Consider the following 40,914-nt stretch of genomic DNA (forward strand, 5'->3'; position numbering starts at 1 on the left):
GACCACGGCCTGCCGGAGCCGGACGGCCTGACCCCGGAGGCGTACCTGGAGCGCGCGGGGGAACGGCAGCACCTGCAACTGGCTGACGTGCCCTCAGTTGCAGGTGAGCCGCTTCCGTACCCGCGCAGTTCCCCGCGCCCCTGCGGGGCGCTATCCGACGGCGATCTGCGTGGTGCCCGGGGCCGCCGTGGAGACGGGCTTGCCGAGGGCGGAGTGCTGGACGTACTGGTCCCAGGGGACGTTCCAGTCGCCGAAGCCGTTGCCGAAGGGCTCCATCTGGTCGCCGCGGCTGTTGACGACCTGGACGACGTCGCCGATGCGGGTCTGCTCGAAGAACCACTTGGCGTTGTCGGTGCTCATGCCGGTGCAGCCGTGGCTGACGTTCTCGCGGCCCTGGGAGCCGACCGACCACGGGGCGGCGTGCACGTACTCGCCGCTCCAGGTGACCCGGGTGGCCCACTTCACCTGGAGGTCGTAGGCCTCGCTGCTGCCCTCGCGGATGCCGATCGACTCGCCGTTCATCCGGACCTGGGCCTCCTGCCCGAGCACCACCTTGACGCCGTTCCGGGTGGAGAAGCCGGGCTTGCCGGTGGTGACCGGGATGGACCGCTCCTCGACGCCGTTGCGCCGGTAGGTCAGGTAGTGCGAGCCGGCGTCGACCGTGACCTCCACCCGGTCGCCCGTGCGCAGCGTCCTGGTGGCCGTCTCGCCGCCGTACAGGTCGCCGGCGATGTGCCGGCCCTGCCGGTCGAAGGCGAGGCTGACGGTGGCGTTGGCGGGCCAGTACTCCTTGGGGCGGAAGTGCAGGTTCCGGGAGTCGACCCAGTACCAGGCGCCGGTGACGGCGGGCTCGGAGACCACCGTGAGGCCCCGCTCGACCTCCTGACGGGCCGCCGGGTCCTCGACCGCCTCGGAGAGCTTCACGGTGAGCGGCTGGCCGACGCCGTAGATCCCGCTGCCGGAGGAGTCGGGGCCGAGCTCGGCGGTGAGCAGGTGGGTGGCAGCGGCGGTGGTGAACTGCCGGGTGGTGCCGCCGCGGCCGCCCTTGCCGTCGTCGGCCAGCACCAGGACCCGGTACTTGCTGCCCGCCATCAGCGGGCCGGTCGAGCGCCAGCTGCGCTGATCGGCCGTCAGCTCACCGGGCAGCAGCCGCCCGTCGGCGCCGATCACCGTCACGTCGGTGAGCAGCCCGCCCTGTTCCGCGGAGACGGTGACGGCCTGTCCGGGGTCGGTCTCGCCGGTGGCGGAGAGCCGGACCATCGAGGTGACGTCCACCGGCTCGGCGGGCCCCACGGCCGTCTCGGCGGGCCCCGCCGAGGAGCATCCCGCCAGGAGGGCCAGGGCCGCTGCCGCCGCGAGTCCGTGCATGGTCTTCACGGCTGCCTCCTGGTGGGTGATCCGACGACGTATCAGATCGTAGGAACAGCCGACCGCAGAGGGCACCTCCAACACCACCGGCGTGCGCCCGGCCGGGTGAACGCACCACCCGGTGAGCCGCTGCGGGGTGCGGGAACGCCGGACGGCCGGACACCCCGTCAGGGATGTCCGGCCGTCCGGTCGGTGCGGGTGCCGGAACCTTACTGGTTCTGGTTCTCGCCCCGGTAGAACTCGAAGACCCAGCCGTACAGGCCGACCAGGATGATCGGGATGGCCCAGTACAGCAGCCACCAGCCGAAGACCACGCCCATGAAGGCCAGGGCGCCGCCGATGGCCAGCGAGAGCGGCTGCCAGCTGTGCGGGGCGAAGAAGCCCAGCTCGCCGGAGTCGTCCGCGACCTCGGCCTCGGGGTTGTCGCCCGCGCCGGTGTCCACCCGCTTGGCGGTGAACGCCAGGTAGTAGCCGACCATGGCGCACAGGCCGAAGGCGAGGAACAGCGCGGTGGTGCCGGCCGGCTCCTTCGACCAGATGCCGTAGACCACGGCCATGATCAGGATGAAGACGGCGAAGCCGATGAAGATCTTGCCCTGTTCCTTCATCAGGCGTCCCCGTCCTTCTTCAGGCCCTTGCCCAGCTGCGGAGCGTCGTACTTCGCGGGCGTGACGCCCTCGAAGTGCTTGCCCGGCTCACCGTGGTACTCGAGGTAGTCGAGCGCGGCGATGTCGGGGTGGTGCAGGTCGAACGCCGGGGACTCGGACCGCACCCGGGGAAGGGTGAGGAAGTTGTGCCGCGGCGGCGGGCAGGAGGTCGCCCACTCCAGCGAACGGCCGTAGCCCCACGGGTCGTCGACCTCGATCTTCTCTCCGTACTTCGCGGTCTTCCAGACGTTGTAGAGGAACGGCAGGATCGACAGACCGAGCAGGAACGACGCGATGGTCGAGATGGTGTTCAGGGTGGTGAAGCCGTCCGCGGCCAGGTAGTCGGCGTAGCGGCGGGGCATGCCCTCCGCGCCGAGCCAGTGCTGGACCAGGAAGGTGCCGTGGAAGCCGATGAACAGCGTCCAGAAGGTGATCTTGCCCAGACGCTCGTCGAGCATCTTGCCGGTCATCTTCGGCCACCAGAAGTGGAAGCCGGCGAACATCGCGAACACCACGGTGCCGAACACCACGTAGTGGAAGTGCGCCACCACGAAGTAGGAGTCCGAGACGTGGAAGTCGATCGGCGGGGAGGCGAGCAGAACACCCGTCAGACCACCGAAGAGGAAGGTGACCAGGAAGCCGACCGTCCAGAGCATCGGGGTCTCGAAGCTCAGCGAGCCCTTCCACATGGTGCCGACCCAGTTGAAGAACTTCACACCGGTCGGGACCGCGATCAGGAAGGTCATGAACGAGAAGAACGGCAGGAGTACCTGTCCGGTCACGTACATGTGGTGCGCCCACACGGTGACCGAGAGGCCGGCGATCGCGATGGTGGCGGCGATCAGGCCCTGGTAACCGAACATCGGCTTGCGGCTGAAGACCGGGATGATCTCCGAGACGATGCCGAAGAACGGCAGCGCGATGATGTACACCTCGGGGTGGCCGAAGAACCAGAACAGGTGCTGCCAGAGGATGGCGCCACCGTTGGCCGGGTCGAAGACGTGGGCCCCGAACTTCCGGTCCGCCTCCAGGGCGAACAGCGCGGCCGCGAGGACCGGGAAGGCCAGCAGCACCAGCACGGCGGTCAGCAGGACGTTCCAGACGAAGATCGACATCCGGAACATCGTCATGCCGGGCGCGCGCATGCAGATGATGGTGGTGATGAAGTTGACCGAGCCGAGGATGGTGCCGAAGCCGGAGAAGGCCAGACCCATGATCCACATGTCGGCGCCGATGCCGGGCGAGCGCACGGCGTCGGAGAGCGGCGAGTAGGCGAACCAGCCGAAGTCGGCGGCACCCTGCGGGGTGAGGAAGCCGGCCACCGCGATGATCGAGCCGAACAGGTAGAGCCAGTAGGCGAACATGTTCAGTCGCGGGAAGGCGACGTCGGGGGCGCCGATCTGGAGCGGCATGATCCAGTTCGCGAAGCCCGCGAAGAGCGGGGTGGCGAACATCAGCAGCATGATCGTGCCGTGCATGGTGAACGCCTGGTTGAACTGCTCGTTCGAGAGGATCTGGGTCCCCGGACGAGCGAGCTCGGCGCGCATGACGAGCGCCAGCACACCACCGATCAGGAAGAACGCGAACGACGTCGCCAGGTACAGCGTGCCGATCGTCTTGTGGTCGGTGGTGGTCATCCACTTGATGATGGTGGACCCGGGCTTGCGGGTCCGCTGGGCACCGGCCGTGACCGAAGCCCCGGCGGCCCCGCCCGCGGCTGCGGGCTCGTTGAGGATAGTCACTTCTCACTTCCCTGGCTGCTGAAGATGCCCGAGGGCACCGCGCCCTTCTGGCCCTTAGCGCGCAGCTCGGCCAGGTGCTTGTCGTACTCCGCCCGGTCGACGACCTTGACGTTGAACAGCATCCGGGAGTGGTCGTTGCCACAGAGCTCGGCGCACTTGCCGCGGAAGGTGCCGTACGAGGTCGGCGTGACCTCGAACTTGTTCACCACGCCCGGGACCACGTCCTGCTTCATCAGGAAGTCGACGGGCCAGAAGTCGTGGATGACGTCCCGCGAGGTGAGGCGGAACTGCACGGTCTCGTTGATCGGCAGGTAGAGCGTCGGAGGCTCGCCCGTGGTGCCGACCTCGTACGCGGCCTGGGTGTTGGCCGGGTCCGGGTTCTCGGTGTTCTCGTAGTTGAACGCCCAGCTCCACTGGAAGCCGACCACGTTGATCATGTGGTCCGGCTTGGCGGAGGTCTGGGTCAACCGGGCCTCGTCGCGGGCGACGAAGTAGAACAGGACCGAGACGATGACGAGGGGGACCGCGGTGTACAACGCCTCGATGGGCAGGTTGTACCGGGTCTGCGGGGGGATCTCCACCTTGCTGCGGCTGCGGCGGTGGAAGATCACGCTCCAGATGATCAGACCCCACATCAGTGCGCCGACCACCAGAGCCGCGATCCAGGAGCCCTGCCACATGCGGAGGACCAGCGGGCCCTCTGCGGTGACGGGGGTCGGAAGGCCAAGCCTGGGGAGGTCGTTGGCCGAGCAGCCGGTGGCGGTCGCGATGACGAGGCCCAGTGCCAGCGCCTGAGGCAGCTTCCGCCGCATCGTGCGCCGCGGCGAGCGGTCGGAGCCGTTGGGACTCACGTAGCGCCTTCCCGAAGTCTCGCCCGGGATCGCGTCGCCCCCGGGAGTCGCTGTGCGCCTCCCCGGCGACCCGGCCACGGGCACGGTTTGAATGCTTATGCGGGCCAAACGCTACTGCATCCTTATGCGGCACTCACGAGCAGCCCCCGCTAACGCGCCGTCCGGCTACCCGATCAGCCCTCAGAAGAGTGGAGTACCAGGTCAGAGCGGCCGATCAAGGCTCTCACACCCGGACTCCGGGCCCTCGGCGCCACGCTCAGGCGTACCGGGCAAACCGTCAGGAACCAGGCTGCGGAGCCCATCTGGAGGATCGAGCTCCGCACGCACGTCTGACACTCGGTCAACTGTCCGTCCACCGTACGGGTGAGGTGACCCGGCCGTCCGGACCCCTCCCGGCCGTCCCCGGGACGACCCCTCGGGGTCCGCTTCGGGTTAGATGGCGCCATGTACTTCGACGTGGCGTCCACGGCCCCGCTGCACCCCGTCGCCCGGCAGGCGCTGACCGCCGCACTGGAGGAGGGGTGGGCCGACCCGGCCCGGCTGTACCGCTCCGGGCGGCAGGCCCGGATGCTGCTGGACGCCGCGCGGGAGACGGTCGCCGAGGTGCTGGGGTGCCGGGCCGACGAGGTGTCCTTCACCGCCAGCGGCACCCAGGCCGTCCAGCTGGGCGTGCTGGGCGGGCTGACCGGCCGCCGCCGGACGGGCCGTCACCTGCTGCACTCGGCGGTCGAGCACTCCAGCGTGCTGCACTCGGCCGAACGCTTCGAGGCCGAGGGCGGCGAGGTCACCGCCGCCCCGGTGGACCGGTACGGCCGGGTCTCCCCCGGGGCCTTCGCCGCCCTGGCCCGCCCGGACACCGCGCTCGCCGTGCTGCAGTCCGCCAACCACGAGACCGGCACCGTCCAGCCGGTGGAGGAGACGGCCGAACTGCTCGGCGAGGTCCCGCTGCTGGTGGACGCCGCCCAGTCGGCCGGCCGGGTGGCCGTGCCCGGCGGCTGGTCGCTGCTGGCCGCCAGCGCCCACAAGTGGGGCGGCCCCGCCGGGGTCGGCGTGCTCGCCGTCCGCAAGGGCGTCCGCTACGTCTCCCCGCTGCCCTCCGACGAGCGCGAGCGCGGCCGGGTGCCCGGCTACGTCAACGTCCCGGCGATCGTCGCGGCCGCCGCCTCGCTGCGCGCCGTCCGGGCGGAGGCCGAGGCCGAGAACGCCCGTCTGCACGCCCTGGTCGAGCGGATCCGCCGTCAGGTCCCGAGCCTGGTCCCCGAGGTGGAGGTGGTCGGCGACCCGGTGCACCGGCTGCCCCACATCGTCACCTTCTCCTGCCTCTACGTGGACGGCGAGGTACTGCTGGGCGAGCTGGACCGGGCCGGCTTCGCGGTCTCCTCCGGCTCCTCCTGCACCTCCTCCACCCTGACGCCCAGCCACGTCCTGGCCGCGATGGGCGTCCTGACGGAGGGGAACGTCCGGGTCTCGCTCCCGTACGGCACCCCCGAGGCGGGGGTGGACCGTTTCCTGGAGCTGCTTCCCGGGCTGGTCGCCGGGGTCCGCGCCCCGCTCGGCCTCGACCTGCCGGCCCCGGCCGCGGCCACCTCGGAGGAGCTGGTGCTGGACATGCTGGGCAAGCGCTGCCCGCTGCCGGTGATCGAGCTGGCCAAGCGGATCGGCGAGGTGCCGGTCGGCGGCAGCGTCGTGGTGCTGGCCGACGACGAGGCGGCCCGCCTCGACGTCCCCGCCTGGTGCGAGATGCGCGGCCAGGCCTACCGGGGCACCGCCCCGGCCGAGCACTACGGGGTCGAGCGGGGCACCGCGTACCTGGTGGAGCGGACGGCCTGAAGGGGGCCCCGGCCTGCCGGGACCCCCTCCGGGTGACGGTGCGTCAGCGCGCGAGCTTCGCGCGGACCTCGGCCGCGGCCTCCTCGCCGTAGGCGAGGGCGAAGCGGTCCAGGAAGACGCCGTGCTTGAGCTCGTACTCCTGGGTCCCGACGGTCTCGATCACCAGGGTGGCCAGCATGCAGCCGAGCTGGGCCGAGCGCTCCAGGCCGAAGCCCCAGGACAGACCGGCCAGGAAGCCGGCCCGGAAGCCGTCGCCCACGCCGGTCGGGTCGGCCTTGCGCTCCTCGACCGGGCAGCCCACCGTGACGTCCGGCTCGCCGGCCCGCTGGATCCGCACGCCCTTGGCGCCCAGGGTGGTGATCCGGGTGCCGACCCGGCGCAGGATCTCCTCCGCGTCCCAGCCGGTCTTGGTCTCGATCAGCGCGGCCTCGTACTCGTTGGTGAACAGGTACGTGGCGCCGTCCACGATGGTGCGGATGTCGTCGCCGTCCAGACGGGCCAGCTGCTGCGAGGGGTCGGCCGCGAAGGCGTAGCCCCGGGTGCGGCACTCCTGGCTGTGGCGGACCATCGCGGCCGGGTCGTCGGCCCCGATCAGCACCAGGTCCAGGCCGCCGACCCGGTCGGCGATCGGCTTGAGCTCGATGCTGCGGGCCTCGGCCATCGCGCCGGTGTAGAAGGACGCGATCTGGTTGTGGTCCTGGTCGGTGGTGCACATGAAGCGCGCGGTGTGCCGGGTCTCGGAGATGTGCACCGAGTCGGTGTCCACGTTGTTGCGCTCCAGCCAGCTGCGGTACTCCTCGAAGTCCGCGCCGGCCGCACCGACCAGCACCGGGCGCAGGCCCAGCACGCCCATGCCGAAGGCGATGTTCGGCGCGACCCCGCCCCGGCGGATGTCCAGGGTGTCCACCAGGAACGAGAGCGACACCGTGTGCAGCTGCTCGGCGACCAGCTGGTCGGCGAAGCGGCCGGGGAAGGTGGTCAGGTGGTCGGTGGCGATCGAGCCGGCGACGGCGATGCGCACGGAGGACTCCTCAGGTGGCCGGCGACGGCCGGGTCAAGCGATGGAATTGACCCCCACACGTTACCGGGCCGTCGCCCGGGCGCCCACCACGCCTCCGGTTCCGCCCGGGCGCGACACCCACGGGTACTACCGCGCGGTAAGCCTGGCCCGGCCCGGTCCGCCGATCTAGGGTCGAATCTGCCGGGGCCCGACCGCCCGGCCCTTCCCAGGCCCGCGACCCACCCTCGCGGCCCGCCGATCGGAGCCCGTACCGATGATGCCGAACCGGCCGACCACCCTGCGCGTGCCGTCCGCCCTCCGGGGTGACGCGGACCTCGAGTCCCTTGACGCACTGGTCAGTTCCTCCCGCCGGATGGGCCACTTCTGGCCCACCACCGCACTGCAGCCCGAGCCCGCCCGCCCCGCCGTCGGCGCGCTCTCGGTACCGCCCGGCACCCGTCGGCTGGTGGCCGGCATGTCGGAGTACGGCAGCTGACGGACCGTCGGTCAGAGCGGGTCCTGGGCCCAGCGGTACCAGGGCCCGGACAGGTGCGTGTAGGTCCCGTAGTCCGCGGGCGTCCGCCCGTCGGGGAAGTAGCCGTACCCGGCGGGTCCCTCGACGCCGGTGCCGCGCACGATCAGCAGCACGCCCGTGCCGGTGCGCACCACCTCACCGATCCGGTACGTCCCGACCCAGCCGGGCCCGGTGGCGTCCGAGCGGGCGAAGTCGGTCAGCGCGGCCCGCCCGAGCCCGAACCGGGCCCGCTCCGGCAGGTCCAGCCGGACCACCCCGACGGCCGTCACCAGCAGCAGCGGCAGCACCGCCCAGCGCCAGTTCCCGGCCGGGGCGGCGACCGGCGGCCCCGGCATCACCTGCCGCACCGCCCAGGCCAGCACCAGCAGACCGCCCGCCGAACCCGCCGCCACCAGCAGCGGCCCGTCGAGCTTCGGACCGCTGAACGCCAGCACGCCCGGCACGACCAGCAGTCCGGCGGAGAGCAGTGCGGAGTTCCCCGGCCGCCGCAGCCGGCACCGCCGCGGCCCCAGGGCGCAGCTCAGCACGACGATGAACGCGGGGACCACCAGCAGGAAGAGCGCCAGGAAGCCGACCATGGCGACGGCCAGGATCCACGAGGATCCGGCGGTGGCGACGGCGACGACCACCGGCACGGCGGTCATCAGGGGTGCCCGGAGGCCGGGGCGGGTGAGTATGTGCACCGCAGTGATCTACCACCCGCGCGGGGGCGGACGGAACCGGATTCCACCGGGCCACGTCAAAGCCGCACAGCACGACGCTGCACCCTCGGGAGGAAGACGCACCATGGACCAGAAGACCCGGCTCCGCCGGACCGTCGCCGTCGCCGGCCTGCTGCTCGCGCTGGGCACCGCGACGGCCTGCGGCTCGGCCACCACCTCCGGTTCGACCGCGCCCGGCGACGTCCCGGCGGGCACCCCGTCGACCACCGCCTCCGCCTCGGCCTCCGCGAGCCCGTCCAACCCCGAGCCCCGGCCCTCCACTCCCCCGCCGGTGAAGGTCTCGCCTACCCCCACCCCCACCGCGACCACCCCCGGCATCGCGGTGGGCGAGCCCGACCCGAACGGCAAGGCGCCCGGGGTCTCGTACCGGGTGGACGGGCTCCGGCTGACCGTCACCTTCTACGGCGGGGTCTGCGAGAAGTACGGGCTGAAGCTGGACGAGTCCAAGCCCGGCACCGTGCAGGCCAAGGTCGTGGTCCGGGAGCCGCAGCCGGCCGGGCAGGCCTGCGCCGCGATCGCCAAGCTGCAGGAGGTCTCGGCCGACCTCAAGACGCAGCTGGAGGGCCGGACGGTCTTCGACCAGAACACCGGCCAGGAGCTGCCGCGCAACCAGGGCCCGGACGAGGTCGGCGGCCCCAAGCACTGAGTCGTCCCGGACACGGCGAAGGCCCCCACCCGGAGCTCCGGGTGGGGGCCTTCGCGGTACGACTAGCTGAACGAGTCGCCGCAGGCGCAGGAGCCGGTGGCGTTCGGGTTGTCGATCGTGAAGCCCTGCTTCTCGATGGTGTCGACGAAGTCGACGGTGGCGCCGCCGAGGTAGGGGGCGCTCATGCGGTCGGTGACGACCTTGACGCCGTTGAAGTCCTTCACGACGTCGCCGTCGAGCGAGCGCTCGTCGAAGAAGAGCTGGTAGCGCAGGCCGGAGCAGCCACCGGGCTGCACGGCGACGCGGAGCGCCAGGTCGTCGCGGCCCTCCTGGTCCAGCAGACCCTTGACCTTCTCCGCGGCGGAATCGGTGAGGAGCAGACCACTCTCGACGGTGGTCTCGTCCTGGACGCTCATCTGGTTACTCCCGGTATGTGACGACGAACTGCCGCCAGTGCCAACCAGCGGCCTCCCGGATTCATTTCCCCGGGCGGTGGTTCTCGAGTGCTGGAGGTGGTACGTGTCCACCCTCCACGCCCCATGCTCGCACACCGCCGGGGCCTGGTCACCGGCCGATCCTGACAAACCCCCCGCCCGGGGCACGCCGTCGCGGCAGGATGAGCGGGTGATCATTCGTCAGCTCCAGGACACCTCCGCCGACGCGGCGGCCGTCGAGGCGGTGAGCCGGGCCGCCTTCCGCGACCTGGCCGGCCGGGAGGACGGCTCACCGCCCGATCCGGACCGGCGCACCCGCGAGCTCGCCCGGACGGTGCACGCGATCCGCCACGACCAGCCCGGCTGCTGGGTCGCCGAGGAGGGCGGCGAGACCCTCGGGGTGGCGCTCTCGCTGCGCCGCGAGGACCTCTGGCTGCTCTCGCTCTTCGCCGTGCTGCCCAAGGCCCAGGGCCGGGGCATCGGCCGGCTGCTGCTGGAGCGGGCGGGCACGTACGGGCGGGGCTGCCTGCGCGGGATGCTCTACGCCTCGGCCTCCCCCGCCGCCGCCCGGCGCTACCGGCGGGCCGGGTTCACCCTGCACCCGGCGATGCGGCTGACCGGGAGGGTGGACCGGGCGGGCCTGCTCGACCCGGGCGACATCCCGGTGCACCCGGGCAACCGGACCCACCTGCACCTGCTGGACTCGGTGGACCGCCGGGCCCGGGGCGCGGCCCACGGGGTTGACCACGGGTTCATGCTGGCCCACTACGACGAGCTGCTGATCGCCGACACCCTGGCCGGGAGCGGCTACTGCTACCGCGACGGCGGGACCGTGAAGCTGCTGGCCGCCACCTCCAAGCGGATCGGCACCCGCCTGCTGCGGGAGGCGCTGGCCCGCACCCCGGACGGCACCGAGGTGCTGGTCGAGGGGCTGACGGCGGAGCAGGAGTGGGCGGTGGACGTCGGGATGGAGCTGGGCCTGTCGCTCTCCACCGAGGGCTACCTGGCGGTGCGCGGGATGCGGCCGCCGGCCACCTACGTGCCGAACCCGGCGTTCCTGTGACCGGGGACGAGGGCCTGACGGAGGGTCAGGAGGTGCTGCGGAAGGTCGGCGCGGTCGGCGGGTTCTTCGCCGTCGCCACCGGGCCGAGGCCGCCGGAGGGGTTCCGGCCGGTGGCCGAGCTGCGCTCGGCGGCCTTCCTGCGCGAGCGGATCGCCGACGTGGCGCGGCGGATGCGGACCTCCGAGCTCCGGGTGGCGGCCTCGGCGGCGCAGCTGGGGGCGGCGGCCCGGCTCTGGTCGGTGGCGCTGGGCACGGCGGCCGTCGGCGGGGTGGTGCCGGACCTGGCGGGGGCGTACTGGCGGCTGGTGCCCGGCGGGATGCTGGAACTCTGGGTACCGGGGGTGCGGGAGCCGGGCCCGGCGGGGCTGGCGGCGGAGCTGTACCTGGAGGTGGTGGAGGGTCAGCTGCGCCCGTTCGGCGAAGCGGTGCGCCGGGTCGTCCCGGTGGCCGAGGGGCTGCTCTGGGGGAACGCGGCCTCGGCGCTGGCCGGGGCGGTGAAGGTGCTGGGGGCCGGTCGTGAGCTGGCGGCCGAACTGCGGGCCGTCGGCCCGCTGCGCGGTGCGCTGCGGGCCGACGGGAGACGCACGAGCTGCTGCCTCTACTACCGGGCGCCGGCGGGCGGTCTGTGCGGGGACTGCGTCTTCGACCGGCCGCCGGGGCGGTGAGCTGACGGCGGGTCGGGCTCAGGCCATGGTGGCGAGGATCTCCTCGACCATCTCCATGGTGGTGCCCGGGTGCAGGAAGGCGAAGCGGGCGACGGTCTCGCCGTCCCAGCCGGTCGGGGTGACGAAGCCGATCTGGTCGGCCAGCAGCTGCTGGGACCAGCGGTAGTAGTCCTCGTGCGTCCAGCCGGTGCGGCGGAAGCAGACCGAGGAGAGCTGGGGGTCCATCAGGAGCTCCAGGTGCTCGGTGCGCTCGATCAGGGCGGCGGTCTCCCGGGCCAGGGTGAGGCCGGCCTCGATCGCGTCGGTGTAGGCCTGGGTGCCGTGCACCGCGAGGGAGAACCAGAGCGGCAGGCCGCGGGCCCGGCGGGTCAGGTGGTAGGCGTAGTCGGTGGGGTTCCACTCGTCGCCCTCGGTGTGCAGCACGTCCAGGTAGGAGGCGTCCTGGGTGTGCACGGCGCGGGCCAGCTGCGGGTTGCGGTAGATCAGCGCGGCGCAGTCGAACGGGGCGAACAGCCACTTGTGCGGGTCCACCACGAAGGAGTCCGCGTGCTCGATGCCGTTGTAGCGCTCCCGGACGGAGGGGGCGAACAGGCCGGCACCGCCGTACGCGCCGTCCACGTGGAACCACATGCCGCGCTCGCGGGTGACCTCGGACAGGCCCTGGAGGTCGTCGACGATGCCCTCGTTGGTGGTGCCGGCGGTGCCGACCACCGCGATCACCGTCTCGGGGTTCGGGTCGGCGGCCAGCGCGGCGCGCAGCGCCTCGCCGGTGAAGCGGCGGTCGACGGTGGGGACCTTGAAGGCCTCGACGCCGATGATGTTGAAGGTGTTCTTCACCGAGGAGTGCACCTGGTCGGCGACCGCGACGCGCAGCTTGACGCCCTCGCCGAGGCGGCGGCGGGCGGTGTCGCGGGCGACCACCAGGGCGGAGAGGTTGCCCGCCGAGCCGCCGGAGACGAAGGTGCCGCCGGCGGTCTCGGGCATCCCGGCCCGGTCCGCTATCAGGCGCAGCACCTGGTTCTCGGCGGCGATGGCGCCGGCCGCCTCCAGCCAGGAGATGCCCTGGAGCGAGGCGCAGGAGACCACCATGTCGAAGAGCAGCGCGGCCTTGGTCGGCGCGCACGGGATGAAGGAGAGGTAGCGCGGGCTGTCGGCGGAGATCACGGCCCGGGAGAGCTCGTGGTCGTAGAGCTTGAGCACGTCGGCCGGGTCGTTGCCGGTGGGGTTGAGCAGGCCGGCCAGCTGGGCCTTGAGGTGCTCGCCGTCGCCGGGGTGGTCGAGCGGCACCGGGTCGTACTGCAGCCGCTCGCGCATGTAGTCGAACACCAGGTCCACCAGCTCGTTGTCGGGCCGGTGCATGCGGTCGGGGGCTGCGGACATGGTGGTGCCTCTCGCTGCGGTGAGGGTCGGGGGAGGCCCGGGGCGCGTGGGGTTGCCGGACATGATCAGCGTAGGCAGCGGTGTGCGCCCGGCGCGCGTCGGAACGCGGCGGTCCGGGCCGGAATCGAGCGTGTTCGCGGGGGGCGACGCAGGATTCCTGCGTCATCCGGGGGACGTGCTAGCCGATCAGCCGGGAGAGGACCACCGAGCTGCGGGAGCGCTGGACGCCGGGCTCCTTGCGGATGCGCTCGATCACGGCCTCCAGGTGCCGGGTGTCGGAGGCCCGCAGGTGGACCAGGGCGTCCGGGTCGCCGGTCACCGTCCAGGCGGCGACCACCTCGGGGAACTGCCGCAGGCTGGCCAGGATCTCCTCGGGGGCGGTGCGCTCCCGGCAGTAGACCTCGACGAAGGCCTCGGTCTGCCAGCCGAGCACGTCCGGGTCGACCACCACGGTGAAGCCGCGGACCACGCCGCGGGCCCGGAGCCGGTCGATCCGGCGGCGGACGGCGGTGGCGGAGAGGTTGGCCAGCAGGCCGATCTCGGCGTAGGAGGCGCGGCCGTCCCGGCTCAGGTGGGTGAGCAGCAGCCGGTCGGTGTCGTCCAGGGAGGCCCCGCCGGGATCTGACGGTCTGTTGGTGCTCATCGGTACGGGGCTCCTGGGAAGAAACGAAACGCCGAACCATTCTGCACCGAGGGACGCGCCCGGTGCCGGGCGCGCCCCCGTGGCGGGTTACTGGCCCTTGACGTCGGGGATCCGGACGGCGCCGGCCGAGCAGTCCCGGAACTCGTACCAGGGCGCCGTGCCGGTCCAGCGCAGCAGGCCTCCGGTGGCTCCGGTGCCGCCGGTGGCGGCGTTCGCGTCGGAGAACCGGCAGCCGTCGTAGAGCAGCTTGCCGGTGGTGGTGGCGCTCGTGGTGGTGACCTGGTGGGAGCCCATCAGGGCGCAGTCCTGGTACCGGATCATCGGGGCGCGGTTCGGGGTGACCGCGTCGAAGCGGTAGACGTGCGTCGCCACGGCCGTGGTGGCCCAGCCCTGGAAGGAGAGCGCGGTGTCGTCGCAGGAGACGAAGGTGATGTTGCCCTTGTACCAGGCCGAGTCGATCACCTTGTGCTTGTCGCTGCGGAGCTCGAAGCGGATGCCCTGGACGTACAGGCGGTTGACCGAGTCGGCCCGGCCGGTGGTGCCGCCGAGCTTGAAGAAGGTCCCGTAGGCCTCGGTGTCGGTGAGGATGTACGAGCCACCGGTGAAGTTCATCGAGCCGCCGCGCTCGTTGCGGACGAAGACACCGGACTTGAACTCGACCTTACAGTCCCGGAACCACATGTTGAGGAACTGGTCCTGCTGGCTCGCGGCGGGGGTGGCGCCCATCACCAGGAAGGCGTCGGCGTAGCTGCCGGCCACCTGGCAGTGGTCCCAGCCCATCTCGCTGTTGAGGTCGGACTGCGGGCTGGTCTTGTCGCCCGCCGCCCGGTCCGGCGCGCCGTCCAGGACGATCCCGGCCTTCCAGTCGCCGCGCCACTCGACGTCGGTGTACCAGGTGTCCTGCACGCCGCCGGCGTCCGAGGAGTAGGCGTAGTTGAAGGTGGAGGTGGCGTCGCGGCTGTCGAAGGTGAGGCCGCTGATCCGGATGTTCTTGTACCGGTCCCGGTTGGTCCAGAAGGTGGTGTTCCGGGTGGTCGGCGCGTAGGTGATCCGGCTCAGCCGCTTGCCGTGGCCGACGATCGCGATGCCGTCCACGATCCCGCCGTTGCCCGGGCCCGCGATGCCGGGCAGCAGCGCGTCCGGCTGGGTGATCAGGTAGTTGCCCGGCGGGATCAGCAGCACCTTCTTCGGGATGGCGCCGGAGACCGGGTCGGGCTGGAAGGACGCCAGCAGCTCGGTGGCCGCGTCCTTGAACGCCTGGTCGCTGGGCGTCTGCCCGGTCGGGTCGGCGTTCTTGGCCAGCACGTCGACCACGTAGGTGCCGGCAGCGGCCTCGGCGGTCCCGGCGCCGAGCGCCAGCGCCCCGACGGCACCCGCCCCGGTCAGGCCGGCCAGCAGTGAGCGGCGGCCGAGCGTGCCTCGTTCGTTCGCGGACATGCGTACTCCCCCGTGAGGTTCCAGTGGATCTTCCTCGATCCGACCAAGATCCTCATTGATGACGGGGATTATCACAAGGGAGATGTGACGGCGGGTCAGAAATCCTTCGACACCGGCCCGCGCCCCGTGCTGCCCTGGTGCGCATGACGGCTCTGAGCGGTACTCACCTGATCGGCGGCGAACTTCCGGTGGCCCGGCTCGGCCTCGGGACCATGCGGCTCCCCGGGCCCGGCGTCTGGGGGCCGTCGGCCGACCCGGCCGAGGCGGTACGGCTGCTGCGGCGCGCGGTCGAGCTGGGGGTGGACCTGGTCGACACCGCCGACTCGTACGGGCCGCACGTCAGCGAGGAACTGATCGCGCGGGCACTGCACCCGTACCCCGAGGGGTTGGTGATCTCCACCAAGGGCGGGCTCACCCGGCAGGGGCCCGACGCCTGGGCGGCGGTGGGGCGGCCCGCGTACCTGCGGCAGTGCGTGGAGCTCAGCCTGCGGCGGCTCCGGCTGGAGCGGATCGACCTCTACCACCTGCACCGGATCGACCCGGCGGTGCCGCTGGAGGAGCAGCTCGGGGTGCTGTCCGACCTGCGGGCGGAGGGCAAGATCGGGCACATCGGACTCTCCGAGGTGGAGGTCGAGGAGATCGAGCGGGCCCGGGCGGTGGTGCCCGTCGCCACCGTGCAGAACGTCTTCAACCTCACCCGGCAGCGGCTGCGCGACACCCTGGACCACTGCACCCGCGAGGGCATCGGCTTCGTCCCGTTCTTCCCCCTCGGCCGCGGCGGCCTGGCCCGCCCGGACGGCCCCACCCCGGGGCTGGCCGAGCTGGCCGCCACCCACGACGCCACCCCGGCCCAACTCGCCCTCGCCTGGCTGCTCCACCTCTCCCCCACGGTGCTCCCCATCCCGGGCACCTCCCGGACGGCCCACCTGGAACAGAACCTGGGGGCCGCCCGGATCCGGCTGACCGACGCCGAGGTGGCCGACCTCTCCGCTCGCTGGACGGATGCCTGACGACCCCGCGGAGGGCGCCCGCGGCGCGTCAGTCGACCAGGAGGACGATCTTGCCGCGGGTGCGGCCCTCGGCGTTGAGGGCCTGGGCGCTGGCGGCCTGGGCGAGGGGGAAGGTGGAGGCGATCGGGACGCGGAGCCTCCCCTCGTCGGCGAGGCGGGCGAGGTCGGCGAGGCCCTCGGCGTCGGGGCGGACCCAGACGTAGTGGCCGCCGAGGGCCTTGACGCCGTAGTCGGTGATCGAGGCGATCCGGGAGTCGTCCGGGACGAGGGTGGCGGAGACCTCGACCGCGTCGCCGCCGATCAGGTCGACCGCGGCGTCCACCCCGTCGGGAGCGAGGGCGCGGACCCGGTCGGCCAGCCCCTCGCCGTAGGTCACGGGCTCGGCGCCGAGCGAGCGGAGGAAGTCGTGGTTGCGCTCGCTCGCGGTGCCGATCACCCGCAGGCCGAGCGCCTTGGCGATCTGCACCGCGAAGACCCCGACGCCCCCGGCGGCGGCGTGCACCAGCACGGTCTGGCCGGCCGTCACCCCGAGCGCCCGGACCAGGCACTGGTGGGCCGTCAGCCCGGCCAGCGGCAGGCCGCCCGCCTCGGCCCAGCTCAGCGAGGCCGGCTTGCGGGCCAGCGTCCGCACCGGGGCGGAGACCAGCTCGGCGTACGTGCCGTGCTGCACCGCGTCCTTGCGGACGTAGCCGAAGACCTCGTCGCCGGGGGCGAACTCGGTGACCCCGCCGCCGACCGCCTGGACCACCCCGGCCGCGTCCCAGCCCATGACCAGCGGGAAGTGCGCGTCGGTGACGCCGTCCAGGTACCCTTCCCGGATCTTCCAGTCCACCGGATTGACCCCGGCGGCCTTCACCCGGACCAGCACCGAGTCGGGCCCGACCTTGGGGTCCGGGAGCTCGGTGTACTCGACCACTTCGGGGCCGCCGTAACGCCTGATCGCGATTGCCTTCATGACTGCCCAGCAAACCCGACGCGACGGTGTACACGACGCAACGGCACGCGGTTCTCGTCACATCGACACTTCGGCCATCGTCAGAGTGACGCTAACGGGTTATCATAGATAGCGTCAGATAGACGATAACGGCCAAGCACCACAGAGTTCCGCCGCACAGGAGGGCACCCGCCCGTGACCACCACCACCGAGACCTACGGCGTCGACCCCACTCCGACGCCGCTCGCACTGCTGCTGCTCGGCCGCGAGGCCGACCCGAACAGCGAGCGCGGCGTCGAGTGCCCCGGCGACCTCCCGCCCGCCTCCGACCCGGACCTGGTGGCCCGGGCCCGCGCCGCCAAGGCCGCGCTCGGCGACCGGGTGTTCATCCTCGGCCACCACTACCAGCGCGACGAGGTCATCGAGTTCGCCGACGTCACCGGCGACTCGTTCAAGCTCGCCCGGGACGCCGCCAACAAGCCGGAGGCGGAGTACATCGTCTTCTGCGGCGTGCACTTCATGGCCGAGTCCGCCGACATCCTCACCAGCAGCGCCCAGCAGGTGATCCTCCCCGACCTGGCGGCCGGCTGCTCGATGGCCGACATGGCCACCGCCGAGCAGGTCGCCGAGTGCTGGGACGTGCTCACCGAGGCGGGCATCGCCGACGTGACCGTCCCGGTCTCGTACATGAACTCCTCCGCCGACATCAAGGCCTTCACCGGCAAGCACGGCGGCACCATCTGCACCTCCTCCAACGCCGAGCGCGCCCTGAACTGGGCGTACGAGCAGGGCGAGAAGGTGCTCTTCCTGCCGGACCAGCACCTGGGCCGCAACACCGCCGTCCGCGACCTGGGCTTCTCGCTGGACGACTGCGTGCTCTACAACCCGCACAAGCCGAACGGCGGCCTGACCGTCGAGCAGCTGCGGAACGCCAAGATGATCCTCTGGCGCGGCCACTGCTCGGTGCACGGCCGCTTCTCGCTGGACTCGGTCAACGACGTGCGCGAGCGCATCCCGGGCGTCAACGTCCTGGTGCACCCCGAGTGCAAGCACGAGGTGGTCGCGGCGGCCGACATGGTCGGCTCGACCGAGTACATCATCAAGGCGCTGGACGCGGCCGAGCCCGGCTCCAAGTGGGCCATCGGCACCGAGCTCAACCTGGTCCGCCGCCTCGCCAAGGCACACCCGGACAAGGAGATCGTCTTCCTCGACCGGGCGGTCTGCTTCTGCTCCACCATGAACCGGATCGACCTCCCGCACCTGGTCTGGGCGCTGGAGTCGCTGGTCGACGGCCGGGTGCCGAACGTGATCACCGTGGACCCGGAGACCGAGAAGTACGCCAAGGCCGCGCTGGACCGGATGCTCGCCCTGCCGTAACGATTCGCCGGACAGCACGAAGGGCGGGCCCCCGAGGGGGCCCGCCCTTTCACGTGCTCGGCACTACTCCGGGATGCCGGGGATCAGCCCGTCGCCCTCGGCCCGGAGCAGGTCCCGGACCTCGTCCAGGGAGGCCTCCGGGTCCGGCAGGATCAGGTCCGAGGGCTCCAGCGAGTCGTCCGGCAGCGGCGTGCCGAATTCCTTGACGGCGCTGAGCAGACTGCCGAGCGCGGCCCGGAAGTGCTGCTCGTCGCCCGACTCCAGCGCGGCGAGGAGCTCCTCGTCGAGCTCGTTCAGCCGGTTCAGGTGCCCCTCGGCGACCTGGAACTGGCCCTCGCCCATGACCCGCATGATCATGCCGGTGTTCTCCCTGCGCTAGGGGGGTGTTACTTGTTGTAGTTGATCGTAGGAGGGGTGTCCTGCTTGCCCTGCTCGATCGCCTGCGGCGCGCCGCCCGGGGTGCCCCCGGTGAGCTCGGCCTTCATCCGGGCCAGCTCCAGCTCGACGTCGCTGCCGCCGGCCACCCGCTCCAGCTCGGCCTCGATGTCGTCCTTGCGGCCCAGCCCGCTGGCGTCGTCGAGCGCGCCGGAGGCCAGCAGCTCGTCGATCGCGCCGGCCCGGGCCTGCATCTGCGCGGTCTTGTCCTCGGCCCGCTGGATGGCCAGGCCGACGTCGCCCATCTCCTCCGAGATCCCCGAGAAGGACTCGGCGATCCGGGTCTGCGCCTGGGCGGCGGTGTAGGTGGCCTTGATGGTCTCCTTCTTGGTGCGGAAGGCGTCCACCTTGGCCTGCAGCCGCTGGGAGGCGAGCGTGAGCTTCTCCTCCTCGGCCTGCAGGGCCTGGTACTGCGTCTCCAGGTCGGTGATCTGGGACTGCAGGTTGGCCTTGCGGGTCAGCGCCTCGCGGGCCAGGTCCTCGCGGCCGAGCGAGAGCGCCTTGCGGCCCTGGTCCTCGTACTTGGCCGACTGCTGCTGCAGCTGGGTCAGCTGGAGCTCCAGGCGCTTGCGGGAGGTGGCTACGTCGGCGACGCCCCTGCGCACCTTCTGCAGCAGTTCCAGCTGCTTCTGGTAGGAGTAGTCGAGCGTCTCTCGCGGGTCCTCCGCACGGTCCAGGGCCTTGTTCGCCTTGGAGCGGAAGATCAGCCCCATACGCTTCATGATTCCGTCGCTCATGGGCCTCGGGTGCCCCCTTCTCGGGCCTGCGGTTCCGTCTCGGCTGACAGGAACGAGTCTATGCGCGGCGGCTGCCCGCCCGCAGTGCTCCTGCCTGCAACAAGCGTGCTACAGCCTTGCGGCTCCGGCCTCATCCCCTGGGTGGAGACGACCCCTGACCATGATCGGAGAAGAGGCACCGAGGTCCTAGGGGACACTCCGGGGGCATTCGATATCTGTTTGGGTCCAAGGGCACCACGATTTGCCGATACCCAGCACGTACGCTTGTGGTGTGTTCCGACGCCGTTCAGAAGAAGCCTCCTCCGCCACCGCGCTGGCCGAGCAGGACGACACCCAGCCCCGTGACCCGCAGGCCCCCAAGGGCCGGCCGACCCCGAAGCGCAGCGAGGCCGAGGCCAACCGCCGCACCCGGGTGACGGTCCCCAAGGACCGCAAGGAGGCCGCGCGGCAGTCGCGCGACCGCATGCGGTCCGAGCGGGAGAAGCAGCGCACCGCGCTGCTCGAGGGCGACGAGCGCTACCTCCCGGCCCGTGACAAGGGCCCGGTCCGGAAGTACGTCCGCGACTACATCGACGCCCGGTGGTCGCTGGCCGAGTTCTTCCTGCCGTACGCGGTGGTCGTGCTGGTCCTCAGCGTGGTCCCGAACAACGTGCTGAAGCTCGCCTCGACGCTGCTCTTCATGGTCTTCTTCGTGCTGGTGATCGCGGACTTCCTGCGGCTCGGCTTCGGCCTGCGCAAGGCGCTGGCCACCGAGTTCCCCGGCACCAACACCCGCGGGGCCGTCCCCTACGGGCTGATGCGCACCCTGCAGATGCGCCGCCTCCGGCTGCCCAAGCCGAAGGTCAAGCGGGGCGAGAAGCCCTGACCGCGGACCACGTGCAGCAGCCGTCCTGGGCCCAGCCCTGGACGGCTGACGCGTGGTCGGCCCCCGGCGGCCTGCCCGAGCAGGGCCTCGGGGGGCACGACCGGCTGCCCACCCGCGGCGCGCTGCCCACCGCCGCCACCTGGCTGGAGCGCCAGGGCGGCCTGCGGACGCTGGTCCGCCAGGAGCTGGTGGCCCGTCAGCTGGGCGCCCAGCTGGCCGGGCTGGACGGCCTGCGGGTGCTGGACGTCGGCTGCGGCCAGGGCACCCAGGCGCTCCGGCTGGCCAGGGCCGGCCACCTGGTCACCGGCCTCGACCCGGACCCGGTCACCCTCGGCGCGGCCCAGGCCGCGCTGGCGGCCGAGCCCGAGGAGGTGCGGGTGCGGGTCCAGCTGCTCGGCGGCGACTGCTACCAGGTCGGCCGCTGGTTCGGCCCGCGCAGCTTCGACGTGGTGCTCTGCCACGGGGTGCTGCCGTACCTCTCCGACCCGGACCCGATGCTGGCCTCGCTTGCCCGGCTGCTCGCCCCCGGCGGGGTGCTCTCGCTGGTGGTCCGCAACGCCGAGGCGCTCGCCATGCGGCCCGGGCTGACCGGGGACTGGCGCACCGCGCTGGAGTCCTTCGACTCCACCCGCTTCACCAACCGCCTCGGTCTGCCCGCCCGGGCCGACCGGCTCGCCGACCTCGCCACCACGCTGCGGGACATCGCCGTGCCGGTCCGGCACTGGTACGGGGTGCGGGTCTTCACCGACACCACGCCCGACCACCAGGCCCCGGTGGACGGGCGGCAGCTGGCCCAGCTGCTCGACGCCGAGGAACGGGCCGGGCAGCAGGACCCGTACCGCCAGGTGGCGGCGCTGCTGCACGTGGTCGGCTCGAAGCCCTGACGGGCGGTCAGTCCTCCTGCAGGCTCATGGAGTAGACGACCGCACCGTCGTCCAGCAGCGCGACCTTGTCGACGCCCTGGTCGAGCAGGTCCTTGTACGCCTCGCCGACCCAGGACTCCGCGTCGCCCTGGCTGGTGAACTCCTCCTGCTCGCCCGGCAGGGTCACCGCGGTGCCGTCCGCCTTCTCGTACCGCCACGTCCAGACCATGCCCGTCTCCTTCAGTTCGGTTGCGCTGCGCGCAGGTTAGCGTGCCCGCCCGGCGGGGCCCCATGCCTCGTGCGGGAGGATGGTGACCATGTCGATGCCCCGCACCCTGATCCTCGGCGGCGCCCGTTCGGGCAAGTCGACCCGGGCCGAGCAACTGCTCGCCGGGCACGAGGACGTCCTGTACGTCGCCACCAGCGGGACCCGGGACGGGGACGCGGACTGGGCGGACCGGGTGCGGCTGCACCGGGAGCGGCGGCCGGCGGGCTGGCGGACGGCCGAGACCTGCGACCTCCCGGCCGTGCTGGCGGACGCCGCCGATCCGGCGCCGGTGCTGATCGACTGCCTGGCGCTCTGGCTCACCGCCGTGATGGACGAGTGCGGGGCCTGGGAGGACGGCGCCTGGCGGGAGGGCGGGGCCGAGGCGGCCGTGCTGGCCCGCTGCGCGGAGCTCGCCCGGGCGTGGGAGGTGACGGAGCGTCAGGTGATCGCCGTCAGCAACGAGGTCGGCATGGGCGTCGTCCCGGCCACCGCCTCGGGGCGGCGCTTCCGCGACACCCTGGGCCGCCTGAACATGGCCGTGGCCGACGCCTCCGAACGTGTCCTGCTGGTGGTCGCCGGGCAGGTACTGACCGTCAAACCCGCTGGCGTGTAGCCTTCCCGACGATGGACACCACCGTGGATCTCGACGTTTTCTCCTCCCTCGTGGAGCGCCCCGACGAGAGCGCCCGCCGGGCCGGCGAGGAGCGCTGGCAGCAGCTCGACCGGCCGCGCGGCGGCCTCGGGCAGTTGGAGGAGCTGGGTGCCTGGCTGGCCGGAGTGCAGGGCCACTCGCCCGTACGGCCGCTGACCGCCGCCAAGGTGGTGCTGTTCGCCGCGGACCACGGCGTGGCCTCGGCCGGGGTCTCCCAGCTGACCGGCGGCACCGCCCGCCGGGTGCACGCGGTGCTGGACGGCTCCGCCCCCGTCGCGGTGCTGGCCCGCCGCTACGGCGCGGCCCTGCGCGTGGTGGACGTCGGCGTGGACGCCGGGCCCGAGGAGTTCCCGGCGGAGGTCAGCCGGTTCAAGGTCCGCCGCGGCTCCGGCCGGATCGACCTGGAGGACGCCCTGACGGCCGCTCAGGCCGCCGAGGCCTTCCGGGCCGGCATGGCCGTCGCCGACGAGGAGGCCGACGCCGGGACCGACCTGGTGGTGCTGGGCGACCTCGGGGTCGGCTCCACCACGGTGGCCGCCGTCCTGGTCGGCGCGCTCTGCGGCACCGACGCGGCCGCCGTCACCGGGCGCGGCTCCGGCATCGACGACCGCACCTGGATGGTCAAGTGCGCCGCCGTCCGCGACTCGCTGCGCCGGGCCCGCCCCGTGCTCGGCGACCAGCTGGCGCTGCTCGCCACCGTCGGCGGCGCGGACTTCGCCGCCGTCACCGGCTTCCTGCTGCAGGCCGCCGTGCGCAAGCTCCCGGTGGTGCTGGACGGCGTGGTCTCCGCCGCCTGCGCGCTGGTCGCCCAGCGGATCGCCTTCCGCGCCCCCGAGTGGTGGCGCGCCGGCCAGTCCACCGGCGAGCCGGCCCAGGCCAAGGCGTACGACCGCCTCACCCTGACGCCCGTCCAGACCCTCGGGGTCTCGATGGGCGAGGGCGTCGGCGCGCTGCTGGCGCTGCCGCTGCTCCAGGCCGCCACCGACACCCTCGCCGACCCCGGGGACGTCCCGGCCGGCACCGCGGTCGCCTTCGAGCCGCCCGCGCCGCGGCCGCTGCCGACCGCCGCCGAACTGCTCGGCCGGGGCTGAACCCCTTGCTCGACGGGCTCCGGTTCGCCTTCGGGACGCTGACGGTCCTTCCGGTCCGGGTCGAGCGCTGGGACCGCGGGAGCGGCGGGCGGGCGATGGCGCTGGCGCCCGTGGCCGGCCTGGTCCTCGGTGGCCTGGCGGCTCTCGTCGGCGCACTGGTGTGCTGGCGGGGCGGGCCGCTGCTCGGAGCCGTCGCCGCGATCGGCGTGCTCGCCCTCCTGACCCGGGGGCTGCACCTCGACGGGCTCGCGGACGTGGCCGACGGGCTGGGCAGCGGAAAGCCCGCCGAGGACGCGCTGCGGATCATGAAGCAGTCGGACATCGGGCCGTTCGGGGTGCTGGTGCTGCTGCTGGTGATGCTGGGTCAGATCGCGGCGCTGGCCCAGGAGTTCGGGCGTTCGACGGCGGGCGGGGCGGTGGCGGTGCTGACCGCCGCGCTGGCCGGGCGGTGCATGCTCGGCTGGGCCTGCCTGCGCTCGGTGCCGGCCGCCCGCCCGGGCGGGCTGGGGGCGATGGTGGCGGCTTCGGTGCCGCTGCCCGCGGCGCTCGGCGGGTCGCTGCTCGCGGCCGTGGCGGTGGGCCTCTACGCACCGCGGTACGGGGTGGCGCTGGTGGTGGGGCTGCTCTGCGGATGGCTGCTGCTGCGGCGCTGCGTACGGCGGTTGGGCGGCACCACGGGGGACGTCCTGGGCGCGACGGTCGAGACGGCGACGACGGGGGCCCTGGTCAGCCTCGCGGTCATCTGGTGATGCCGGGGGCGTGGGGAACCGCGCGAACCGGAAGGCGGCCGGGCGGCAACTGAACCGCCGTCAGCCAGTCGCACGTGCTGCCGTTCCCCTGCGCGCGGTTCCTCGCACCCCCAGCGGTCCTGACGTAGGTGACCAACGCGCTGCAGCGACATCCCAGCATGCGGACTACCATGCGGTGAGCACTGTGCCGGGTGCGGCTCCCGTACCGGCCGTGGACCCGCGAAAGAACAGGACTCGTTTACGTGACTGCACTGTCTGTGAGCACCTCCTCCGCCGCCTCGCTGCGTGCGGACACCCTGGTGATCGGCGTGGCCAAGGGCCCCAAGGGCCCGGTTCCGGCTGCCGGCTCGGAGGTGGTGGCCGAGGCGTTCGAGGGCAAGCTGGCCGAGGTCCTCGCCACCCTGGGTGCGACGGGTGCCGAGGGCGAGGCCGTCAAGCTCCCCGCCCCGGCCGGGCTGAAGGCCTCGCTCGTGCTCGCGGTCGGCCTCGGTGAGGGCGAGCAGGGCTTCGGGCTGGAGGCGCTGCGCAAGGCCGCCGGTGCGGCCGCCCGCGCGCTGGCCGGTTCCAAGAAGGCCGCGCTGGCGCTGCCGGCCTCCTCCGCCGAGGAGGTCGAGGCGGTCGCGCTGGGCGGTCTGCTGGGCTCGTACTCCTTCGGCTCGTACAAGAGCGACGCCAAGGCGCCGGTCGGCGAGCTGGTCGTGCTGGTGGACCGCAAGGGCAACAAGGACGCCAAGGCGGCCGTCGAGCGTGCCACCGCGGTCGGCGAGGAGATCAACCGCGCCCGCGACCTGATCAACGCCGCGCCGAACGACCTCAACCCGAAGTCCTTCGCCGCGATCGCGACCGCGGCCGGCAAGGAGCACGGCCTCAAGGTCGAGGTGCTGGACGAGAAGGCGCTGGCCAAGGGCGGCTTCGGCGGCCTGATGGGCGTCGGCATCGGCTCGGCCAACCCGCCCCGGCTGGTGAAGGTGGCCTACACCCACCCGAAGGCCAAGGCCACCCTCGCCTTCGTCGGCAAGGGCATCACCTACGACTCGGGCGGCATCTCGCTGAAGCCGGCCGGCCACAACGAGACCATGAAGTGCGACATGTCCGGCGCCGCCGCCGTGTTCGCCACCGTGGTCGCGGCCAAGCGCCTGGGCCTGCAGGTCAACGTCACCGCCTGGCTCGCCCTGGCGGAGAACATGCCGTCCGGCACCGCCACCCGCCCGGGTGACGTGCTGCGGATGTACGGCGGCAAGACCGTCGAGGTGCTGAACACGGACGCCGAGGGCCGCCTGGTGCTGGCCGACGCGATCGTGAAGGCCGGCGAGGAGAACCCGGACGTCATCGTCGACGTGGCCACCCTGACCGGCGCCATGGTGCTGGCCCTGGGCACCCGCATCTTCGGCGTGATGTCCAACAGCGACGAGCTGCGCGACCGCCTGCACGCCACCGCCGAGGCGGCCGGCGAGCAGTCCTGGCCGATGCCGCTGCCGGTCGAGCTGCGCAAGGGCATGACCGAGAGCACCGTGGCCGACCTGGCGAACATGGGCGAGCGGATGGGCGGCGGCCTGGTGGCCGGTCTGTTCCTGAAGGAGTTCGTCGCCGAGGGCATCGACTGGGCGCACCTGGACATCGCCGGCCCGGCCTTCCACGAGGGCGCGCCGCACGGCTACACCCCGAAGGGCGGCACCGGTTCGGCCATCCGCACCCTGCTGCGCTTCGCCGAGGACACCGCCAACGCGAAGGCCTGAATCCTCCGCTAGCGCGCTCACGGGCCCGGCGCATTGCCAGTTACCTGCTGGTAATACGCCGGGCCCGTTTCTGACAACGTCTGTTCGCCATAGGCGAAACTTTGTTCCGTAGTGCGGAACAACTGGGGCGGCAGGGGTCCGGGCACCCCCTTCTCCCCCGCCGTTACCCATCCGTGAGCTGCGGAGATACCCTCACACAGGGGACATCGGGCACCGCTCGCCGCGGTCCGCCGGTGCCGCCTCGGTGGCCCCGGCCACCAGCCGCCGCGAACAAGTGCGAAGATGTTTCTCCGGAAGACGTGGGCGCCTTACGAGGGCGCACGCTCACCGGACCGCGACCGGCCCGGCGAACCGCACCCCTTTGCATGGAGGACGTGACGTGGCGAACGACGCCAGCACCGTTTTCGACGTAGTCATTCTCGGAGGCGGAAGCGGCGGCTACGCCGCGGCGCTCCGTGCCGCGCAGCTCGGCCAGAGCGTGGCGCTGATCGAGAAGGGTGAGCTGGGCGGCACCTGCCTGCACCGCGGCTGCATCCCGACCAAGGCCCTGCTGCACGCGGCCGAGATCGCGGACGAGACCAAGGAGGCCGCCGAGTTCGGCGTGCTGGCCACCTTCCAGGGCATCGACATCAACGGCGTCCACAAGTACAAGGACGACGTCATCGCCGGCCTGTACAAGGGCCTCCAGGGCCTGGTCGCCTCCCGCAAGGTCACCTTCATCCAGGGCGAGGGCCGGCTGTCCTCCCCGACCTCGGTGGACGTCAACGGCCAGCGGGTCCAGGGCAAGCACATCGTGCTGGCCACCGGCTCGGTGCCGAAGTCGATCCCCGGTCTGAACATCGACGGCGACCGCGTGATCTCCTCGGACCACGCGCTCAAGCTCGACCGCATCCCGCAGTCCGCCGTCATCCTCGGCGGTGGCGTGATCGGCGTCGAGTTCGCCTCGGTCTGGAAGTCGTTCGGCGTCGACGTCACCATCGTCGAGGCCCTGCCGCACCTGGCGCCGCTGGAGGACGAGAACTCCTCCAAGCTGCTGGAGCGGGCCTTCCGCAAGCGTGGCATCAAGTTCGAGCTCAAGGCCCGCTTCTCCGGCGTCGAGTACACCGAGACCGGTGTCCGCGTCTCCACCGAGAACGGCAAGACCATCGACGCCGACCTGCTGCTGGTCGCCATCGGCCGCGGCCCGGTCTCGGCCGGCCTCGGCTACGAGGAGCAGGGCGTCGCCATGGACCGCGGCTACGTCCTGGTCGACGAGTACATGCGCACCAACGTGCCGACCATCTCGGCCGTCGGTGACCTCGTCCCGACCCTGCAGCTGGCCCACGTCGGCTTCGCCGAGGGCATCCTGGTCGCCGAGCGCCTGGCCGGCCTGAAGGCCGTGCCGATCGACTACGACGGCGTCCCGCGCGTGACGTACTCCAACCCGGAGGTCGCCTCCGTGGGTCTGACCGAGGCCAAGGCCGTCGAGCTGTACGGCAAGGACAAGGTCGTCACCCTCAAGTACAACCTGGCCGGCAACGGCAAGAGCAAGATCCTGAAGACCGCCGGCGAGATCAAGCTCGTCCAGGTCAAGGACGGCGCCGTGGTCGGTGTGCACATGGTCGGCGCCCGCATGGGTGAGCAGGTCGGCGAAGCCCAGCTCATCTACAACTGGGAGGCGCTGCCGGCCGAGGTCGCCCAGCTCATCCACGCGCACCCGTCGCAGTCCGAGGCCCTCGGCGAGGCGCACCTGGCGCTGGCGGGCAAGCCGCTGCACGCGCACGACTGATCGCGCCCACCCCGGCAGTATCCCCATACCTGTACGCAAGACTTGATAGGAGTCGCTGAAACCATGGCGGTCTCAGTAACACTGCCCGCGCTGGGCGAGAGCGTTTCCGAAGGCACCGTTACCCGTTGGCTGAAGGCCGAGGGCGAGCGCGTCGAGGCCGACGAGCCGCTGCTCGAGGTGTCGACCGACAAGGTCGACACCGAGATCCCCGCGCCCGTCTCCGGCATCCTGGCGTCCATCAAGGTCGCCGAGGACGAGACGGTCGAGGTCGGCGCCGAGCTGGCCATCATCGACGACGGCTCCGGCGCCCCGGTCGCCGCTGCCGCCCCCGTCGCCGAGGCCGCTCCGGCTGCCCCGGCCGCCGCCCCGGCCCCCGTGGCCGAGGCCCCCGCCGCCGCGCCGGCTCCGGCCGCCGCTGCTCCGGCCGCTGCCGCCCCGGCCGCCGACGCCACCCCGGTGCTGCTGCCGGCGCTCGGCGAGTCGGTCACCGAGGGCACCGTCACCCGCTGGCTCAAGGCCGAGGGCGACACCGTCGAGATCGACGAGCCGCTGCTCGAGGTCTCGACCGACAAGGTCGACACCGAGATCCCGTCGCCGGTCGCCGGCGTCCTGGTGAAGATCCTGGTCGGCGAGGACGAGACCGCCGAGGTCGGCGCCCAGCTCGCGCTGATCGGTGCGGCGGGTGCGGCTCCGGCCGCCGCCGCCCCGGCCCCGGCCGCCGCTCCGGCTCCGGTGGCTCCGGCCGCTCCGGTCGCCGCTCCGGCCCCGGCCGCCGCTGCTCCGGCCCCCGTGGCCGCGCCGGCCCCGGTCGCTCCGGCCGCCCCGGTCGCCGACAGCTCGGACGCGTACGTGACCCCGCTGGTCCGCAAGCTCGCGGCCGAGCAGGGCGTCGCGCTCTCCTCCGTCACCGGCACCGGTGTCGGCGGTCGCATCCGCAAGCAGGACGTCCTGGCCGCCGCCGAGGCCGCCAAGGCCGCTGCCGCCGCTCCGGCGCCGGTCGCCGCCGCCCCGGCCGCCGCGCCGAAGGCCGCCGCCGCCCCGTCCCCGCTGCGCGGTCAGACGGTCAAGATGACCCGCATGCGCAAGGTCATCGGCGACAACATGCTGAAGGCCCTGCACGAGCAGGCCCAGCTGACCACCGTGGTCGAGGTGGACGTCACCAAGATCATGACCCTGCGCGGCAAGGCCAAGGAGTCCTTCCTGGCCCGCGAGGGCGTCAAGCTCTCCCCGATGCCGTTCTTCGTGAAGGCCGCGGCCCAGGCGCTGAAGACCAACCCGGTCGTCAACTCCCGCCTGAACGACGCCGAGGGCACCATCACCTACTTCGACACCGAGAACATCGGTATCGCGGTGGACTCGGAGAAGGGTCTGATGACCCCGGTCATCAAGGGCGCGGGCGACCTCAACATCGCCGGCATCTCCAAGAAGACCGCCGAGCTGGCCGGCAAGGTCCGCAGCAGCAAGATCAGCCCGGACGAGCTGTCCGGTGCGACCTTCACCATCAGCAACACCGGCTCGCGCGGTGCGCTGTTCGACACCGTGGTCGTCCCGCCGAACCAGGCGGCGATCCTCGGCATCGGCGCCACCGTGAAGCGCCCGGTCGTCATCGAGGTCGACGGCGCGACCGCCGTCGGCGTCCGTGACATGACCTACCTCTCGCTCTCCTACGACCACCGCCTGGTGGACGGCGCCGACGCCGCCCGCTACCTGGTCGCGGTCAAGGAGATCCTCGAGGCGGGCGAGTTCGAGGTCGAGCTCGGCCTCTGAGCCTGACGGCCCCTCACGGGCTCCGGCTCCGCTGAACGCACAGGTGCCCCACCGGTCTTCGGACCGGTGGGGCACCTGGCGTTTCCGCCGCCGCGTCCGCCGGTCGGACGGCAGAGTTAGCGTCCGATGCGGGGAACGAGGATGCTGGAGCGGTGATGTACGAGACGGACTTCTGGCAGTTGATCGACGAGAGCCGGGACACGGCCGAGGGCGATCCGGACGAGCAGGCGGACGCGCTGGTCGAGCGGCTGGCCCAGCTGACGCCCGATGACGTGGTGGACTTCGCCCGGCTGTTCGAGGCGCGGTTCCAGCGGGCGTACCGGTACGACCTGTGGGGGGCGGCGTACCTGTTGCTGGACGGGGCTTCGGAGGACAGCTTCGACTACTTCCGCTGCTGGCTGATCGCGCAGGGGCGGGAGGTGTTCGAGGGTGCGCTGCACGAGCCCGACGCCTTGGCGGAGCTGGTGCCGGACTTCGACGAGGAGGAGGACGGCGAGGCCGAGGACGTCGGCTACGCCGCCGACGAGGCGCACGAGCAGCTGACGGGGCTTCCGCTGCCGGACCTCGGCGTGCAGCAGCCGCGGCGTCCGGAGGGCGACTCCTTCGACTTCGAGGACGCGACGGAGATGGCGAAGCGCTATCCCCTGTTGTGGGCCCGCTTCGGGGACTGACTGCCCGGCCGCCACCTCGGTTGACCCGAACAGGAGTTGGGAACTCCTGGAGGAGTGTGACCGGAACAGCGACCGAGGGGGTGGCATGTCGGCCGAGGTGGCGGAGCTTGTCGGGCAGATCGGGCCCTACGTGGGGGCCGCCGTGACGGCCTACGGAGCAGGTGTCCTGACGAGGGCGCAGGACGCGGCGGTGGACGGCACGGCGAACGTCGGACGGCGGATCGTCCAGGCGGTCTGGCAGCGGCGCCGGCGCGCGGACCGGGCCGCCCTGGAGGTGGCCGTCGAGGACTTGGCGGCCGACGGGGCGGGCCCGGAGGCCGCCGAGGAGCTTCGGCTGCAGATCGAGCGGGCGCTGCGCGAGGACGAGCAGCTGAGGGCGGAGATCGCCGCCCTGCTCCCGGTGGGAGCACCGGTCGTGATCACCGCCACCGGCGAGCGGGGCATCGCGGCCCAGCGGATCGGCACGGTGATATCGACCGGGGACCACGCGAGGTTCCAGCTGTGAGCCGTCCGGAGGAGCCGCCGGCCGCCGCGGGGCAGTTCAGCTCGCACGGTGAGCGCGGCCTGACGGCACGGCACATCGGTCTGGTGGTCAACGGGGACCTCGTCCTGCCCCGGTCCGCGGTGCCGCCTGACGCACCGGCGGCACCGGCGGCTCCGGCCGTCGCCCTGCCGTCCGGCACCCCGACGCACTGGTCCGTGCCACCGCGGAACCCGTCGTTCACCGGTCGGGCCGAACTGCTCGCCGAGCTGCACCTGCGGCTCGGCGCGAGCACGACGGCGGTGGTGACCGCGCCGCAGACCCTGCAGGGCCTCGGCGGGGTCGGGAAGACCCAGCTGGCCCTGGAGTACGCGCACCGCTACCGGGACCGGTACGACCTGGTGTGGTGGATCGACGCGGAGCAGGCCGCACTGATTCCGGCCGCACTGGCCCGCTTGGCGCAGCGGATCGGCCTGCCGGTGGACGCGGACGCCGATCCGGTGGGGCTGCTCAAGGACGCACTGCGGCGTGGGGTGCCGACCTCGCGCTGGCTGCTGGTGTTCGACAACGCCGACGCTCCGGAGGCCCTGCGGGACTTCCTGCCGGACGGTCCGGGACGGACCCTGGTCACCTCGCGCAACCCCGGCTGGACCGGGCTCGCGGAGGTCCTGCCGGTCAGCGTGTTCACCCGGGCGGAGAGCGTCGACCACCTGTGCCGGCGTGCTGCCGCGCTGACGCGGGAGGACGCGGACCACGTGGCCGAGGCGGTGGGGGACCTGCCCCTCGCGGTGGGCATCGCGGCCGCCTGGCTCACCGAGAGCGGGATGCCGGTCAGCCGGTACGTGGAGGAACTGCGGGCAGGGGCGGCTCGGGTGCTCGGCGCCGATCCGCTGCAGCGCTTCGACGCGACCTGGCAGGTGTCGATCGCCCAAGTACGGGCGCAATCCCCCTCGGCTGTACGGCTGTTGGAGCTCTGTGCATTCCTGGCCCCGGAGCCGATCGCCCTCGACCTGTTCTACTCGGAAGGGACCAGCGCGGCACTGAGCCGCTACGGCCAGGGGCTGGACGACCCCGTCACCTTGGGGCAGGCGCTGCGGACGGTCGGGAGGTACGCGCTGGCGCGGGTCGACGCCGGCACGAGGACCGTACAGCTGCACCGGCTCGTGCAGGCGGTCATCCGCAACGGCATGGAGCCCGTCGAGCAGGAGACCGCGATGCACCTGGTCCACCGCCTCCTGGTCAGCGCGCGCCCTCCGGACGGGGATGCCGACAGCACCGTCAACTGGCCGGCCTTCCGCCTGATCTGGCCGCACCTGACCCCCTCGCTCGCACTGTCCTGCGACGAGCCCGAGACCCGTGAGCTGCTGCTCGACCGGGTGCGCTACCTGCGCCGGTTCCTCGCCCTCGACAGTGCGCAGCGGCTGGCCCGAGAGGTGGCAACGCGTTGGCGCGACCGGTTCGCGGAGGACCCGGACGACTCGGCGCTCCAGGAGCAACTGCTGCGGATGGAGCACCTTCTGGGCACCGTCCTCCGTTCCCAAGGCAGTTACGCCGAGGCGTACGCGCTGGACAGCACGACCCATCGCGCACAGGTCGAACTGCTCGGCGAGCGCGACCCGCAGGCTCTGACCACCGCCGTCTCGCTCGCCGCCGACCTGCGAGCCCTCGGGCGGAGTGACGAGGCCGCCGAGCTGCGGGAGGAGACCTTCCGCAGCTTCCGGGAGGTGGTGGGGCCGGAGGATCCCCGGACGCTCGCGATCGCCAACAGCCTGGCCCGGGACCTGCGCGAGATCGGCGACTTCCGGGGATCGGTGGAGGTGTTGCGGGAGGTCGGGGCCGAGGACGTGGGTGCGCCGCCGTACCGGGCGGGGCGGCTGCGCAACACCCGTTCGCTCGCCATCTCGCTGCGCCGCAGCGGGGATCCGCGCGGGGCGCTGGAGCCGGCTCTGCGGGCCCACGAGGCGTACGCCGGGCACTACGGCCGGGATTCGGCGGACGCGTTGGGCTGCGAACTGGACCTGGCCGCCGCGTACGGGGCCTGCGGGGAGTCCGAGCGGGCACGGGAGTTGGCGGAGCGGGCGCTGACCGGGCATCAGCGGCTGTTCGGTCGGGAGCACGTCTTCACCCTCGTCTGCGAGAACGGGCTCGGGATCCACCTGCGGGCCTGCGGGGCGGTCGGGCAGGCCGTGCTGCACGGCACCCGGAGCGTGGCCGGGCTGCGCGAGGTGGCCGGCCCGACGCATCCGCACACCCTGATCGCCATGGTCAACCTCGCCAACTCGCTTGCGGAGCAAGGGGAGACGGTACGGGCCGCGGAGCTGGGAAGGGCCGCGTACGAGGGCCTGGCCGCCCGGCACGGAGCCGGGCATCCGGATGTGTTCGGTTGCCTGTCGAACCGCGCGGTGACGCTACGGACCACCGATCCCGAACGGGCCGTGCGGCTTCGGGAGGAGGCGCTGGCAGGGCTGGCACGCGTGCTCGGAGAGGAGCATCCCGGCACCGTCGCGTGCCGGGAGTGGCGGTGGATCAGCCGTGATCTGGAGACGCAGTCGGTCTGAGGGGCTCGCGGGGGCCCTTGACGCCGGCCCGTGCGTCCCGGGCGGTGGCCGACCGTGGTGTGGCCGAACCGAAGGCGACCGCCGCGCCGACCAGGGCGGCGCCGAGGAGGACGGGCGGGGTGAGGGGGGCGGTGCCGAGGAGGGCGCCGAGCAGGGCGGCGGCGAGCGGGATCAGGCCGGCGAAGAGGCCGGCGCGGTCGACGCCCAGGCGGGCCACGCCGGCGTACCAGAGGAAGAAGGCGAGCGCGGTGACGACGACGGTGAGGTAGGAGAGGGCGAGGGCCTCGGTGGGGGTCGGGAGGCGGAGGGCGTGGCCTCCTTCGAGGAGGGCGGAGGCGGCTGCCAGGAGCGGAGCGGCGGTCAGGCAGGCGAGGGCGGAGAGGCGGCGCGGGCCGAGGACGGGGAGGAGCGGGACCGCGAGCAGGGAGAAGCAGCACTCGCAGGCGAGGGCCCCGGCCGCGTAGAGGAGTCCGGTGGGGGTGGCGGCGGTGCTGTGGTTCTGGATCAGCAGGACGCCGGCGACGGTGAGCAGGCTGCTGACGGCGATCCGGGCGGAGGGGCGGCGACGGTCGAGGAGCGGTCCGGTGACGGCGAGGAGGACCGGGGTGGCGCCGATCACGGCACCGACGGTCGCGGCGTCGGCGTGGGCGACGGCGTTGAGCAGGCAGACGTTGAACCCGGCCATGCCGGTGGCCGCGAGGGCCAGGACACGGCCCCGCTGACGGGTGGTCAGGCGGGGTGGCGGTGGGAGGCGACGGCCGGGGAGCAGGAGGATCAGTCCGGCGGCCAGGTAGCGCCAACCCTGGCCGGCGAGGAGGGGGTAGGCGGCGAGCAGCGGGCTGACAGCGGCGGAGCTGCCGACGGCGGTCATCGCGGTGGCGGCGGCGAGGCTGCCGCGCAGGGTACGGGAGTCCGGGGTCATGGGCAGCAGCCTGCGTGAGAGTGGTCCGGTGCGCCCGACCACTTCGAGGTGGGGGCACCGGACCACTTGGGGCGCCGTCCGGGAACGGCACTAGGCTGGCAGGGCCGTCGAGTGGGAGTGAGCGGGGACGTGTTCGTCAAGATCTGCGGTCTGAGCACCGCGCCGGATGTCGCGGCCGCCGTCGAGGCCGGTGCCGATGCGGTCGGGTTCGTGCTGACCGAGAGCCCGCGGCGGGTGACGCCGGAGCTGGTGCGGGAGTTGCTGGCCGGGGTGCCCGAGGGGGTGCTGTCGGTGGCGGTGTTCCGGGAGGAGCCGGCCGCGTACGTGCGGGAGATGGTGCGGGCTTCCGGGGTCGGGGCGGCGCAGCTGCACGGGAACCATCCGCCCGCCGCCTTCGCGGAGTTGGCCGACCTCGGGGTGCCGCTGATCCGGGCGACCTCGGCGGCGGCCGCGGCGGGGGCGTCCTGCGGGGACTTCGGTGAGGACCTGCTGCTGCTGGACTCGCCGGTGCCCGGCTCCGGGGAGGCGTGGGACTGGGCCGAGTTGGGGGCGAAGCCGCCGGGCGGGCGGTGGCTGCTGGCGGGCGGGCTGACGCCGGGGAACGTGCGGGAGGCGATCGCGGCGGCGCGGCCGTGGGGGGTGGACGTGTCGAGCGGGGTGGAGGTGCGGCGCGGGGTGAAGGACCCGGCGCTGATCACCGAGTTCGTCCGGGCGGCGAAGGCGGACTGACGGACTGACGCTCGGCAGGGCAGCGACCCCAGGGGCGCGAGGAACTGCGCGAGTCCGGAAGGCGGCTCAGTGCTAGATCGGGGCACGTGAGCCAGTTGCACGTGGTGCCGTGCCCCTGCGCGCAGTTCCTCGCGCCCCTGGAGTGACCACCCGATGCTGCTCGGCGAGGGCGTCGCGGAGCGCGGTCAGGGCGTCGGTGATGCCGGCGAGCGGGAGGTGGGCGTAGCCGATCACCAGGGCGGGGGGACGGGGGCCCGGGGTGACCTGGTGGTGGGCGCCGCCGTGGACCAGGACGGAGCGGGTGAGCGCTGCCGCGGTGAGGGCCGACTCGTCGGTGGTGGGCGGGAGTTGGAGGTAGCCGTGGAGCCCGGCGGAGACGCCGAGCAGGGTGGCCTCGGGGAGGAGTTCGGCGGCGGCCCGGGTGAAGGCCTCGCGGCGGCGGCGGTAGCGGGCCCGGACCCGGCGGAGGTGGCGGTCGAGCAGCCCGCTGGTGATCAGTTCGGCGAAGGCGCACTGGGTGAGGCCGTCGGTGCCCAGGTCGCGCCGGGAGCGGACCCGGTCGAGCGCGGCCATGAGCAGCGGCGGGACGGCGAGCCAGCCGATCCGCAGCCCGGGCACCAGCGCCTTGCTGGCGGTGCCCGCGTAGACCACGTGCTCGGGCGCGAGCTCCTGGAGGGCGGCCGGACGGACCTCGCGGTCGAACCAGAACTCGCCGTCATAGTCGTCCTCGACCACCAGGCCGTCGCTCTCCCGGGCCCAGCGGACCAAGGCCTGCCGCCGGGCGGGTGAGAGCACCACGCCGGTCGGGTACTGGTGCGCGGGCGTGACGAGCACGGCGCGGGCACCGCTGGCGGCCAACTCCCGTACGTCGATGCCCTCGTGGTCCACCCGGACGGGGACCACCCGCATCCCGCACTCCTCGATGAAGCGGCGCTGGCTCCGGTGCCCCGGGTCCTCCACCGCGAGGGTGCGGATGCCGAGCCGGGGCAGCGCCTCGCAGAGCAGCGAGAGCCCCTGGGCGAAGCCGGCCGTCACCATCACCGAACCGGCCTCGGTGCGGACGCCGCGGACCCGGCCGAGGTAGTCCGCCAGGGCCCGGCGCAGCGACGGATGCCCGGCGACCGGCGGGTAGTCCAACTCCTCCCGCCCGGCGGCGGCCAGGACGGTGCGGTAGCTGGCGAGCCACTCCTGGCGGGGGAAGCTGCCGGGGTCGGCACGGCCGGTGCGCAGGTCCCAGCGGACGGGGGCGGCCGGTTCGGGCTCGCGGAGGGCGACGGCGGGCGGCGGGGCGGTGGAGTCGGTGCCGCCGGCCCGGTCGGCGACGCAGGTGCCGGAGCCGTGCCGACCGGTCAACCACCCCTCGGCGGCGAGCTGTTCGTACGCCTCGACGGCGACGCTGCGGGAGACGCCGAGGTCCTCGGCGAGCCGTCGGGTGGAGGGCAGGCGGGTGCCGGGGCGCAGGACGCCGTCGGTGATCCGGTGGCGCAGCGCGTCCTGGAGCTGCCCGGCCAGCGAGGTGGCCGAGCTGCGGTCGACCTCGACCGACAGGTGCCAGGCCACGACCGCCCTCCCCCCTCGCTCCCGGGCGGCCAGTCTGTCACAGCGGCCGTGCCGGGGTCCCGACGGCGATGCGGCGGGGCAGCGGTGGGGCAGCGGTGGGGCAGCGAAGCAACAAGCGAGCAGGCAGGCGACAGAACGGCGGCGGGCGGCGATGCAGCGGGCAGGCAGGCGGCAGAGCGGCGGTCAGGTGCCGCCCTGGGTGGACAACGGGCGGATGGCGGCGATGAGTTGGTCGAGGAGCTCGGCGGGCGGGGCGTCCGGGTGCTCGTCGACCGAGCCGACCAGGACGGCGTAGCCGCCGCCTGCGGAGGGGACCGCGGCCACCACGGCCTGGCCGTTGACGCCCGTGGCCGGGTCGACCTGCCAGCGTTCGGCGTAGCCGGGGACACCGGCCACGGTGACCGGGCCGGAGGCGAGGCGGCGGTGGGAGCTGAGCTTGCCGAACATCAGCGGGGCGTACTCCTCCATCCGCTCCTCGGCCACGGCCTGGGCGTTGGGGCCGCTGAACGCGTCGGCGATCACCTCGAAGACGCCGCGCGCGCAGGAGCCGTCGCCGATCGAGCAGTCGTAGGGCCGGGTGGTGAAGTTGAGCAGCACGGAGTCGCCGTCGGGCCGGTTGTTCTTCCAGCCGGCCGGGAGCGGCACCCGCCAGCCGTGGGTGGTGTCCGGGAGCGAGCCGAAGGACTGCAGCGGCGTGCTGCTCGGCACCACCGGGGAGGGGATGGGCGCGGACGTCTCCGTCGGCGCCGGGCTCGGGGTGGGCGAGGACGAGGGCGACGGTGAGGGCGACGGTGAGGGGGCGGCCGAGGTGCTCACCGTGGCGCTCGGGGGCGGGAGTTGGGCCTGCTTCCCGTCGCCGCCGCCCCGGCCGAGCCAGAAGGCGGTGCCCGCCGCCAGGGCCAGCACCACCAGACCGGCGGTCACCAGCACCGTGCGGCGCCGGCCGGGCGGAGCGGGGCGGTCCGGGAGCGCGTCCTGCGGTGCCGCGGCGCCGCCCTGGCCGGGCGGGCGGTACTCGTCGGTCCAGGCGGCGCCGTCCCACCAGCGCTCGCGGGGCAGGCCGTCCGGCCCCGGTTCGAGCACGGGGTACCAGCCGGGCGGCGTCGAGTAGCTCATCCCGGTACGGTAGCGCTCAGCCGTTCGAGCTGTCAGGGCAGTTGACGAAGCGTCAGTGCGCGGCGGGCGGCCGCTCAGGAGGCGAGCGGGCGGCCCATCCAGATGTCGTCCACGTAGCGGCCGTCGATCCAGAACTCCTCCGGCAGCACGCCGTCCACGACGAAGCCGCAGCGCTCGTACAGGCGGCGGGCGGGGGCGTTGTGGCCCAGTACGCGCAGGGTCATCTTGCGGATGCCGTCGGCCTTGGCCACCGCGCAGGCCGCCTCGACCAGGGCCTGGCCGACGCCGCGCCCGCGGGCGTCGGGCGAGACCGCGAGGCCCTGGATCTGCCGCACGTGCCGGTTGCTGACCAGCGGGGTGGGCGGGGCCTGGCGGATGTGGCCGACCACCTCGCCGTCGAGTTCGGCGACCAGGAACTGCTCGGGCAGGCGGCGGTCGTCGAAGATCTCGGCGTTCTCCTCCGGCCGCGGGACGACGTCGCTCAGCCAGGACCAGGCCTCGCGGTCGATCCGGGCGATCACCTCCTCGTCCTCGTCCCTGGCGGTGCGTATCAACAGGTCGTCGGCTCCCATGGTCGTCATCGTAACGACGGGGGTGCCCGCCCGGCCGGGAATTCCCCCGGCTCACCCTGGGCGGTGCGGCCGGCGCTGCGGCCACGGCCGTGCCGGTGCGGAGCGTCCGGGGCGACCTGCCAGGATGGGGCCATGCGTATCGCGGTGACTGGATCCACGGGACTGATCGGTTCGGCGCTCGTCCGCTCGCTTCTGACGGACGGCCACGAAGTGGTGCGGCTGGTGCGGCAGCGGTCCCGGACCGGCGTGCAGCCGGACGGGACGGTGGGCGTCGGCTGGAACCCGACCCGGCTGGAGATCGACCGGGCCGGGCTGGCCGGTGTCGAGGCGGTGGTGCACCTGGCCGGGGCGGGCGTCGGCGACCGGCGGTGGACCGAGGCCTACAAGCGCGAGATCCGGGACAGCCGGGTGCTCGGCACCGAGACCCTGGCGGCCGCGCTGGCCGAGCTGAAGGAGCCGCCCCGGGTGCTGGTCAGCGGCTCGGCGGTCGGCTACTACGGGCAGACCGGCGAGCAGGTCATCGACGAACGGGCCCCGGCCGGCGACGACTTCCTGGCCCGGATCTGCGTCGAGTGGGAGGCGGCCACCGCCCCGGCCGAGGCGGCCGGGATCCGGGTCGCCCACGCCCGGACGGGGCTGGTGCTGGCCCCGGGCGGCGGCGCGGGCGGGCGGCTGCTGCCGCTGTTCAAGCTCGGCCTCGGCGGCCGGCTGGGCGACGGGCACCAGTACTGGAGCCTGATCTCGCTGGAGGACGAGGTGGCCGCGTTGCGGTACCTGGTCGACACGCCCGGGCTCTCCGGCTCCTTCAACCTGACCGGCCCGGAGCCGGTGACCAACGGGGCGATGACCGAGCTGCTCGGCCGGGCGCTGGGGCGGCCGACGCCCTTCCCGGTGCCGCAGTTCGCGCTCAAGGCCGCACTGGGCGAGATGGCGGTCGAGGTGACGGGCAGTCACCGGGTCGTCCCCGAACGACTTCTGGAGGCGGGCTTCCGGTTCCGGCAGCCGACGGCGGAGGCGGTGGTCCGGGCGGCGGTCGCCTAGTACCCCGCAGGGGGCTTGCGCTTGCGGCGGGCGGGGCTCCGGTCGTGGTGGTTCCGGGTCGTTCCGAGGTGGCGCGGGCAGGTCACGGGAGGGTGGTCGCAGGGGGCGCACGGCAGCACTGCCGCAGCGCATTGCGCGCCCCCGGTGACGGAACGCGCCCACGAATCCGTCCGATGCGCCCTTCAGGCGCACGCTCCGTGACCGTGCCCCACCTCCTGTCCCCACTCCTCGGGATTCGAACCGAAGTCGCGGCCTGATCCGTCGACTGACGGGGCATCACCTCCCCGGACCGTGTCCCGGCACCCTGCGGCCTGCCCGGCCGCAGCCCCGGGACCAGGGAGGGAGCACACCCGTGCCCGCACACGACTTCAACCGCCGCACCCGTCGCCGGACCGACCCGGACGTGATCGTGGTCGGCGCCGGACTCGCCGGACTGGCCACCGCCCGCACGCTGACGGGCCACGGCCTCGCCGTCCAGGTCCTGGAGGCCACCGAACGGCTCGGCGGCCGGCTGGCCGCCCACGAGCTGGACGGCTTCCGGCTCGACCACGGCGGCCAACTGCTCAACACCGACTTCCCGGAGCCCGGGCGGCGGCTCGACCTGGACCGGCTGGAGCTGCGACCGCTCGCGCCCGGCGTCCTGGTGCACAGCGGCGGCCGACGGCACCGGTTCGGGGACCCGCAGGGCGCCACCAGGACGGCGAGCGTGCGCGGCCCGTTCGGCAGTCCGCTGGACCGGGCCCGGCTCACCTCCGCCCTCGGCCGGCTCGCCGCCACCCCGGCCGCCCGGCTGCTGGCCCGCCCGGAGACCACCACCGCCCGCGCCCTCGCCGACCGCGGCCACTCCCCGCGCACGGTGGACGGCCTGCTGCGGCCCCTGCTCGGCGCCCTGCTCAGCGACCCCGAACTCGGCACCAGCAGCCGGGTCGCCGACCTGGTGCTGCGCTCCTACGCCCGCGGTCGTCTCTGTCTCCCGGCGGCCGGACTGGCCGCCGTCCCCGAACAGCTCGCCGAGGGCCTGCCCGCCGGGACGCTGCGGCTCGGCGTCCGGGCCACCTCGGTCTCCGCCGACGGCGTCGAAACGGCCGCCCACGGCCGGATCGCCGCCCGCGCGGTGGTGCTCGCCACCGACGCCCGCTCCGCCGCCGACCTCCTCCCGGGGCTGCGGCTGCCCGCCTTCCACCCCGTCACCACCTACTACCACGTGGCCGACCACTCCCCGCTGGGCGAACCGGTCCTGCTGCTCGACGGGGACCGGACGGGCGGACGGGCGGTGCTCTCGCACTCGCTGGTGCTCAGCGACGTCTCCGAGGGGTACGCCCCGGCCGGGCGGGCGCTGATCGCCACCACCGTGCTCGGCGCCCGGCACTTCGACCACGGCGGGGCGGCCGGGTACGAGCCGGTCCTGCGGCGGCGCCTCGCCGAGCTGTACGGGGCGGAGGCCTCGCGGTGGGAGTTCCTGACGGTGCGGCACCTTCCGGACGCGGTACCGGCGATGCCGCCGCCGCACAACCTCCGACGGCCCGTCCGGGTCCTGGCGGGCCTCTACGTCTGCGGCGACCACCGCGACACCAGCACCCTCCAGGGCGCCCTGGTCTCCGCCCGCCGCGCCGCCCACGCCGTCCTGCGCGACCTCGGCCTCCCGGCCACGGCCCGCGCGGCGGAGGCCGCGTAGCGGCCGGCCGGGCAACGCTCCGCAGGGGCGCGGGGAACGGCGCGGGGTGGAAAGGCAGCACGGGCAACCGGCTGACGGCGGTTCAGCTGCCGGTGAGCCGCCTCCCGACCCGCGCAGTTCCTCGCGCCCCCGGGCCTCCCGGCCCGGCAGGGCAGCGCCCCGCAGGGGCGCAGGGAACGGCGCGCGGGGGGACAGCAGCACGTGCAACTGGCTGACGGCGGTCAAGTTGCAGGCGAGCCGCCTTCCGACCCGCGCAGTTCCTCGCGCCCCCGGGCCTCCCGGCCCGGCCCAGCGGGTGCCCTCCCGGCTCGACCCCGCGCTCGACCTGACCGAGGTCAACTGGGACTGGGACGTAGCCAAGCCGTGGTCCGATG

Annotated in this window: 39 protein-coding genes; 21 read left to right on the forward strand and 18 right to left on the reverse strand. The window is 73.2% G+C overall.

Annotation, left to right across the window (positions count from 1 at the left end; genetic code table 11):
- Positions 1-150: 150 nt before the first annotated feature.
- The 4 genes from ACWEPF_RS31710 to ctaC all read right to left on the reverse strand — a co-directional run bounded on the left by ACWEPF_RS31710 (position 151) and on the right by ctaC (position 4,608).
- A complete protein-coding gene (locus ACWEPF_RS31710; protein ID WP_452175281.1) occupies positions 151-1,368 on the reverse strand; it encodes an Ig-like domain-containing protein in 1,218 nt (405 codons plus the stop codon).
- Between the two features lie 209 nt (positions 1,369-1,577).
- Positions 1,578-1,976, reverse strand: a complete 399-nt coding sequence (locus ACWEPF_RS31715; RefSeq protein WP_345279839.1) for a cytochrome c oxidase subunit 4 — start codon at positions 1,974-1,976, stop codon at positions 1,578-1,580.
- Entirely contained in the window at positions 1,976-3,757 is a 1,782-nt protein-coding gene (ctaD, locus tag ACWEPF_RS31720) for an aa3-type cytochrome oxidase subunit I (protein ID WP_380150205.1), read from the reverse strand. Before ctaD ends, ACWEPF_RS31715 begins: the two co-directional genes overlap by 1 nt.
- Positions 3,754-4,608, reverse strand: coding sequence for an aa3-type cytochrome oxidase subunit II (gene ctaC / locus ACWEPF_RS31725; RefSeq protein WP_345279841.1), 855 nt, complete (start codon positions 4,606-4,608; stop codon positions 3,754-3,756). Before ctaC ends, ctaD begins: the two co-directional genes overlap by 4 nt.
- A 444-nt stretch (positions 4,609-5,052) precedes the next feature.
- Here ctaC and ACWEPF_RS31730 point away from each other — a divergent pair, with 444 nt between their 5' ends.
- Positions 5,053-6,438: an aminotransferase class V-fold PLP-dependent enzyme gene (locus tag ACWEPF_RS31730; RefSeq protein WP_452175257.1), complete on the forward strand. Its 1,386-nt coding sequence runs from the start codon at positions 5,053-5,055 to the stop codon at positions 6,436-6,438.
- A 43-nt stretch (positions 6,439-6,481) separates the two neighbouring features.
- Here the strand turns inward: ACWEPF_RS31730 and ACWEPF_RS31735 are convergent, their stop codons facing one another.
- Complete coding sequence (locus ACWEPF_RS31735; protein ID WP_452175258.1) at positions 6,482-7,459, reverse strand: carbohydrate kinase family protein; 978 nt, start codon at positions 7,457-7,459, stop codon at positions 6,482-6,484.
- Between the two features lie 253 nt (positions 7,460-7,712).
- Between ACWEPF_RS31735 and ACWEPF_RS31740 the strand changes: the two genes are divergently transcribed.
- On the forward strand, positions 7,713-7,934 hold the full coding sequence (locus ACWEPF_RS31740) for a hypothetical protein (RefSeq protein WP_452175259.1): 222 nt from the start codon (positions 7,713-7,715) through the stop codon (positions 7,932-7,934).
- Positions 7,935-7,945: 11 nt separating this feature from the next.
- Here the strand turns inward: ACWEPF_RS31740 and ACWEPF_RS31745 are convergent, their stop codons facing one another.
- Complete coding sequence (locus ACWEPF_RS31745) at positions 7,946-8,656, reverse strand: hypothetical protein (RefSeq protein ID WP_452175260.1); 711 nt, start codon at positions 8,654-8,656, stop codon at positions 7,946-7,948.
- Between the two features lie 103 nt (positions 8,657-8,759).
- On the opposite strand from ACWEPF_RS31745, the gene ACWEPF_RS31750 reads away from it, so the two are divergent.
- Positions 8,760-9,341, forward strand: coding sequence for a hypothetical protein (locus ACWEPF_RS31750; RefSeq protein WP_452175261.1), 582 nt, complete (start codon positions 8,760-8,762; stop codon positions 9,339-9,341).
- Positions 9,342-9,403: 62 nt separating this feature from the next.
- Here the strand turns inward: ACWEPF_RS31750 and erpA are convergent, their stop codons facing one another.
- Complete coding sequence (gene erpA / locus ACWEPF_RS31755; protein ID WP_345279850.1) at positions 9,404-9,757, reverse strand: iron-sulfur cluster insertion protein ErpA; 354 nt, start codon at positions 9,755-9,757, stop codon at positions 9,404-9,406.
- A gap of 208 nt (positions 9,758-9,965) precedes the next feature.
- On the opposite strand from erpA, the gene ACWEPF_RS31760 reads away from it, so the two are divergent.
- Positions 9,966-10,838: a GNAT family N-acetyltransferase gene (locus ACWEPF_RS31760; protein ID WP_452175262.1), complete on the forward strand. Its 873-nt coding sequence runs from the start codon at positions 9,966-9,968 to the stop codon at positions 10,836-10,838.
- Positions 10,835-11,503 carry a (2Fe-2S)-binding protein gene (locus ACWEPF_RS31765; protein WP_452175263.1) on the forward strand — a complete coding sequence of 223 codons (669 nt, stop codon included), beginning with the start codon at positions 10,835-10,837 and terminating at the stop codon, positions 11,501-11,503. The genes ACWEPF_RS31760 and ACWEPF_RS31765 overlap by 4 nt, the downstream gene beginning before the upstream one ends.
- A gap of 18 nt (positions 11,504-11,521) precedes the next feature.
- On the opposite strand, the gene ACWEPF_RS31770 is transcribed toward ACWEPF_RS31765, so the two are convergent.
- The 3 genes from ACWEPF_RS31770 to ACWEPF_RS31780 all read right to left on the reverse strand — a co-directional run bounded on the left by ACWEPF_RS31770 (position 11,522) and on the right by ACWEPF_RS31780 (position 14,963).
- Entirely contained in the window at positions 11,522-12,883 is a 1,362-nt protein-coding gene (locus ACWEPF_RS31770) for a pyridoxal phosphate-dependent decarboxylase family protein (RefSeq protein ID WP_452175264.1), read from the reverse strand.
- 178 nt (positions 12,884-13,061) lie between these two features.
- Positions 13,062-13,526 carry an Lrp/AsnC family transcriptional regulator gene (locus tag ACWEPF_RS31775; RefSeq protein WP_345279858.1) on the reverse strand — a complete coding sequence of 155 codons (465 nt, stop codon included), beginning with the start codon at positions 13,524-13,526 and terminating at the stop codon, positions 13,062-13,064.
- Positions 13,527-13,613: 87 nt separating this feature from the next.
- Positions 13,614-14,963, reverse strand: coding sequence for a hypothetical protein (locus tag ACWEPF_RS31780; protein ID WP_452175265.1), 1,350 nt, complete (start codon positions 14,961-14,963; stop codon positions 13,614-13,616).
- Between the two features lie 143 nt (positions 14,964-15,106).
- On the opposite strand from ACWEPF_RS31780, the gene ACWEPF_RS31785 reads away from it, so the two are divergent.
- The gene (locus tag ACWEPF_RS31785) at positions 15,107-15,973 is read left to right on the forward strand and encodes an aldo/keto reductase (protein WP_452175266.1); all 867 of its coding nucleotides are present in this window, start codon (positions 15,107-15,109) and stop codon (positions 15,971-15,973) included.
- A gap of 28 nt (positions 15,974-16,001) precedes the next feature.
- Here the strand turns inward: ACWEPF_RS31785 and ACWEPF_RS31790 are convergent, their stop codons facing one another.
- A complete protein-coding gene (locus tag ACWEPF_RS31790) occupies positions 16,002-16,928 on the reverse strand; it encodes an NADP-dependent oxidoreductase (protein WP_452175267.1) in 927 nt (308 codons plus the stop codon).
- A gap of 174 nt (positions 16,929-17,102) precedes the next feature.
- Between ACWEPF_RS31790 and nadA the strand changes: the two genes are divergently transcribed.
- Complete coding sequence (gene nadA, locus ACWEPF_RS31795) at positions 17,103-18,284, forward strand: quinolinate synthase NadA (RefSeq protein ID WP_452175268.1); 1,182 nt, start codon at positions 17,103-17,105, stop codon at positions 18,282-18,284.
- A 63-nt stretch (positions 18,285-18,347) separates the two neighbouring features.
- Here the strand turns inward: nadA and pspAA are convergent, their stop codons facing one another.
- Together pspAA and ACWEPF_RS31805 are read right to left on the reverse strand one after the other, a co-directional pair.
- Positions 18,348-18,641, reverse strand: coding sequence for a PspA-associated protein PspAA (gene pspAA / locus ACWEPF_RS31800; protein ID WP_452175269.1), 294 nt, complete (start codon positions 18,639-18,641; stop codon positions 18,348-18,350).
- Positions 18,642-18,670: 29 nt separating this feature from the next.
- Positions 18,671-19,456 (reverse strand): PspA/IM30 family protein, encoded by a 786-nt coding sequence (locus ACWEPF_RS31805; RefSeq protein WP_380150201.1) that lies wholly within the window; start codon positions 19,454-19,456, stop codon positions 18,671-18,673.
- A 271-nt stretch (positions 19,457-19,727) separates the two neighbouring features.
- Between ACWEPF_RS31805 and ACWEPF_RS31810 the strand changes: the two genes are divergently transcribed.
- Together ACWEPF_RS31810 and ACWEPF_RS31815 are read left to right on the forward strand one after the other, a co-directional pair.
- Positions 19,728-20,321 carry a DUF3043 domain-containing protein gene (locus ACWEPF_RS31810; protein ID WP_449796801.1) on the forward strand — a complete coding sequence of 198 codons (594 nt, stop codon included), beginning with the start codon at positions 19,728-19,730 and terminating at the stop codon, positions 20,319-20,321.
- Between the two features lie 170 nt (positions 20,322-20,491).
- Positions 20,492-21,205 (forward strand): class I SAM-dependent methyltransferase, encoded by a 714-nt coding sequence (locus ACWEPF_RS31815; protein WP_380150218.1) that lies wholly within the window; start codon positions 20,492-20,494, stop codon positions 21,203-21,205.
- Positions 21,206-21,212: 7 nt separating this feature from the next.
- On the opposite strand, the gene ACWEPF_RS31820 is transcribed toward ACWEPF_RS31815, so the two are convergent.
- Positions 21,213-21,413, reverse strand: coding sequence for a hypothetical protein (locus tag ACWEPF_RS31820; protein WP_380150199.1), 201 nt, complete (start codon positions 21,411-21,413; stop codon positions 21,213-21,215).
- Between the two features lie 88 nt (positions 21,414-21,501).
- Between ACWEPF_RS31820 and cobU the strand changes: the two genes are divergently transcribed.
- The 9 genes from cobU to fxsT all read left to right on the forward strand — a co-directional run bounded on the left by cobU (position 21,502) and on the right by fxsT (position 32,925).
- Positions 21,502-22,065 (forward strand): bifunctional adenosylcobinamide kinase/adenosylcobinamide-phosphate guanylyltransferase, encoded by a 564-nt coding sequence (gene cobU / locus ACWEPF_RS31825; RefSeq protein WP_449796802.1) that lies wholly within the window; start codon positions 21,502-21,504, stop codon positions 22,063-22,065.
- A gap of 11 nt (positions 22,066-22,076) precedes the next feature.
- The gene (locus ACWEPF_RS31830; protein ID WP_452175270.1) at positions 22,077-23,195 is read left to right on the forward strand and encodes a nicotinate-nucleotide--dimethylbenzimidazole phosphoribosyltransferase; all 1,119 of its coding nucleotides are present in this window, start codon (positions 22,077-22,079) and stop codon (positions 23,193-23,195) included.
- Between the two features lie 5 nt (positions 23,196-23,200).
- Positions 23,201-23,944: an adenosylcobinamide-GDP ribazoletransferase gene (locus ACWEPF_RS31835; RefSeq protein ID WP_452175271.1), complete on the forward strand. Its 744-nt coding sequence runs from the start codon at positions 23,201-23,203 to the stop codon at positions 23,942-23,944.
- Positions 23,945-24,186: 242 nt separating this feature from the next.
- A complete protein-coding gene (locus ACWEPF_RS31840) occupies positions 24,187-25,680 on the forward strand; it encodes a leucyl aminopeptidase (RefSeq protein ID WP_452175272.1) in 1,494 nt (497 codons plus the stop codon).
- 379 nt (positions 25,681-26,059) lie between these two features.
- A complete protein-coding gene (gene lpdA / locus ACWEPF_RS31845; RefSeq protein ID WP_380150196.1) occupies positions 26,060-27,448 on the forward strand; it encodes a dihydrolipoyl dehydrogenase in 1,389 nt (462 codons plus the stop codon).
- A 63-nt stretch (positions 27,449-27,511) separates the two neighbouring features.
- Entirely contained in the window at positions 27,512-29,215 is a 1,704-nt protein-coding gene (gene sucB / locus ACWEPF_RS31850) for a 2-oxoglutarate dehydrogenase, E2 component, dihydrolipoamide succinyltransferase (RefSeq protein ID WP_452175273.1), read from the forward strand.
- A 155-nt stretch (positions 29,216-29,370) separates the two neighbouring features.
- Positions 29,371-29,886, forward strand: a complete 516-nt coding sequence (locus ACWEPF_RS31855) for a DUF4240 domain-containing protein (RefSeq protein ID WP_452175274.1) — start codon at positions 29,371-29,373, stop codon at positions 29,884-29,886.
- Positions 29,887-29,971: 85 nt separating this feature from the next.
- Positions 29,972-30,391, forward strand: a complete 420-nt coding sequence (locus tag ACWEPF_RS31860; RefSeq protein ID WP_452175275.1) for a hypothetical protein — start codon at positions 29,972-29,974, stop codon at positions 30,389-30,391.
- Positions 30,388-32,925, forward strand: coding sequence for an FxSxx-COOH system tetratricopeptide repeat protein (gene fxsT / locus ACWEPF_RS31865; protein ID WP_452175276.1), 2,538 nt, complete (start codon positions 30,388-30,390; stop codon positions 32,923-32,925). The genes ACWEPF_RS31860 and fxsT overlap by 4 nt, the downstream gene beginning before the upstream one ends.
- On the opposite strand, the gene ACWEPF_RS31870 is transcribed toward fxsT, so the two are convergent.
- Positions 32,894-33,847 carry a DMT family transporter gene (locus tag ACWEPF_RS31870; protein WP_452175277.1) on the reverse strand — a complete coding sequence of 318 codons (954 nt, stop codon included), beginning with the start codon at positions 33,845-33,847 and terminating at the stop codon, positions 32,894-32,896. The two genes, fxsT and ACWEPF_RS31870, sit on opposite strands and share 32 nt — an antisense overlap.
- Before the next feature lie 129 nt (positions 33,848-33,976).
- On the opposite strand from ACWEPF_RS31870, the gene ACWEPF_RS31875 reads away from it, so the two are divergent.
- Positions 33,977-34,576, forward strand: coding sequence for a phosphoribosylanthranilate isomerase (locus tag ACWEPF_RS31875; protein ID WP_452175278.1), 600 nt, complete (start codon positions 33,977-33,979; stop codon positions 34,574-34,576).
- A gap of 72 nt (positions 34,577-34,648) precedes the next feature.
- Here the strand turns inward: ACWEPF_RS31875 and pdxR are convergent, their stop codons facing one another.
- The 3 genes from pdxR to ACWEPF_RS31890 form a co-directional block, all read right to left on the reverse strand.
- On the reverse strand, positions 34,649-36,136 hold the full coding sequence (pdxR, locus tag ACWEPF_RS31880) for a MocR-like pyridoxine biosynthesis transcription factor PdxR (protein WP_452175279.1): 1,488 nt from the start codon (positions 36,134-36,136) through the stop codon (positions 34,649-34,651).
- 183 nt (positions 36,137-36,319) lie between these two features.
- On the reverse strand, positions 36,320-37,252 hold the full coding sequence (locus ACWEPF_RS31885) for a DUF2510 domain-containing protein (RefSeq protein ID WP_452175280.1): 933 nt from the start codon (positions 37,250-37,252) through the stop codon (positions 36,320-36,322).
- 74 nt (positions 37,253-37,326) lie between these two features.
- Positions 37,327-37,833: an N-acetyltransferase family protein gene (locus ACWEPF_RS31890; protein WP_449796809.1), complete on the reverse strand. Its 507-nt coding sequence runs from the start codon at positions 37,831-37,833 to the stop codon at positions 37,327-37,329.
- Positions 37,834-37,956: 123 nt separating this feature from the next.
- Between ACWEPF_RS31890 and ACWEPF_RS31895 the strand changes: the two genes are divergently transcribed.
- Positions 37,957-38,865, forward strand: coding sequence for a TIGR01777 family oxidoreductase (locus ACWEPF_RS31895; protein WP_449796810.1), 909 nt, complete (start codon positions 37,957-37,959; stop codon positions 38,863-38,865).
- A gap of 352 nt (positions 38,866-39,217) precedes the next feature.
- Positions 39,218-40,540 carry an FAD-dependent oxidoreductase gene (locus ACWEPF_RS31900; protein WP_345284785.1) on the forward strand — a complete coding sequence of 441 codons (1,323 nt, stop codon included), beginning with the start codon at positions 39,218-39,220 and terminating at the stop codon, positions 40,538-40,540.
- Positions 40,541-40,914 lie beyond the last annotated feature (374 nt).

The organism is Kitasatospora sp. NPDC004289 (assembly GCF_053602875.1).

What these genes read in the sequence shown, in the direction of transcription:
- ACWEPF_RS31710 (WP_452175281.1), bottom strand. Translation starts at nt 1,368, where the DNA reads ATGCACGGACTCGCGGCGGCAGCGGCCCTGGCCCTCCTGGCGGGATGC.
- ACWEPF_RS31715 (WP_345279839.1), bottom strand. Translation starts at nt 1,976, where the DNA reads ATGAAGGAACAGGGCAAGATCTTCATCGGCTTCGCCGTCTTCATCCTG.
- ACWEPF_RS31730 (WP_452175257.1), top strand. Translation starts at nt 5,053, where the DNA reads ATGTACTTCGACGTGGCGTCCACGGCCCCGCTGCACCCCGTCGCCCGG.
- ACWEPF_RS31740 (WP_452175259.1), top strand. Translation starts at nt 7,713, where the DNA reads ATGATGCCGAACCGGCCGACCACCCTGCGCGTGCCGTCCGCCCTCCGG.
- ACWEPF_RS31750 (WP_452175261.1), top strand. Translation starts at nt 8,760, where the DNA reads ATGGACCAGAAGACCCGGCTCCGCCGGACCGTCGCCGTCGCCGGCCTG.
- erpA (WP_345279850.1), bottom strand. Translation starts at nt 9,757, where the DNA reads ATGAGCGTCCAGGACGAGACCACCGTCGAGAGTGGTCTGCTCCTCACC.
- ACWEPF_RS31770 (WP_452175264.1), bottom strand. Translation starts at nt 12,883, where the DNA reads ATGTCCGCAGCCCCCGACCGCATGCACCGGCCCGACAACGAGCTGGTG.
- ACWEPF_RS31775 (WP_345279858.1), bottom strand. Translation starts at nt 13,526, where the DNA reads ATGAGCACCAACAGACCGTCAGATCCCGGCGGGGCCTCCCTGGACGAC.
- ACWEPF_RS31780 (WP_452175265.1), bottom strand. Translation starts at nt 14,963, where the DNA reads ATGTCCGCGAACGAACGAGGCACGCTCGGCCGCCGCTCACTGCTGGCC.
- ACWEPF_RS31785 (WP_452175266.1), top strand. Translation starts at nt 15,107, where the DNA reads ATGACGGCTCTGAGCGGTACTCACCTGATCGGCGGCGAACTTCCGGTG.
- ACWEPF_RS31790 (WP_452175267.1), bottom strand. Translation starts at nt 16,928, where the DNA reads ATGAAGGCAATCGCGATCAGGCGTTACGGCGGCCCCGAAGTGGTCGAG.
- pspAA (WP_452175269.1), bottom strand. Translation starts at nt 18,641, where the DNA reads ATGATCATGCGGGTCATGGGCGAGGGCCAGTTCCAGGTCGCCGAGGGG.
- ACWEPF_RS31805 (WP_380150201.1), bottom strand. Translation starts at nt 19,456, where the DNA reads ATGAGCGACGGAATCATGAAGCGTATGGGGCTGATCTTCCGCTCCAAG.
- ACWEPF_RS31820 (WP_380150199.1), bottom strand. Translation starts at nt 21,413, where the DNA reads ATGGTCTGGACGTGGCGGTACGAGAAGGCGGACGGCACCGCGGTGACC.
- cobU (WP_449796802.1), top strand. Translation starts at nt 21,502, where the DNA reads ATGTCGATGCCCCGCACCCTGATCCTCGGCGGCGCCCGTTCGGGCAAG.
- ACWEPF_RS31830 (WP_452175270.1), top strand. Translation starts at nt 22,077, where the DNA reads ATGGACACCACCGTGGATCTCGACGTTTTCTCCTCCCTCGTGGAGCGC.
- sucB (WP_452175273.1), top strand. Translation starts at nt 27,512, where the DNA reads ATGGCGGTCTCAGTAACACTGCCCGCGCTGGGCGAGAGCGTTTCCGAA.
- ACWEPF_RS31855 (WP_452175274.1), top strand. Translation starts at nt 29,371, where the DNA reads ATGTACGAGACGGACTTCTGGCAGTTGATCGACGAGAGCCGGGACACG.
- ACWEPF_RS31860 (WP_452175275.1), top strand. Translation starts at nt 29,972, where the DNA reads ATGTCGGCCGAGGTGGCGGAGCTTGTCGGGCAGATCGGGCCCTACGTG.
- ACWEPF_RS31870 (WP_452175277.1), bottom strand. Translation starts at nt 33,847, where the DNA reads ATGACCCCGGACTCCCGTACCCTGCGCGGCAGCCTCGCCGCCGCCACC.
- ACWEPF_RS31885 (WP_452175280.1), bottom strand. Translation starts at nt 37,252, where the DNA reads ATGAGCTACTCGACGCCGCCCGGCTGGTACCCCGTGCTCGAACCGGGG.
- ACWEPF_RS31890 (WP_449796809.1), bottom strand. Translation starts at nt 37,833, where the DNA reads ATGACGACCATGGGAGCCGACGACCTGTTGATACGCACCGCCAGGGAC.
- ACWEPF_RS31895 (WP_449796810.1), top strand. Translation starts at nt 37,957, where the DNA reads ATGCGTATCGCGGTGACTGGATCCACGGGACTGATCGGTTCGGCGCTC.